The sequence below is a fragment of the Isoptericola sp. NPDC056578 genome, assembly GCF_042793275.1.
Lineage (GTDB): Bacteria > Actinomycetota > Actinomycetes > Actinomycetales > Cellulomonadaceae > Isoptericola.
Map to the genome: position 1 here is coordinate 1 of NZ_JBHTVC010000024.1, position 57,350 is coordinate 57,350.

Below are 57,350 nucleotides of genomic sequence, written 5' to 3' on the forward strand. Positions count from 1 at the left end.
GCTTCTCGCCGAGGGGCACGGGCCGTCGTCGTCGGGCCGTCGGAGGTCAGACGTCGGAGTGGCTGCCGACCTGGTGCACGAGGATCGAGTTCGTCGTGCCGGGCACGCCCACCGGAGCGCCCGAGACGATCACGACGCGGTCGCCGGGCTCGGCGAGCCCGTTGGCACGCAGCGTGGAGTCGACCTGGCCGACCATCGCGTCGACGCTCTCGACCTTCGGCACCTGGTAGGTGGTGGTGCCCCAGGTGAGCGCGAGCACGTTGCGCACGCTCTCCTCCGGCGTGAACGCCAGCAGCGGGATGCCCGACCGCAGGCGCGACATGCGCTTGGCCGAGTCGCCCGACTGGGTGAACGTCACGAGGTACTTCACGCCGAGCGTCTCGCCGATCTCGGCGGCCGCCCGGGTGATGACGCCGCCGCGGGTGTGCGGCGAGGAGCCCAGCGGCGCGATCCGCTCGCGGCCCATCTCCTCCGTGGCCTCGATGATCCGGGCCATCGTCTGGACCGTGATGATCGGGTAGTCGCCCACGCTGGTCTCACCGGACAGCATGACCGCGTCCGCGCCGTCGAGCACCGCGTTGGCGCAGTCGGAGGCCTCGGCACGCGTCGGCGTCGGGCTGGTGGTCATGGACTCCAGCACCTGCGTGGCGACGATGACGGGCTTCGCGTTGCGGCGGGCCAGCTCCACGATGCGCTTCTGCACCAGCGGCACCTGCTCCAGGGGCATCTCCACGGCGAGGTCTCCGCGCGCCACCATGAAGCCGTCGAAGGCCGCGACGACCTCCTCCAGGTTCTCCACCGCCTGCGGCTTCTCGATCTTGGCGACGACGGGGACCGTACGGCCCTCCTCCGCCATGATCGCCGCGACGTCGTCGTAGTCCTTCGCGGACCGCACGAACGACAGCGCGATGATGTCCGCGCCCATGCGCAGCGCCCAGCGCAGGTCGTCGGTGTCCTTCTCCGACAGCGCCGGCACGGAGACCGCGACGCCGGGGAGGTTGATGCCCTTGTTGTTCGAGACCGGGCCGGCGACCTCGACGGTCGTCACGACGCGCGGGCCCTCGACGGCCGTGACGCGCACGCGCACCTTGCCGTCGTCGATGAGGAGCGGGTCGCCGACGCGGGCGTCGCCCGCCAGGCCCTTGTGGGTCGTCGAGACGAGCTCCTTGGTGCCCTCCACGTCCTCGGTGGTGATGGTGAACGTGTCACCCTCGTTGAGGAAGTGCTTCTGGTCGCCCGCGAACCGGCCGAGCCGGATCTTCGGGCCCTGGAGGTCGACGAGGACTGCGACGTTGCGGCCGGACTCCTTCGCCGCCTCTCGGACACCGTGGTAGACGGCCTCGTGCTCCGCCTGCTCCCCGTGGCTCCGGTTGATCCGGGCCACGTCCATGCCCGCGTCGACCAGCTCACGGAGCTTGGTCGGGGACGCCGTCGCGGGTCCGATGGTGCACACGATCTTCGCTCTGCGCATGTCTCCAGCCTCGTCGTCGATCCGCCCCGGCGCGAGCCGGGGCGGCGCCCGGGCGCCCGAACGGCCCCGGGTACTGCTTCGTCGTTGTTCTTCTTATCCTCGCAGCGCGACCGTCCGCGGGCCGACCGGCGCGGGCAGCTCGGAGCTGCCCTGCAGGTAGGCGTCCACGGCGGCCGCCGTCGCGCGGCCCTCGGCGATCGCCCAGACGATCAGCGACTGCCCCCGGCCCGCGTCACCCGTCGCGTAGACGCCGGGCAGGCTGGTGGCGTAGTCGTCGCCGCGCCGCACCAGCCCGCGAGTCGTGAGCTCCGCGCCGGTCTGGGTCACCAGCTCGTCGGTCTCCGGGCCGGTGAACCCCATCGCGATGAGGACCAGGTCCGCCGGGATCTCCCGCTCGGTGCCCGCCTTCGGCACCCGCCGGCCGTCCGGCAGGTACTCGGTCTCGGCGACCTTCAGGGCCCGGACGTTCCCGTCCTCGCCGCCCACGAACTCTACCGTCGAGGCCAGGTAGCTGCGCTCCCCGCCCTCCTCGTGGGACGTCGAGACCTCGAAGACGATCGGGTCCGTCGGCCAGGGCTGGCTCGCCGACCGCTCGAGCGGGGGCTGCTTGCCGATCGCCAGGGTGGTGACGCTGGCGGCGCCCTGCCGCAGCGACGTGCCGAGGCAGTCCGAGCCGGTGTCGCCGCCGCCGATGATCACGACGTGCTTGCCCGCGGCCGACGGCGCGCCGTCGACGGGGTTGCCCGCCGCGGCCTTGTTCGCCGGGGTCAGGAAGTCCATCGCGACGTGCACGCCGCCCAGGTCGCGGCCCGGCACCGTGAGCTCGCGCGGCACGGTGGCGCCCGTGGCCAGGACCACGGCGTCGAACCGGCGACGCAGCGCGTCCCAGGTGATGTCGCGCCCGATGGCGACCCCCGGGCGGAAGCGGGTGCCCTCGGCCTCCATCTGCTCGAGTCGACGGTCGATGTGCGTCTTCTCGAGCTTGAAGTCGGGGATGCCGTAGCGCAGGAGCCCGCCGATGGCGTCGTCCCGCTCGTACACGACGACCGTGTGGCCGGCGCGCGTGAGCTGCTGGGCGGCGGCCAGCCCCGCCGGGCCGGAGCCGACGACGGCCACGGTCGAGCCCGTGAGCCGCTGGGGCACCTGCGGCGTCACCAGGCCACGCGCGAACGCCTCGTCGATGATCGAGACCTCGACGTTCTTGATCGTCACGGCGGGCTGGTTGATCCCCAGCACGCAGCTCGTCTCGCACGGGGCCGGGCAGACGCGCCCGGTGAACTCCGGGAAGTTGTTGGTCGCGTGCAGGCGCTCGATCGCGTCGGCCCACTGGTCGCGCCACACCAGGTCGTTCCACTCCGGGATGAGGTTCCCGAGGGGGCAGCCCTGGTGGCAGAACGGGATGCCGCAGTCCATGCAGCGGCCCGCCTGCTCCTTGAGGAACGGCTGCCCGTCCTCGCGGTGGGCGTGCGTGTCCTTCCAGTCACGCAGCCGCACCTCGACGGGGCGGTTCGGCGGCAGCTCGCGCTCCCGCACCTTCAGGAATCCGCGGGGGTCAGCCACGCGCCACCTCCATGATCTGCTCCCACATCGCCGGGTCGAAGTCGTCGCCCTCGCCCAGCGTCTTCCCTGCGGCCTCGGCGTCGGCCAGCGCGGCGCGCACGCGGGCCCAGCCCGCGGGCAGGACGCGCGAGAAACGGGCCCGTGCGCCGTCGTCCTCGAGGAGCTCGGCCGCCACGGGCGAGCCGGTCTCCGCGAGATGCCGCTCCAGCAGGCCGCGCACACGGTCCCAGTCGGCGTCGTCCAGCGCGCCCACCTCGAGCTCGCCGCTCTTCACCGCCTGGATGTTCATCGCGACGTCGCGCAGGTTGAGCACGTACGCCACGCCGCCCGACATGCCGGCGCCGAAGTTGCGGCCGGTGGGGCCGAGCACCAGCACCGTCCCGCCGGTCATGTACTCGCAGCCGTGGTCGCCCACGCCCTCGGTCACCAGCGTCGCACCGGAGTTGCGCACGGCGAAGCGCTCGCCCACGCGGCCCCGCAGCAGGATCTCGCCCGACGTCGCGCCGTAGCCGATGACGTTGCCCGCCACGACGTTCGCGGCGCCCTCGAGCACCGCCGACCGGTCGGGACGCACGACGATGCGCCCGCCCGACAGGCCCTTGCCGACGTAGTCGTTGGCGTCGCCGTACAGGCGCAGCGTGACGCCGCGCGGCAGGAACGCCCCGAGCGACTGGCCGGCCGAGCCCGTGAGGGTCACGTCGATCGTGTCGTCGGGCAGACCGGCACCGCGGTACCGCTTGGTCACCTCGTGACCGAGCATCGTGCCGACCGTGCGGTTGACGTTGCGCACCGGCACCTCGATCCGCACGGGGAGCGCGTCCTCGAGCGCGGGGCGCGCCTTCTCGATCAGCTGGTTGTCCAGCGCCTTGGCCAGGCCGTGGTCCTGCGTGGCCACCTGGTGCAGCGTGGTGCCCGGCACCGCCTCGGGCGCGGCGAGCACCGGCGCGAGGTCCAGGCCCTGCGCCTTCCAGTGGTCGACGGCCTTGCGCGTGTCGAGGGCCTCGACGTGCCCGACGGCCTCCTCGATCGACCGGAAGCCGAGCGAGGCGAGGTGCTCGCGCACCTCCTGCGCGATGAACTCGAAGAAGTTCACGACGAACTCCGGCTTGCCCGTGAACCGCTTGCGCAGCTCCGGGTTCTGCGTCGCCACGCCGACCGGGCACGTGTCCAGGTGGCAGACCCGCATCATGACGCAGCCCGAGACGACCATCGGCGCGGTCGCGAAGCCGAACTCCTCGGCCCCGAGCAGCGCCGCCACGACGACGTCGCGGCCGGTCTTCATCTGTCCGTCGACCTGCACGACGATGCGGTCGCGCAGGTTGTTGAGCACGAGCGTCTGCTGGGTCTCGGCCAGGCCGATCTCCCACGGCGTGCCCGCATGCTTGAGCGACGTCAGCGGGCTCGCGCCCGTGCCCCCGTCGTGACCGGAGATGAGCACGACGTCCGCGTGCGCCTTGGACACGCCCGTCGCCACGGTGCCCACGCCGAACTCGGAGACGAGCTTGACGTGCACGCGCGCGGCCGGGTTGGCGTTCTTGGCGTCGTGGATGAGCTGCGCCAGGTCCTCGATCGAGTAGATGTCGTGGTGCGGCGGCGGCGAGATGAGCCCCACGCCGGGCGTCGAGTGCCGGGTCTTGGCGACCCACGGGTACACCTTGGGCCCGGGCAGCTGACCGCCCTCGCCGGGCTTGGCGCCCTGGGCGAGCTTGATCTGGATGTCGTCGGCGTTGGTCAGGTACTCGCTCGTCACGCCGAACCGGCCCGACGCGATCTGCTTGACCCGCGAGCGGCGCTCCGGGTCGTACAGGCGCTCCGGGTCCTCGCCGCCCTCACCGGTGTTGGACCGGCCGCCGAGCCGGTTCATGGCGATCGCGAGGGTCTCGTGCGCCTCCGCGGAGATCGACCCGTACGACATCGCGCCGGTGTTGAACCGCTTGACGATCTCCTCGACCGACTCGACCTCGTCGATCGGCACCGGCTCGCGGTCCGGGGTGAAGCGCAGCAGGCCGCGCAGCGTCATGAGGCGACGGGACTGCTCGTCCACGCGCCGCGTGTACTGGCGGAAGATGTCCATCCGCCCGGTGCGGGTGGCGTGCTGGAGGCGGAAGACCGTCTCGGGGTCGAAGAGGTGCTCCTCCCCGTCCCGGCGCCACTGGTACTCGCCGCCGCTGGTCAGCCGCTGGTGCGCCGCGTGGTTGCCCGACGCCGGGTACGCCTCCGCGTGCCGCGCCGCGACCTCGGCCGCGATGACGTCCAGGCCGATGCCGGCCAGACGGCTCGTCGTGCCGGTGAAGTAGTCCTCGACGAGCTCGTGGGAGAGCCCGACGGCCTCGAAGATCTGGGCGCCGCGGTACGACATGATCGTCGAGATGCCCATCTTGCTCATCACCTTGAGCACGCCCTTGCCGAGCGCGGTGATGAGGTTGGCGACCGCCTTCTCCGGCGTGACGGCGAGGTAGCCGCGCAGCGCGAGGTCCTCGACCGTCTCCATGGCGAGGTACGGGTTCACCGCGGCGGCGCCGTACCCGATCAGGAGCGCGACGTGGTGCACCTCCCGCACGTCGCCCGCCTCCACGACGAGCGAGATCCGGGTGCGGGTGCCCTGCCGCAGCAGGTGGTGGTGCACGGCGCTGGTCAGCAGCAGCGACGGGATCGGCGCGAGCTCCGAGTCGGAGTCGCGGTCGGACAGGACGACGTGCGTCACCCCGGCCGCGATGTCCGCGTCCACCTGGGCGAAGATCTCCTCGAGGCGGGCCTGCAGCGCCTTGCCGCCGCCGGACACCTCGTAGAGGCCGCGCACGATGCCGGCGCGGAACTCGCCCTCCAGCCGCGGGTCCCGGTCGATGCGCACGATCTTGGCGAGCTCGTCGTTGTCGAGCACCGGGAACGGCAGGTCGAGCTTGCGGGCGTGGCTCGCGACCTCCTCGAGGAGGTTCGGCTCGGGGCCGATCGTGCTGTCGATCGCCGTGACGAGCTGCTCGCGGATGGAGTCCAGCGGCGGGTTCGTCACCTGGGCGAACATCTGCGTGAAGTAGTCGAACAGCAGCCGCGGCCGGCTCGACAGCACGGCGATCGGCGTGTCCGAGCCCATGGCCCCGAGCGCCTCCGCGGCGGTGTCGGCCATCGGCGTGAGGAGGATCTTCAGCTCCTCGGTGGTGTACCCGAACGCGCGCTGCCGCCGCTGGACGGACGCGGGCGAGTGCGCGACGTGCTCGCGCTCCGGCAGCGAGTCCAGCGTGATCGTGTTGCCGGCGATCCACTCGCCGTACGGCCGCTGGGCGGCGAGCTGCGACTTGAGCTCGTCGTCCTCCACGATCCGGCCCTGCTCCGTGTCGACGAGGAACATGCGCCCCGGCTCGAGGCGCCCCTTGCGCACGATCGTCGCGGGGTCGAGGTCCAGGACGCCGGCCTCCGACGCGAGCACGACGAGGCCGTCCTCCGTGACCCAGTAGCGGCCCGGACGCAGGCCGTTGCGGTCGAGGACGGCGCCGATGAGGGTGCCGTCGGTGAACGTGAGGCAGGCGGGCCCGTCCCACGGCTCCATGAGGTTCGCGTGGTACTGGTAGAACGCGCGCCGGGCCGGGTCCATCTCGGCGTGGTTCTCCCACGCCTCCGGGACCATCATCAGCACGGCGTGCGGCAGCGAGCGGCCGGACAGGTGCAGCAGCTCCAGCACCTCGTCGAAGCTGGCCGAGTCGCTCGACCCCTCGGTGCACACGGGCAGCAGCGGCGCCAGGTCGCCGAGCACCTCGCTGGCCATGGTGCTCTCGCGGGCGGCCATCCAGTTGCGGTTGCCCCGCACGGTGTTGATCTCGCCGTTGTGCGCCACGAGCCGGAACGGCTGCGCCAGCGGCCACGACGGGAACGTGTTCGTGGAGAACCGGGAGTGGACCAGCGCGATCTCCGACGCGTAGCGCGGGTCGCTCAGGTCGGGGAAGAACGGCTCGAGCTGCGCCGTCGTGAGCATGCCCTTGTACGTGAGGGTGCGGCTCGACAGCGAGGCGAGGAACAGGTCGAGCTCGTTCTGCGCGCGCTTGCGCAGGCGGTAGGTGCGCCGGTCGAGCTCGAGCCCCGACAGCTCGCGCGACGGGTCCGCCACGACGACCTGCCGGAACAGGGGCATCGAGGCGCGCGCCGTCGGGCCGACCAGGTCGGCCGTGACCGGCACGTCGCGCCAGGCGAGGACGTCGAGCTTCTCCTCCGCCGCGATCGCCTCGAACCGGCGGGCGGCCGCGTCGGCCTCCGCGACGGCCTGAGGCAGGAACGCCATGCCGATCGCGTAGTGGCCGGCGGGCGGGAGCTCGGCGGCGACGACGTCACGGACGAAGGCGTCCGGGATCTGCGTGAGGATCCCGGCCCCGTCCCCGCTGTTCTCCTCCGCACCGACCGCTCCGCGGTGGTCGAGGTTCAACAGTGCGGTCAGGCCCGCGTCCACGATGTCGCGGCCGGGCGTCCCGCGCAGGGTCGCGACGAACGCGACACCGCACGCGTCGTGCTCGGACGCGGGGTCGTAGAGGCCCTGGGCCGAGGGCCGCGCGACCCGATGCTGCGGCGTGGTCATCAACACCGTCCTCCTGCACGCCCGCACGCGGGCGCGTCATGCTCAAAGGTGGTCGGGACATCGTCGGCCCGTCGGAAACATAGGCGGCCCCGCCCGGGTGGTGCCCCGGTCGGAGTCGCCTCAGGCGCGGTCGGTCGGTCCCTGGTCGGGACCGGGTCCTTGCGCGTCCGCACGGTGCGGTCCGCCGCCGCTGTCGCGGCCGTCGTCCCGGCCGGAGGCGCCTGCGGCGGCCCCGGCGTGCGCGGTGCTCATGGTGTCAAGCTCAGTGTCGGGCTCAGTGTCGGGCTCAGTGTCGGGCTCGGGGTCGTGCCCCGTGTCCTGCCCGGTGTCCTGCTCGGCGTCGACCCGGTCGTCCCGGGACCGACGGTCCTCCTCCTGCCGGTCGCGGCTGCGGCCGGGCAGCTCCACCCCGTCCTCACGCCCCGGGTAGCGCCTGCCGATGACGACGAAGGCGACGAGGGCACCGAGGCCCACGACGATCGACGTCCACACGTTCAGACGCAGCCCGAGCACGTGCTCGGCGGTGTCGATGCGGAGCATCTCGATCCACACCCTGCCCAGAGTGTAGAGCGCGACGTAGGCCCAGAATACCCGCCCATGACCGAGCCTGTACCGGCGGTCGAGCCAGACGAGAAGTGCGGCCGCCCCGAGGTTCCAGAGCAGCTCGTACAGGAACGTGGGGTGGAACAGGGTCCCCGCCGCGAACGCCGTGCCGGTGTCCGCGTTGAGCCGCTCGATCACGGCCGGGGAGACCTCGAGCCCCCAGGGCAGCGTCGTGGGGGCGCCGAACAGCTCCTGGTTGAACCAGTTGCCCAGGCGTCCGATCGCCTGCGCGACGAGGAGCCCGGGTGCGAGCGCGTCCGCGAACGAGCTCAGCCGCACGCCCTTGCGGCGGCAGCCGATCCAGGCGCCGACGGCGCCGAGCGCCACCGCGCCCCAGATCCCGAGGCCGCCCTCCCAGACGTACAGGGCGCGCACGGGGTCCCCGCCCTCGCCCCAGTACGGCTCGGGCGTGCTGATCACGTGGTAGAGCCGGCCACCGACGATGCCGAACGGGACGGCCCAGAACGCGATGTCGAGGACGTCGTCCGCGTCCCCGCCCCGGGCGACCCAGCGCTTGGTGGTGATCCAGATCGCGACCGCGATACCGGCCAGGATGGCCAGCGCGTAGGCGCGGAGCGGCACCGGGCCGAGGTACCACGTGTGCTGCGACGGGCTCGGGATCGCCGCCTGCACCGACGCCGCGGACGCCAGCAGGGTCGCGCTCACGCGCCCTCCCCCGGCCCCCCGCGGGCACGGCGCACGCCGTCGGCGAGGTCCGTCACGGTCGCCCGCAGCGTGTCGAGCCGGTCGGACCACGGACGGTCGGCGAGCAGCGGGCGCACGAGCGCCGAGCCGACGATGACGCCGTCGGCGAACCGGCCCACCTCGGCGGCCTGGTCGCCGGACGAGACGCCGAGCCCGACGCACACGTGGTCGGCGCCCGCCGCCCGGGTGTCGGCGACGAGCTGCTCGGCCCGGTCGCCCACCTGGTCGCGGGTGCCGGTCACGCCCATCGTCGACGCCGCGTAGACGAAGCCCCGCGACGCGCGGGCGGTCAGCGCCAGGCGCTCGGGCGTCGAGCTCGGCGCGACGAGGAACACGCGGTCGAGGCCGTGCTCCTGCGACGCCGCGATCCAGTCCGCGCCTTCGTCGGGGATGAGGTCGGGGGTGATGAGACCGGCGCCCCCGGCGGCCGCGAGGTCGCGCGCGAACGCGTCCACCCCGTAGCGCAGCACCGGGTTCCAGTACGTCATCACGAGGGCCGGCACGCGCCCGCCCGAGTGCTCGGCGACGGCCTCGACGACGCGCAGCACGTCGCGGACCCGGGTGCCGGCGGCGAGCGCGGCCTCCGCGGCGCGCTGGATCACCGGTCCGTCCATCACCGGGTCGGTGTACGGCACGCCGATCTCGACGACGTCGGCGCCCGCGTCCACGGTCGCCAGGACGGCCTCGATCGAGCGCTCGACGTCCGGGAACCCGACGGGCAGGTAGGCGACGAGTGCGCCGCGGCCCTCGTCGCGCAGGGCGTCGAGGCGCGCGCCGGTGGTCGACGTCGCCGCCGGAGTGGTGTCGGTCGTGGTCACTGGTCCCCCTCCGCCGTGTCGTCCGTCCGGTCCTCGTCGAGCAGCCCGAACCACCGCGCCGCGGTGGCCACGTCCTTGTCCCCGCGACCCGACAGGTTCACCAGGATCACCTGGCCGGGACGACCGGCCTCGGCCGCCTCGCGACCCAGCCGTACGGCTCCGGCGAGCGCGTGCGCGGACTCGATCGCCGGGATGATCCCCTCGGTGCGGCACAGGAGCCGGAAGGCCTCCATGGCCTCGTCGTCCGTCACGGGCTTGTACGTGGCGCGCCCCAGGTCGTGCAGCCACGAGTGCGCGGGCCCGACGCTCGGGTAGTCCAGCCCGGCCGAGACCGAGTGGCTCGGCAGCGTCTGGCCGTCGTCGTCCTGCAGCAGGTAGGAGCGGGCGCCGTGCAGCACGCCCGGGGCCCCGCCGGAGAAGCGGGCCGCGTGCCGGCCGGACTCGATGCCCTCGCCCCCGGCCTCGAAGCCGTGCAGCGACACCCCCTCGTCGTCGAGGAAGGCGTTGAAGATGCCGAGCGCGTTCGACCCGCCGCCCACGCACGCCGCGACGGCGTCCGGCAGCCGGCCGATGCGCTCGAGGATCTGCTCGCGCGCCTCCTCGCCGATGATGCGGTGGAACTCGCGGACCATCTCCGGGAACGGGTGCGGGCCCGTGACCGTGCCGAGCAGGTAGTGCGTGGAGTCGACGTTCGCGACCCAGTCGCGCAGCGCCTCGTTGATCGCGTCCTTGAGGGTACGCGAGCCGATCTTCACGGGCACGACCTCGGCGCCCAGCAGCCGCATCCGGGCGACGTTCAGCGCCTGACGCTGCGTGTCCTCCTCGCCCATGTAGACGACGCACTCGAGGTCGAGCAGGGCGGCCGCGGTCGCGGTGGCCACGCCGTGCTGCCCGGCCCCGGTCTCGGCGATCACCCGCGTCTTGCCCATGCGCTTGACCAGCAGGGCCTGGCCGAGGACGTTGTTGATCTTGTGGGACCCCGTGTGGTTGAGGTCCTCGCGCTTGAGGAACACCCGGTGACCGGCCTCGGCGCCCCCGCAGTGCTCCGCGAAGCGCGGCACCTCGGTGAGCGGCGAGGGACGCCCGGTGTACTCCCGGTGCAGGCGTGCCAGCTCGTCCGTGAACGCCGGGTCGCCGAGCGCCTTGCGGTACTCGGTCTCCAGCTCGTCGAGCGCGGCGATGAGGGCCTCGGGCACGAAGCGGCCGCCGAACTGGCCGAAGTAGGGGCCTTCGACGTCCGCGAGCCGCCCGAGCACCTGGTGCGCCAGGGTCTCGGTCAGGGCCTCCCGTACGGGCTGGTCGGGCACGGGTCCTCCGTCTCTCGTCGGCACCGCTCGGCGCTCTGCACGAGGGGTCGTCAGAGGGTACCGGTCGCCCGGGCCTCCGCCGCCCGCCGTCCAGGACGCGTCGGGATGGTGTGCCGTGTGTGGTGTTGTGCCGTGGTCGTGCGACGTGCTGCGGTGGTTACGGCTGGGCCGCCGGGCGGACCGACCACAGCGCGGGGTGCTGCCCGGCCGCGACCAGGTCGGCCACCGACCGGCGCGGGGCGCCGTCGGTCACGAGCGCCTCGCCGACCAGCACGGCGTGCGCGCCGGACCGGGCGTAGTCGAGGACGTCGTGCGGGCCGCGGACGCCGGACTCGGCGACGCGGACGACGTCGTCGGGGATGAGCGGGGCGAGGCGCGCGAAGGTCGTGCGGTCCACCTCGAGCGTCTTGAGGTCGCGGGCGTTCACGCCCACCACGCGCGCCCCGGCGTCGAGGGCGCGACGCACCTCGTCGTCGGTGTGGGCCTCGACCAGCGCCGTCATGCCGAGCGAGTGCACCCGCTCGATCAGGGACGTCAGCACGGTCTGCTCCAGGGCCGCGACGATGAGCAGCACGAGGTCCGCCCCGTGGGCCCGCGCCTCCCACACCTGGTACGGCGTGACGACGAAGTCCTTGCGCAGCACGGGCACGTCCACGCGGGCGCGGACGGCGTCCAGGTCGGCGAGCGAGCCGCCGAACCGTCGCTGCTCCGTGAGCACGGAGATCGCGCTGGCCCCGCCGCTGGCGTACTCCTCGGCCAGCGCCGCGGGGTCGGAGATCGACGCCAGGTTGCCCTTGCTGGGGCTGGATCGCTTCACCTCCGCGATCACGGCGACGCGATCCTCCGAGAGCAGCCGGCCGCAGCACTCGAGCGCGCCCGGCACGCGCGCCGCGCGCTCCTTGAGCTCGTCGAGCGACGTCCGCGCCTGGCGTACCGCGAGGTCCTCACGGACCCCCGCGACGATGTCCTCCAGGACCGTCATGGTCTGCCTCCCCGTCCCCTGACGCCGCACCGACGTCTGCCTGCCATCGTAGGCCCGTCCGCGGGACGGCCCGGACACGTCTCCGAGCGTGAGACGACGACGGCGCGCCCCCCGTGGGTCGGGGGCGCGCCGTCCTCGTGCCGGCGGGCGGTCGGAGCCGCCGCCGGGAGGAAGCTCAGTGGCCGGAAGGAGCCCGGCGCGGCGTCACGCCGTCCTTCGGCTGTCCGAGGCCCATGTTGCGCAGCACGAGGCCGAGCACGAGCGAGGCGGCCACGATCACGGCACCGACCCAGACCACCGCGTCCGGGACCGGGGGCAGCATCCCGACGGCGCCGACGGCCACGCCCAGCATGATGCCGATCATCGCCGTCCACGCGGCGGTCGTGTGGCCGTGGTTGGTCGGCGGGACGGCCGGGGGCAGGTAGGCGACCTCGGCGTTGCGGTTCTCGGTCATGGGAATGTGATGCCCTTTCGTGACGTGGTGCGCGGTCCAGCCTAGCGGTCCGCGGACGGGTCGGTTCCCCGGGAGAGCGCGTCCCAGGCGTCGTGGGGGTCGTGCTGACCAGGCGCGTCGGGGTCGTCCCCCGACGGCGTCGCCTCGGCGCTCGGGGCGCTGCCGCCCGCGCCGGGTGCGGCATCGGCGCGCTCGTGCCGCCCGGAGGTGGCTCCCCAGGCGGGCGCGCCCGCCGCCGCGAGCGCGGCGACGAGCACCGCCGCCACGCCGAGCACCGCGGTCAGCCAGGGCCACACGGCGACGGAGACGGGCGACGTGAGGTCCGTCACGCCGGCGGTCGCCGACGCGCCCGACGTCGCGGCGGGCAGCGGGTCGAGCAGCACGGCCGCCGCCGAGGCGGTGGCCAGGGCGCCCGCGAGCGCGACGACGACCAGCGCGACCCAGCGCGCCACGCGGCCCGCGATGGCGAGGGCGACGCCGCCCGCCACCACCACGAGCGCGGCGGCGCCCACGGCGGGCGCCGCCGTCGTGCCCGTGACCGCGACGTCGACCGTCGGCTCGAGGGCCGTCGACACCGTCGTGCTCACCCAGGTCGGCGACGCCGTCGCGAGGGTGAGCCCGCCGACCGCCACCACCGACCACACCGCCCGCGACCGCGCGCGCAGCGGCCCGCGGCCCAGCGGGCGACCGCCGTCGCCCTCGTGCGCGCCGTCGTGGATGCCGTCGTGCGCGGCCCGTGCCCTGTCGTCGTCCATGTCCGCCTGCCCGTCCGTCGTGCTGGTCCGTGCCACGCTCAGAGCGCCCGGAACCGCGCGGCCAGCTGCACCGCGCGCACCGCCGCGGCCGCCTTGTTGCGCGACTCCTCGTACTCGAGAGCCGGCACCGAGTCGGCGACGATGCCGCCGCCGGCCTGCACCCACGCCTTGCCGTCGCGGATGCACGCGGTGCGGATCGCGATGGCCATGTCCATGTTGCCGCCGAAGTCGAAGTAGCCCACGGTGCCGCCGTAGATCCCGCGGGACGCGGGCTCCAGCTCGTCGATCAGGGCGATGGCACGCGGCTTGGGAGCCCCCGAGAGGGTGCCGGCGGGGAACGTCGCGCGCAGGGTGTCGAGCGCCGTCGCGCCCTGTCGCAGGCGGCCCACCACGGTGGAGCACAGGTGCATGATGTGGCTGAACCGGCGGGTGGCCATGAACTCGACCACCTCGACCGACGTCGGCTCGCAGACCTTGACGAGGTCGTTGCGCGACAGGTCGACGAGCATGAGGTGCTCGGCGCGCTCCTTGGGGTCGGCGAGGAGCTCCTCGCCGAACGCCACGTCCTCCTCGACGGTCGCGCCGCGCGGACGCGAGCCGGCGATCGGGTACGTCGTGACGTGCCCGTCCGTCACCTTCACCAGGGTCTCGGGGCTGGAGCCGACGACGGAGAGGTCGCGCCCGTCGGGGCCGGTGAGCCGGAAGTAGTACATGTACGGGCTCGGGTTGATGGTGCGCAGCGCGCGGTACACGTCCAGCGGCGCGGCCGGGCAGTCCAGGCCGAGGCGCTGCGACAGCACCACCTGGAACACCTCGCCGTCGCGGATCGCCTCCTGCCCGGTGCGCACGGCGGCCTCGAACTCCTCGCGCGTGGAGCGGAACTCCAGGGCGGGCTCGGTCACCTCGTCCGGCCCGCGCAGCACCGTCGGCTGCGGCGGGGCCGGCGTGGCCAGCCGCGCCTGCATCGCGTCGAGACGGGCGACGGCGTCGGCGTGCGCCTCGTCGACCCGCTCGTCGGTGCCGTCGCCGTTGATGGCGTTGGCGATGAGCCAGGCGCTGCCCGTGTGGTGGTCGACCGCCACGAGGTCCGTGGCGAGGCTCAGCGCCACCTCCGGCACGCCGAGCTCGTCGGGGGCGTTCGCGGGCAGCGTGGGCTCCCAGTGGCGCACCACGTCCCAGCCGAGCGCGCCGGTCAGCCCGCCCGTCAGCGGGGGCAGTCCCTCGATCGGCGGCGTGCGCAGCGCCTCCAGCGCCGCGCCGAGCACCTCGACGACGTCGCCCTCGAGCGGGATGCCCGCCGGGACGTCGCCGTGCCACACGGCGCGCCCGTCGGACGCCGTGAGGGTGGCGCGCGAGTCGACGCCCACGAACGACCAGCGCGACCAGCCGCCGGACGACTCCGCCGACTCGAGCACGAAGGTGCCCGGGCGGTCCTGGGCGAGCGTCCGGTACAGGCCGACCGGCGTGACGTCGTCCGCCAGCACGCGCCGGACCACGGGGATCACCCGGCGGTCGGCGGCCAGCTCGCGGAACGTCCCGAGACCCGGCCACGTCGCGCCCCACGCCAGGTCCTGCTCCGACGGGCCCGCCACGGGGGCGGTGCGCGGGGCGGGGTGGGGCTGCGCGACGGTGGGCGTGGTCACCGGTCCTCCTGAGGATCGTCGGGCTGTACGTGGGTGGTCGGGCTTGGGCGGTGCGGCGCGTGGTGCGCCGCCGGTGGCGAGGGCGCGGTCAGGCGGCGGGCGCGTCGGGGCCGACGACGGCCCCCAGGTCGCCGCCCGCCTCGAAGCAGGTGCGCGAGCCGGTGTGGCACGCGGCGCCCACCTGGTGGACGCGCACGAGCAGGGCGTCGCCGTCGCAGTCCAGCGCGACGGACCGGACGAGCTGGACATGCCCGGACGTGTCGCCCTTGCGCCAGTACTCCTCGCGCGACCGGCTCCAGAACGTCACGCGGCCCTCGGTGAGGGTGCGGCGCAGGGCCTCGTCGTCCATCCAGCCGAGCATGAGCACCTCGCCGGTGTCGTGCTGCTGCACGACCGCGGCGACGAGGCCGTGCTCGTCCCGCTTGAGCCGGTCGGCGATCGCGGGGTCGAGCGCGGGGTCGAGAGCAGCCCCGGGCAGGGAGGCGTCGGTCAGATCGGGCACCTGTGCATCTTCCCACGGCGCGGCGGGGCGCGGGGCGCACCGTCCGCCCCGTCGGCACGCCCGTCAGCGGGTCTGGGCCACCCAGCTCGCGTGCATCCGCGCGTAGACGCCGCCCGCGGCCGCCAGCTCCGCGTGCCCGCCGACCTCGACCACGCGCCCGTCGTCGACGACGACCACGAGGTCGCTCGCCTCCGCCGTCGAGAGCCGGTGGGCGATGGTGAGGGTCGACCTCCCGGACGTGAGCGAGTCCAGCGCCCGCGCGATCCGCACCTCGGCGGCGGGGTCGACGGCCGAGGTGGCCTCGTCCAGCACCAGCAGGTCGGGGGCGGCCAGGTAGGCGCGCGCGATGGCGACCAGCTGCCGCTCCCCCGCGCTCAGCGCCTCGCCACGCTGGCCGACGGGCGTGTCCAGGCCCTGCGGCAGCCCCGCCACCCAGTCGGTGAGGCCGAGGGCGTCCACGGCCCCCGCGACGCGGGCCCTGGTCTCGCGCGGGTCGGACGGCGGCTCGGGGCGCAGCCCGTAGGCGACGTTCTGCTCCACCGTGCCGTCGAAGAGGAAGCCCTCCTGCGGCACGAGGACGACCCGCTCGCGCAGCGAGGCGAGCGTGAGGCGGCGCAGGTCGACGCCGTCGAGCAGCACCTCCCCGGCCGTCGGGTCCATGAGGCGGGCGACCAGCTTGGCGACCGTGGTCTTGCCCGATCCCGTGCGCCCGACGACGGCGACCTTGCGGCGTGCGGGCAGCTCCAGGTCCACCCCGTGCAGCACCTCGGGCCCGTCCGGATAGGCGAACCGCACCCCGCGCAGCGTCACCGTGGCCGGGCCCCGGGGGCTCGCCGTCGCGTCGTCGGCCTCCGCCACGTCGAGCGGCGTCTCCAGCACGGCGAGCACGCGCCGCCAGCCCGCGACGGCGTTCTGCAGCTCGTTGAGGATCTCGGTGGCCTGCTGCACCGGACCGGTGAAGAGCTGCACGAGGAACAGGAACGCGACGACCTGGCCCGCGGTCAGGCCGCCGCCGACGCCGAGCAGCGTGCCCACCACGACGACCACGGCGAGCACCAGGTTGGCGACGAGCACGCCGCTCGAGAACACCGACGAGACGAGGAGCTGGGCGCGGGCCTGCGTGGCGCGAGTCCTCTCGACGGCCGCGTCGACCCGGCGCCCGGTCCGCGCGGCCACGCCGTACGCCCGCACCGTCTCGGCGCCCACCACGGCCTCGGAGATCGCGCCGAGCATCGCGCCGACCGCCTGCCGCACCGCCGCGTAGGCGCGGTTCACCGTGCCCTGCGCGCGCCGCAGCACCAGGAACAGCGGCACGAAGCACGCCCAGACCACCAGCGTGAGCTGCCACGAGTACACGGCCATGAGGGCGGTGGCCACGAGCACCTGCAAGGTCGAGACGAGCAGCTGGATGCCGCCCCACTGCACGAACAGCGAGATCGTGTCGACGTCGGAGGTCACGCGGGACACGAGCGCGCCGCGGCGCTCGGTGCCCTGCGCCAGGGTGGACAGGTCGTGCACGTGCCGGAACGCCTGCACCCGCAGCGCGGCGAGCCCCGCCTCGGTACGGCGGAAGAGACGCACGTTGACGACGGCGGTGCACAGCCCCGCCACGACGACGGCGCCCGCCGCGAGCCCGGTCAGCAGCGCCACCCGGCCCGCGTCGGGCCCGCCGCCGGCGAGGATGCCGTCGTCGATCGTGCGCTGCACCGCGACCGGCACGACGACCCGGCCCGCGGCCGCCAGCACGGCGAGCGCGAGCGTGAGCCACAGGCCGTCCACGATCTGCGGCGAGATCTGCACGCCCCGCCGGAGCGTGGCGAGGACGCCCAGCTCGCTGGCGGCGGCGATGCGTGTCGCGCTCACCGTGTCCCCTCCCGCTCCTCGACGTCCGTCCCGGGCTCCGGCTCGGCCTCCGGCAGCCGCTCCCCCGCGGCCGCCTCGTCGGCGAGCTCGCGCGCCCGACGCTCCGTCTCCCGCTCGTACGCCGTGGCGAGCGCGCGGTACCCGGGGTCGCGCGCCAGCAGGTCCGCGTGCGGCCCGACGTCGACGACACGCCCGCCCTCGAGGTGCACGACGACGTCCGCGAGGGCGACCGACGACATGCGGTAGGCGACCATCACGACGGTCGTGCCCCGTGCCTCTCCCCGGCCGTCGCCGCGCGCCGACGCGAGGGACCCGAGGATCTCCGCCTCGACGCGCGGGTCGACGGCCGAGGTGGCGTCGTCGAGCACGAGCAGCCGGGGGCGGCGGACCAGCGCCCGGGCGACGGCGAGCCGCTGGCGCTGCCCGCCGGACAGGTTGGCGCCGCGCTCGCCCAGGGGCGCGTCGAGCCCGCCGGGCAGCGCGCGCACGACGTCGTCGACGCGCGCGACGCGCAACGCCTCCCAGACCTCGGCGTCGTCCGGCACGCCGTCGTCGCCGGGGTCGGCGAGGGTCACGTTGGCGCGCACCGTGTCCTCGAAGACGAACGTCTGCTGCGTCACGAGCGCGACCTGCGCGGGCACCTCGCCCGCGGCGAGGTCGCGCAGGTCCGCGCCGTCCAGCAGCACCCGGCCGCGGCTCGGGTCGCTGAGTCGCGCGAGCAGCGACACGAGGGTCGTCTTGCCCGCGCCGGTGCTGCCCACCACGGCCACGGTGATCCCGGGCGCGACGTCGAGGTCGACGGCGTCGAGCAGGGTGACCGTGGTGCCGGCCGCCGGCACCACCACCCCGACGCCCTCGAGGCGGACCGCCAGGCCGCCCGCCGCGCGCGGGAGCGCCCGCGTGCCCGGCAGCAGCGTCGACGGGGCGTCGAGGATGCCCGCGATCCGGTCGTACCCGACGAGGGCGCGCGGCAGCTCGCCGAGCACCCAGCCGAACGCGCGCACCGGCACGGCCATGACCGTCAGGAGGTAGGCGGCCGTCACGACGTCGCCCGCGTCGACCGCCCCGGTCGACGCCCGCCAGGTGCCCACGCCCAGCACGGCCAGCGTGCCCAGGGAGGGCAGCAGCTCGATGACCGGGTCGAAGACGGCCCGCACGGTGCCGACGCGGACGTTCGCGGCACGCAGCGCGTCGGTGCGCTCGGCGAACCGGCGCTCCTCGCGGTCGGCGGTGCCCAGCGACGTCACGAGCAGGGCGCCCTCGAACGACTCGTGCGCGACGTCGGCCACCTCGGCCCGCAGCTGCTGCGCGCGCGTGACGGCGGGCGTCATGTGGCGCTGGAAGACGACGTTCGCGGCGATCGCGGCCGGCACGACCAGGAGGGCCGCGACCGCCAGCCACACGTCCACCGCGAGCAGCGTCCCCGCCGCGACGCCGATCATCACCACGACACCGAGCGCGAAGGGCAGGGGGTTGAAGACACCGGTGGCGGCCTCGACGTCGGCGCTCGCCGCGGACAGCAGCCGGCCGGCCGGGTGCGCGCGGTGCCAGGAGACCGGCAGGCGCAGGTACTGGTGGGACAGCCCGCGCCGGTGGTGCGCCTGGATCGCCGCGAAACCGTAGCCGGCCCAGATGCGCCGCCCGGCGACGCCGAGGGCGAGCGTGAGCGCCACCGCGGCGAGCACGAGCCCCGCGACCCAGACGCGCGAGCGCGCGTCCGGGTCGCCCGCGATCGCCGGGACGACGACCGCGTCGGTGGCCCAGCCGACGGCCCGGCTCACCGCGACCGTGGCGGCGCCGAACACGGCGGACGCGCCCACGGCCAGCACGTACAGCCGCGGCTCGGAGCGCATGCCGCGCCAGACGAGCGTCGCCGAGCGGCGGAGCCTCGACCCGGTGAGAGCGGTCGTCACGGCTCCGCTCGTCGTCCGCGAGGGTGTCGTCCGACCGACCCCGTGCTCACCTCCGCACCTCGATGCCCGCCTCGGCGAGCGCCGCCTTGACCTGACCGATCGACAGCGTGCCGAAGTGGAAGACGCTCGCGGCGAGCACGGCGTCGGCGCCCGCCCGGGCCGCGGCGACGAAGTGTTCCGGCACCCCGGCGCCTCCCGACGCCACGAGCGGCACGTCGACCCTCTCCCGCACCGCGGCGAGCATGTCGAGGTCGAAGCCGGAGGTGGTGCCGTCGGCGTCCATGGAGTTCAGCAGGATCTCGCCCGCGCCGAGGTGCGCGGCGCGCGCGGCCCACTCGACGGCGTCGATCCCGGTGCCGCGGCGGCCGCCGTGGGTCGTGACCTCGTAGCCCGAGGCGGTGACGGTCTCCCCGGTGACGCGGCGGGCGTCCACGGACAGGGTGAGCACCTGGCGCCCGAAGCGCGCGGCGATCTCCGCCACCAGCTCGGGCCGGGCGATGGCGGCGGTGTTGACGCCGACCTTGTCGGCCCCGGCGCGCAGCAGCCGGTCGACGTCGTCCGTGGACCGGACGCCGCCGCCCACCGTGAGCGGCACGAACACCTGATCAGCTGTGCGGCGCACCACGTCGACCATGGTGGCGCGGTCGCCCGACGAGGCGGACACGTCGAGGAACGTCACCTCGTCGGCGCCCTCACGGTCGTACCGGGAGGCCAGCTCCACGGGGTCGCCCGCGTCACGCAGGTTCGTGAAGTTGACGCCCTTGACGACCCGTCCGTCGTCGACGTCGAGGCACGGGATCACGCGGACGGCCACGGACATGCGGGACTCACCCTTCCTTTGCTGCTGTCGTCGCTGCTCTCGCCGGCTAGTCGCCGGGCGGCTCCTCCGGTGCGTCCTTCTCCGGGTCGCCGCCGTCGTCGCCCTTGCCCTGGCCGGTCGACTCGTCCTCGGTCACCTGGAAGTGCGCGTCCAGGATGTCCACGACGTAGACCAGGGTCTCGTCGGCGAGGTCGCTGCTGGTGCCACCGTAGCCGAGGCCCGGGGGCACCACGAGCAGCACCTGCGAGCCCACGGTCTGCTCGATCAGCCCCTGGTCGAGGCCGTCGACGAGCTGGCCGATGCCGACCGTCGCGGACTGCGGCCGCGTCCCGGCGCTCCACGTGGTGTCGAACTGCCGCCCGTCGCTCCACCGCACCGCGGTGAACCGCATCGTGACGACCTGCCCCACCTGCACCTGCGGTCCCGTGCCCCGCACCAACGGCTGCACCTGCAGGTCGGAGGGCGGGTCGGCCTTCGTCGGCACGGTCACGCTCGGGGTGCCGTCGTCGCGGCGCTCGACGGTGGGGAGCCCCTTCGCCGCGGTCACCTCGGCGCCCGCCGCGTGCGTGGGCAGCACGTCGACGACGAGGATCACGGGCACCCCGCCGTCCTCCTCCAGCAGGAGCATCCGCGCCCCCACCTTCTGGCCCCGCAGCGTGTCGTAGAGGTTGGAGCCGAGCGACTCCGCCGACATCGTGTACCACCCCGGCGCGTCGATGTACGTGCTCGAGATCACGGTGCCGTCACGGCCGTCCTCGGCATACATGTTCAGCAGCACGGGCTCCCCGTCCACGACGGGATCGCCGGACCCGGGCCACACCGTCCGCGCCCCGGCCTGCACCACGTCGTAGGGCTGCTCGTAGTCGAGGGCGGGCGGTTCCCCCACCGCTCCCGACACCTGCACGGGCGCCGCCGACGGCGCGGACGACGGCCGCTTGCCCAGGTCCTCCAGCACCGACGAGCCGCACCCGCCGAGCACGAGCGCACCGCCGAGCAGCAGCGAGATCATCAGGGACAGACGGCGGAGCACCGCGACAGTCTGCCACGCCCGCCGCTCACCCTGATCAGCGGTCCGCGCCCGCACCTGGCCGCAGGCCGACGACCTGCCGTGTCCGCGGGGGTCGCCTCGCCGACGTCGGCCCGGAGCCGGTGCACCGAGCGGGGCGCGGCGGTTTCTCCGCGCGGACGTATCCCTCCCGAAGTGGAGGGCGCCCTGGCGCCCGTGAACGCGTCCGCGCGACGATTCCGCCAGGGCACGGCGGTCCCGCCACACCTACATCGACTCGATCAACCGGTCCACGCGCTCGTCGACGCTCTTGAACGGGTCCTTGCACAGCACGGTGCGCTGCGCCTGGTCGTTGAGCTTCAGGTGCACCCAGTCCACGGTGTAGTCCCGGCGCGCCTCCTGCGCGGCACGCACGAAGTCTCCCCGCAGCTTGGCGCGGGTGGTGGGCGGCGGCACCGCCGTCGACTCGAACACCTCGAGGTCGGTGACCACGCGCTCCACCATGCCGCGCGCGGCGAGCAGGTTGTACAGCCCCTCGGTGCGGGAGATGTCGTGGTAGGCGAGGTCGAGCCGGGCGATGCGCGGGTCGTCCAGCGGCAGGTCGTGCTTGGCCTGGTACCGCTCGATGAGCTTGAGCTTGATGACCCAGTCCAGCTCGCGGTCCACGAGGGTCAGGTCGCCCGACTCGAGAGCGCGCAGCCCGCGCTCCCACAGGTCGAGGACCTGCTTGACGACGGGGGTGGCACCGGAGTGCGCGTCGACGTGCTCACGCACGCGGTGGAAGTACTCCCACTGGATGTCGACGGCGGTGGCGGTGCGCCCGTTGGCGAGCTGGACGGGGTGCAGCCCGGTGCGGTCGTGGCTGATCTCGCGGATCGCGCGGATGGGGTTCTCGAGGGTGAGGTCGCGCATCGGCACGCCCGCCTCGACCAGGCGCAGCACGAGGTCGGTGGCGCCGACCTTGAGCATCGTGGTCGGCTCGGCCATCGACGAGTCGCCGACGATGACGTGCAGGCGCCGGTAGCTCTCCGCGTCGGCGTGCGGCTCGTCGCGCGTGTTGATGATCGGCCGGGAGCGGGTGGTGGCGCTGGAGACGGCCTCCCAGATGTGGTCGGCGCGCTGGGACAGGCAGTAGACGGCGCCGCGCGGGGTGGCGAGGACCTTCCCGGCGCCCGTGAGCACCTGGCGGGTGATGAGGAACGGCACCAGCACCTCGGACAGGCGCGAGAAGTCGCCCTGCCGGCGCACGAGGTAGTTCTCGTGGCAGCCGTAGGAGTTGCCGGCGGAGTCGGTGTTGTTCTTGAACAGGTGCACCTTGCCGGACAGGCCCTCGTGCTCGAGCCTCTGCTGCGCGTCGGCGACCAGCCCTTCGAGGATGCGCTCGCCGCCCCGGTCGTACGCGACGAGCTGATGCACGTCGTCGCACTCCGCCGTCGCGTACTCGGGGTGCGACCCGACGTCGAGGTAGAGGCGCGAGCCGTTGCGCAGGAAGACGTTCGAGCTCCGCCCCCACGCCACGACCTTGCGGAACAGGTAGCGGGCCACCTCGTCCGCGGACAGGCCGCGCCCGTCGTCCGCCGCGCACGTCACCCCGTACTCGGTCTCCAGACCGAAGATCCTGCGGTCCACGACGTCTCCCCTCGCTCGGCCCTGTTGCCGGACGTGCTGCCCGACCTGCTCGCCCGTCTCAGGCGCCTGTCTCACTCACCCTGCTGCTCGAGCAGCCCGGCCAGCGTCGCGCCCTGCAGCCGGCGGAACGCGCGCCGCCGGCCCGCGCGCTCCAGCACCGCCACCTCGAGGCCGGCGGGCGCGATCTCGCGCTCCTCCCCCTCGGCGGCGACGGACCCGTCCGACCCCACCGCCCCGAGGGTGCGCACGGCGAGCGTGAGCACCTGCGGGAGCGTCATCCCCTCGTGCCAGGCCTCCGCGACCCGCGCGCCCAGCTGCTCGGCCTGGCCGCCCATGACGACGTGCCCGTGCTCGTCCGCGACCGAGCCGTCGTAGGACAACCGGTAGATCTGGTCGGCGGCCGGGGTGTCCCCGACCTCCGCCACGACCAGCTCGACCTCGAGCGGCTTGGACTCGGTGGTGAACACGGTGCCGAGCGTCTGCGCGTACGCGTTGGCGAGCCCCCGCGCGGTGACGTCGGTGCGGTCGTACGAGTACCCGCGCAGGTCCGCGTAGCGCACGCCGGCGACCCGCAGGTTCTCGAACTCGTTGTACTTGCCCACCGCGGCGAACGCGATGCGGTCGTAGATCTCCGAGATCTTGTGCAGCGCGCGCGACGGGTTCTCCGTGGCGAACGCGATCCCGCCGGAGTAGGCGAGCACGACGACGGACCGACCGCGGGCGATGCCCTTGCGGGCGAAGTCCGCCCGGTCCTTCATCAGCTGCTCGGGCGAGACGTAGAACGGCATCGTCATGCGTGCGCACCCCCCTGGTTCCCGGTCCGGGGACCGCCGGCGGGGCGGTCGCCGTGGGCGGCCCGGTGGGCGGCCCCGCGCTCGTCGACGATCCGCGCGACCGTCGCGGCGAGCTCGTCGTCCGCCACCCGGCGCACGCCGTCAGCGGTCACGACCGTCACCACGGGCCAGATCTGGCGCACGGGGTCGGGGCCCCCGGTCGCGCTGTCGTCGTCGGCCGCGTCGTAGAGCGCCTCGACCGCGACGCCGACCGCGGCGTCGGCGTCGAGCCCGGGCCGCCACAGCTTCTTCAGCGCCCCGCGCGCGAACACGGAGCCCGAGCCGACCGTGTGGTGGTCGTGCTCCTCGTACCGTCCGCCGGTGACGTCGTAGCTGAACAGCCGCCCGTACCCGCGGTCGAGGTCGTAGCCCGCGAACAGCGGCACCACCGCGAGCCCCTGCAGGGCGAGAGGCAGGTTGCCGCGGATCATCGTGGACAGGCGGTTGGCCTTGCCGTCGAGCGACAGCAGGGAGCCCTCGATCTTCTCGTAGTGCTCCAGCTCGAGCTGGAAGAGGCGCACGAGCTCGATCGCCACGCCGGCGGACCCCGCGATGCCGACCACCGAGTAGGCGTCGGCGGCGAAGACCTTCTCCATCTCCCGGCTGGCGATGAGGTTGCCCGCCGTGGCGCGGCGGTCGCCCGCCATGATCACGCCGCGGCCGCCGTCGTCCGTGCCGAAGGTCAGCGCGACGATCGTGGTGGCGTGCGGCGCGAGGCCGTCCGCGGGCGCACCCGCGCCGCCGACGTCGCGACGCCCCGGCAGCAGGTCGGGCGCGTGGCCGGCGAGGAAGTCCACGAACGAGGACGAGCCGGGGCGCAGGAACGCGTCCGGCAGCCGTCCCGAGGTGTCAGCGTGGGTCATGGGCGCTCACTGACCGCCCTTCTGCACGAAGCCGCGGACGAACGACTCGGCGTTCGTCTCGAGGACCTCGTCGATCTCCTCCAGCAGGGCGTCCACCTCGGCGTCGCGCTCGGACGCCGCAGGGGCGACCGGGGCGGGGGCGTCCGCGTCGTCGTCGGGCGTGCGGTCCTCGTGCTGCGGGTTGATCCGTTCCTGACCGGCCATGGTCCGCCTCCTTCGCTGCTGCGGAGCCCCCGTGAGGAGCTCCGGGAGAGTCTCGCGACGCCAGCCTATGCGCTGCGGCCGACACCGCGCGGCGACGTCCACGCCGGTTGCGCCGAGGGCTGAACGACTCCACCCGCGCACGGTCCACGCACGGTCCGGGGGACGTCGTCGCCGGTCAGCGCGGGTGAGCGGACGGTCGGCCCGCGCTCATCCCTCGCCGCGCAACCCCTTGAGCAGCGCCGCCGCGTCGGGGCTGGCGTCGAGGAGGGCGCCGATGTGGGCCCGCGTGCCCCGCGACGGGTCGAGCATGGGCACCCGCTGCAGGGCGGCGGCCCCCGGGACGTCGAAGATCACCGAGTCCCAGCTCGCGGCCGAGACCTGGTCGGCGTACCGGGCCATCACCTCGCCGCGGAACCACGCCCGCGTGTCCGCCGGTGCGTGGTGCACCGCGTCCGCCACCCGCTCGTCGTCCACGAGCCGCTCGACGGCGCCGGACGCGACGAGCCGGTGGTAGACGCCGCGCTCGGGCCGCACGTCCGTCCACTGCAGGTCCATCGCGTGCAGCCGGGGGTGGTCCCAGCCGAGCCCGTCCCGCGACCGCATCCGCTCCAGGAGCCGTCGCTTCGCCACCCACTCGACCTCGCGCGCACAGGTCGCCGGGTCCGTGCCCAGCCGCTGCAGCACCGACCGCCAGCGGTCCAGCACCTGCGCGGTCTCGTCGTCGCCCGGCGTCTCCCCGGGCACGTCGACCGAGCCGTCGCCCGGACCCCCGAGCGCCGCGACCGACCGGGCGACGACGTCCGCGTACGCCTCCTGGATCTCCAGCGCCGTGAGCCGGCGGCCGTCGGCGAGGTCGAGCCGCGCGGTGAGGGCGAGGTCGCGCGACACCCGCTGCACGTCGGCGACCGGGTCCGCGAGCCGCAGCGCGGCGAGCTCCTCGCGGGCGGGCACGCCGGCCTCGGCCAGTTCGTCGAGGTGCTCGAGCACCCACAGCACCAGCGAGGTGGTGCCCAGCTTGAGGAACGTCGCGACCTCGAAGAGGTTCGCGTCGCCGATGATGAGGTGCAGGCGCCGCCACCGCGTGCGGTCCGCGTGCGGCTCGTCGCGGGTGTTGACGATCGGGCGGCGCAGCGTGGTCTCCAGCCCCACCTCCGCCTCGATGTAGTCGGCGCGCTGGGAGAGCTGGAAGCCCGCCTCCGAGCCCGTCGGGCCGAGCCCGACCCGACCCGACCCGGCGAACACCTGCCGCGTGACGAGGAACGGCGTCAGCAGCTCGACGAGCGTGCCGAACGGCAGCGCCCGGTCCACCAGGAAGTTCTCGTGCGTGCCGTAGCTGGCGCCCTTGCCGTCCACGTTGTTCTTGTAGAGCACCACCTCGCCACCCGGCACCTCCGCGAGCGACCGCACCGCCGCGAGCATGACCCGCTCCCCCGCGACGTCCCACAGGACGCCGTCGCGCGGCCCCGTGACCTCGGGCGACGAGTACTCGGGGTGCGCGTGGTCCACGTAGAGACGCGCGCCGTTGGTGAGGATGCAGTTCGCGGCGCTCGGGTCGTCGTAGTCCTCCACGGACGGCCGCTCGACCTCCTCCGGCTCCTGCCGCGCGGCCCGCGCCGCGCGCCCGCGCGCCGTGCCGCCCGGGGTGCCGGCCGCGGAGGCCACCTGGGCCGACGCCGGCGTGCTGCCCGTCGTCGGGCCGGAGGGCGCGGGGCGCGACGGGTCGTCGGTGAGGAGCGACGGGTGCGCCGACGCGCGCTGGAGGTGGAATCCCCGGGCGTCCTGCAGCGGGTCCTCGTCGTCGTAGTCCCACCGGGCCGGCGGGCGGGCGCCCGCCCGCGCCACCAGGGCGCGGTACGTCATGACCACCTGCGAGCTCATGAGCATCGGGTTGGCCATGGGCCGCCCCGGTGCCAGCACGCCGTACTCGGTCTCGATCCCCATCACGCGACGAACGCTCACGCCACCACCCTAGGTGGCCACGAACGAGATCGAGGTACCCGTCTCGAAGTCGACCCACGGTGGGTCGGCGTCGTGACGGGCACCTCGATCTCGTGGCGGCGCGGGGACTACAGGTACTGCCCCGTGCTGGTCACCGTGTCGATGGTGCGCGGCGTGCCGTCGCCGCCCTTCTTCTGGACGATCGTGCGGATGAAGACGATGCGCTCGCCCTTCTTGCCGCTGATGCGCGCCCAGTCGTCGGGGTTGGTGGTGTTCGGCAGGTCCTCGTTCTCCTTGAACTCGTCGACGCACGCCGACAGGAGGTGCTCGACCCGGATGCCCCGCTGACCGGTGGCCAGGAAGTCCTTGATCGCCGACTTCTTGGCCCGGTCCACGACGTTCTGGATCATCGCGCCGGAGTTGAAGTCCTTGAAGTACAGGGTCTCCTTGTCGCCCGACGCGTAGGTCACCTCGAGGAACTGGTTCTCCTCGTCCTCGGAGTACATCCGCTCCACCACGCTGTTGATCATCGCCGCGACGGCCTCGGTGTGGCTGCCGCCGTGCTCGGCCAGGTCGTCGGGGTGGATGGGCAGCTGGGGCGTGAGGTACTTGCCGAAGATCTCGGTGGCACCCTCAGCGTCCGGCCGCTCGATCTTGATCTTCACGTCCAGCCGGCCCGGCCGGAGGATCGCGGGGTCGATCATGTCCTCGCGGTTCGAGGCGCCGATGACGATGACGTTGTCGAGCCGCTCGACGCCGTCGATCTCGGCGAGCAGCTGCGGCACGATCGTGGTCTCGACGTCCGACGAGAGGCCGGTGCCGCGGGTGCGGAACAGCGACTCCATCTCGTCGAAGAACACCACGACGGGCGCCCCCTGCGTCGCCTTCTCCCGGGCGCGCGCGAAGATCAGGCGGATGTGCCGCTCGGTCTCGCCCACGTACTTGTTGAGCAGCTCCGGGCCCTTGACGTTGAGGAAGTAGCTCTTGGCCGTGGGGTCGCCGCCCTGCGCGCTGGCGACCATCCCGGCGAGCGAGCTGGCCACCGCCTTGGCGATGAGCGTCTTGCCGCACCCGGGCGGCCCGTACAGCAGCACGCCCTTGGGCGGCCGCAGCCCGTGCTCGCGGAAGAGGTCGGGGTGGGAGAACGGCAGCTCGACGGCGTCGCGGATCTGCTCGATCTGCGGCCCCAGCCCGCCGATGTCCTCGTAGGCGATGTCGGGCACCTCCTCGAGGACGAGCTCCTCGACCTCCGACTTCGGCACCACCTCGTAGACGAACCCGCTGCGCAGGTCGACCGTGAGCGCGTCGCCCACCCGCAGCTCGGCGTCCACGACCGACCCGGCGAGCCGCACGACCCGCTCCTCGTCGGCGCGGCCGACGACGAGCACCCGCTCGGCGTCGAGGACCTCCTTGACGGTGACCAGCTCACCGGTCCGCTCGTAGCCGCCGACCTCGACCACCGTCATGGCCTCGTTGAGCTTGACCTCCTGGCCGGGCCGCAGCTCGGCGACGTCGAGCCCCGGGCTCGCCTGCACGTGCATCTTGCGGCCGGCCGACGAGATGTCGACCGAGCCGTCGTCGTGCGCGGCGAGGAACGTCGCGTACGTCCCCGGGGGCTTGGCGAGCTCGTCGATCTGGCCCTTGAGCTCCACGATCTGGTCGCGGGCGGCGCGGAGCGCCTCGGCGAGCCGCTCGTTCTTGGCGGCGAGGAGGGCGAGCTGTGCGTCGTGGCTCGGTCCGGTGGGCAGCGCCGGCTGCTCCGGTCGAGGCTCCGGGCGGACAGGGTTGTCGGACATCGCATCCCCTCTCGTGCGGCCCGGGTGGCCGCCTCCCCGGACGGGAAGGTGCCCCCGGAGTACAGCACCCTAGACATCAACACGGGTGTCCGGGGGTTCATTTCACGGAGCGGTCGCGAGGTTCACACGACCGAGACCTTCCGGTGACCTGCCGCGGCTCCGCGGCCTCCCGAACGACCTCAGCCCTGCGCGTCGTCCGGGGCGACCCCCAGGTCGCGCCGCACACGACGGATCTTCTTGTCCGACACGGCGCGCTCGCCCAGCTCCTCCTCCGACCACTCGGCGTCCGGGGCGGGGTAGGAGCCCTTGGCCGGGCGGCGGGTCCGCTCGGGCGGCGCGACGCCGTCGGCGAGCCGCCGCGCCGTGATGAGGAAGCCGGTGTGCCCGATCATCCGGTGCTGCGGGCGGACCGCGAGGCCCTCGAGGTGCCAGCCGCGCACCATCGACTCCCAGGCCTGCGGCTCGGCGAACCGGCCGTCGGCGCGCAGGTCCTCGGCCGTGCGGGACAGCTGCGTGGCGGTCGCGACGTAGCAGACGAGCACGCCGCCCGGCGCGAGCGCGCGCGCCACGGGGTCGACGTTCTCCCAGGGCGCGAGCATGTCGAGCACGACGCGGTCGACGCTGCCCGGCTCCGCGACGGTGGGCAGCACGTCCGCGAGGTCGCCGACCGACAGCCGCCACGCCGGGTGCTCGCCGCCGAAGAACGACTCGACGTTGCCGCGCGCGATCGCCGCGAAGTCCTCGCGGCGCTCGATGGAGTGCAGCTCGCCGGCGTCGCCCACGGCGCGCAGCAGCGACATCGTCAGCGCCCCGGAGCCGACACCCGCCTCGACGACGCGCGCACCGGGGAAGATGTCGGCCATCTGCACGATCTGGCCGGCGTCCTTGGGGTACACGACGGCGGCGCCGCGCGGCATGGACAGCACGTAGTCGCTCAGCAGGGGCCGCAGGGCGAGGTACTCGATCCCCGCCGTGTTGGTCACGACCCACCCCTCGGGCCGGCCGATGAGGTCCTCGTGGCGGAAGTAGCCCTTGTGCGTGTGGAACGTGCCGCCGGGCTTGAGCGTGATGGTGTGCAGCCGCCCCTTGGGGTCCGTGAGCTGCACCCGGTCCCCCTCGCGCAGCGGGCCCCGGCGCAGGTCCGCACCCGTGGCGCTGCCGGTCGGGTCGACGGTCGGGCGGTTCTCGGGCGCGGTGGCGTCGGCGTCGGTCACGACGGGCGAGTCTACCGGCCCGCCCGCCGGCACCTCATCGACGGAGCGCGGCCGCGACCCGCGCCACGTCGAGCACCCCCGTGAGACGGCCCTCGTCCACGACCGGTACCACCCGCGCGCCCGACGACCCGTGGGCGAGGCGGTCGAGCAGCTCGTCGCCCTCGAGCTCGGGACCCACCGCCGAGCCGGGCGGGAACGGCACGACGACGGCCTCCACCGGCGTGGCGGCGGCCTGGTCGGCGGGCACGCTCGCGACGGCGCCGGGATCCACCCAGCCCACGGGCTCCCCGGCCGGCCCGACGACGGCCACGACCGCGCCCGGCTGCCGCGCGGCCGCGTCGGAGACCCCGGCGACCGTGGCGGTGACCGGGAGCACGACGGCGGGTACGGCGAGGCCCCGCGCGGACAGCCCCGCGACCCGGGCCCTGGTCTGCGCGCCCTTGATGGCCTCGCCCGCCCCGGACCACAGGAACGCGCCGATGAGCGCCGCCCACGCGACCGTCACCCAGGACGGCCTGCGCCCCTCGAGCAGCGGCCACAGCAGCGCCACCGCCAGCACGCCGACCGCGACCACGCGCCCCACCCAGCCCGCGGCGAGCGTGCCCCGCGAGCGCGAGCCCGTCGCGCCCCAGACGGCGGACTCGAGGATCTGCCCGCCGTCCAGCGGCAGCCCGGGCAGCAGGTTGAAGAACCCGACGAACGCGTTCGAGAACGCCCCGGCCAGGAGCAGGGCCGTCGCGACGGACGACACCGGTTGCAGGAGGTACACGACCCAGAACGCGGCCGCGAGCACGAGGTTGGTCAGCGGGCCGACGACGGCCACGAGGGCACCGTCGAGCGGGCGCCCGCCCGACCCCGTGTAGGCGGTGTGACCGCCCCAGAGGGTCAACGCGATCTCGGTGACGCGGTGCCCGCGCGACCGAGCGACGAGGGCGTGGGCCACCTCGTGCAGGAACACGGACCCGAAGAGCAGGAGCACGAAGGCGGCCGCGACGACGAGCACCGCCGTCGTGCCCAGCTGGGGCGCGAACCACGTCCGTACCGAGGGCGCGAACACGAGGGTCAGGACGACGGCGCCGAGGAACCACGACGGGGTGACGAGGACGGGCGCGCCCGCGATGCGGCCGACCACCCATCCCCGGGAGCGAGAGGTCACCCGGTCAGGCTATCCGGCGCCGGCCGCCCTACGGCCTGTCGGCGCTCGCCCGTAGGGTGGCGCGCATGACGACGACCGCCGCGCCCGACCCGTCGCCGACGGCGTCACGGGCCCCGGCGCTGTCGCCGTCGCGCGCGGCCGACTTCATGCGCTGCCCCCTGCTGTTCCGGTTCCGCGTGGTCGACCGGCTGCCCGAGCCCCCGGCGTCGGCCGCCGCGCGGGGCACGCTGGTGCACGCCGTGCTCGAGCGGCTCTACGACGCGCCGCGCGGCGAGCGCACGCCGGAGGCGGCGGCCGCCCTGCTGCCCGTCGAGTGGGAGCGCCTCGTCGAGGCGGAGCCGCGGTACGCGACGCTGTTCGACGAGGGCGGCGACGCGGCCGGCACCACGCCGTCGGAGTGGCTCGGCCGGGCGCGGCGGCTCGTCGGCACGTACTTCACGCTGGAGGACCCCAACCGGCTGGAGCCCGAGTCCCGGGAGCTGCGCGTCGAGACGTCGCTCGACGACGGGCCGGTGCTGCGCGGGATCGTCGACCGGCTCGACGTCGCGCCCGGCGGCGCGCTGCGCGTGGTCGACTACAAGACGGGCCGGGCGCCCGGGCCGGGCTTCGAGGGCGCCGCCCTGTTCCAGATGCGGTTCTACGGCCTGGTCCTCTGGCGCGAGCGCGGCGAGGTGCCGCGCATGCTGCAGCTGCTCTACCTCGGCGACGGCCAGGCGCTGCGCGCGGAGCCGGCCGAGCGGGAGCTCGAGGCCACGGAGACCAAGGTGCGTGCGCTGTGGTCGGCGATCCAGGACGCCGCGCGCAGCGGGGACTGGCGGCCGCGCCGCAGCCGCCTGTGCGGATGGTGCGCACACCAGTCGCTCTGCCCCGAGTTCGGCGGCACGCCGCCCGTGATTCCCGCCGACGCGCTGCGCGAGCGGCTCGGGGTGGACCCGGTCAGGACGTGAGGTCCACGACCTCACCGGCGCCGATGCGTGCGAGGGTCGCCAGGTCGACCTTCTCGAGCGACGCGGCGCGGCTGAGCCCGTCGAGGTGCGGGACCGGCACGACGGCCTCGACGCCCAGCGTCGCGATCCCGGCGGCGCGCGCCGAGGCGATGCCGGTGGGCGAGTCCTCGATGGCGACGCAGGCGGCGGTGTCGACGCCGAGCCGCTCCGCGGCGAGGAGGTAGGGCTCGGGGTCGGGCTTGCCGCGGGTCACCTGGTCGCCCGTGACGAGCGTCGCGAACGCGCCGTCGGGCCCGCGCGAGACGACCTCCTCGGCCAGCGTCGAGTAGCTCATCGTCACCAGCGCGCACGGCACGCCCGCCTCGGCGAGCGTGGTGAGGAGCTCCAGCGCGCCCGGCCGCCACGGCACCTCCTCGCGCACCTGCTCGACGACCTGACCGAGCAGGCGGTCGACGATCGCGTCGACCGGCAGGTCGACCCCTCCCTGGTCGCGCAGGATCGTCGCGGAGACGGTCAGCGCGTTGCCGACGAGCTGCAGCGCCTGCTCGTGCGTCCACGTGCCGCCGTGCTCCGCGACCAGCTCCTGCTCGGCCCGGATCCAGTACGGCTCGGTGTCCACGAGGGTGCCGTCCATGTCCCACAGGACGGCCGCGGGCAGGGTCGGGGTGGCGGTCTGCGGGGCGGGGGCGAGGGTCTCGGGCACCCGTCCATCGTACGGACCGGGCGCCGCCGGTCCGCCCGTCGGGACGCGTGAGACCGGACACCCGGGCCTGCCCGTGGCCGGGCCGGCGCTGTATACGCTGGACGGATGACGACCGAGCCGGAGACCACCGGGCGCCACGCCGCGCGGCAGACCGTGATGATCGCCGCGTTCGAGGGATGGAACGACGCCGGCAGCGCCGCCACCGCTGCTCTGACCCACCTCGCCCACGTGTGGGACGCCCGCCAGGTGCGCGAGCTCGACCCCGAGGACTACCACGACTTCCAGGTGAACCGGCCCGTGATGGAGACCGGCCCGGACGGGGAGCGCTCGATCACCTGGCCGACCACGACGGTCTCCGTGGCCGAGCTGCCCGACCGGACCGTGGTGCTGGTGCACGGGATCGAGCCGTCGTTCCGGTGGCGCTCGTACTGCGCCGAGCTGCTCGACCTGGCCGCCGAGCTGGGCGTCCGCACCGTCGTGACCCTGGGCGCCCTGCTGGCCGACGTGCCCCACACCCGGCCCATCCCCATGACCGCGACGACGGAGAGCTCGGGCCTGCAGGCGGTGCTCGACGTCGAGCCCAGCACCTACGAGGGCCCGACCGGCATCGTGGGCGTGCTGCAGCACGAGGCCGACCGGCGCGGGTTCCAGGCGGTGTCGCTGTGGGCCGCCGTGCCCCACTACGTGGCCACCCCCCCCTCGCCCAAGGCGACCCTCGCGATCCTCACCCGCGTCGAGGAGCTCATCGCCGCGCCGGTGCCCCTCGGCGACCTGCCCGAGGACGCCGAGGCGTGGCAGCACGGCGTCGACGAGCTCGCGTCGGACGACGCCGAGATCGCCGAGTACGTGCAGCAGCTCGAGGAGGCGAAGGACACCGCCGACCTGCCCGAGGCGACGGGCGAGGCCATCGCGCGGGAGTTCGAGCGCTACCTGCGGCGGCGCGACGTCGGCGGCGAGAAGGGCACCGACAAGGGCGGCGACAAGGGACCCGACAAGCCCTGACGCCGGGCCCGGCGTCAGGGCGGCGAGGTCAGAGGCGGACGCCGAGGAGCGCGTTCACCGCGCGCGCCAGGACGCCGGGCGCGCCCTCGTGGTCGTCGGTCGTGTCGCGGCCGGGCGCGAGCGCCAGGTCGGCCCAGCGGTCCACGGCGGCGAGCGCGGCGGGGCCGTCGAGGTCGTCCGCGAGCGCCGCGCGCAGCGCGGCCAGCGTCGCGGTCGCGTCGGGTCCGCCGTTGCCGGAGACGGCGGCGCGCCACCGCTCGAGCCGCGCGACGCCGGCCTCGAGGTCGGCGTCGGTCCACTCCCACTCGGTGCGGTAGTGGTGCGCCAGCAGCGCGAGGCGGATCGCCATGGGGTCCACGCCCGCGCGTCGCAGCGCGGAGACGAACACGAGGTTCCCGCGCGACTTGCTCATCTTCTCGCCCTCGTAGGCGACGAGCCCGGCGTGCACGTGCACCCCGGCACCGCCGCCGCCCAGCAGGCGGTCGTGCGAGGTGGACATCTCGTGGTGCGGGAAGAGCAGGTCGGCTCCCCCGCCCTGCAGGTCGAACGGCAGGCCCAGCCCGTCGCGGGCGATGACCGCGCACTCGATGTGCCAGCCGGGACGCCCGGTGCCGAGGGACGCGCCGTCCCACGCGGGCTCGCCGGGGCGCTCCCGGCGCCACAGCAGCGGGTCGAGGGCGTTCTTCTTGCCCTCGCGCTGCGGGTCCCCGCCACGCTCGGCGAACAGGGCCTCCATCGTCGCCGCGTCGAGCCTGGCCACCCGCCCGAAGTCGCGGTCGGCGGAGAGGTCGGCGTACACGTCGCCCAGGCCCGGGTCGTCGCCGCCTGCCCCCGGCTCGATCGGCACCCGGTACGCGGCCCCCTCGTCCAGCAGCCGCTCGACGGCGGCCACGACGGCAGGCACGGACTCGACGGCGCCGGTCCAGGTGGCGGGCGGCACCATGCCGAGTGTGGTCATGTCCTCGCGGAACAGCGCGATCTGGTCGGCCGCGAGATCGCGCCAGTCGACCCCGGTGGCGTCCGCACGCTCCAGCAGCGGGTCGTCGACGTCGGTGACGTTCGAGACGAAGGTCACCTCCTTGTCGGCGTCGAGCCACGCCCGGTGCAGCAGGTCGAACGCCAGGTAGGTGTTCGCGTGCCCGAGGTGGGTCGCGTCGTACGGGGTGATCCCGCAGACGTAGTAGCGGGCGGTGCCCCCCGGGGCCGGGTCCACGAGCCGCCCGGTGCTGCTGTCGTGCACCCGGACGGGGGTGCGGCGGCCGTCGGCCGGTTCGGGGAGCTCAGGGATCTGCGGAGTGGGCCAGGAACGCACGCGCTCAGGCTACCGGCCCTTCGCCGAGACCAGATCACCTGGTCAGACGACGATGCCGCCGTTCGCGGTCAGCACGCCGGTCAGGAGCAGGACCACGACCACGGCGGCGAGGCCGAGGCGGTACCAGACGAACGGCATGAACGAGTGCGTGGTGATCAGCTTGAGGAACCCGATGATGACGACGTAGCCGACGACGAACGCGACGAGCGTGGCGACCAGGGTCGCGCCCGCGCCCGGCGACCCGGGGGCCGGGTCCTCGCCCACGGACTTGGCGAGCTGGTAGAAGCCCGACATCAGCACCGCGGGGATGGCCAGCAGGAACGAGTAGTCCGCGGCGGCCTTGCGGGTGAACCCCATGAGCAGCCCCGCGGTGATCGTGCCCCCGGAGCGCGACACGCCCGGGATGAGCGCGAGCGCCTGGGCGAATCCGAACCCGATCGCGCGCTTCGGGTTGAGCTCGTCGAGCCGACGGGTGCGGCGGCCGATCTTGTCCGCCCACCCGAGCAGCAGGCCGAAGACGACCAGGGTCGTGACGGTGATCCAGAGGTTGCGCAGGTAGGTCTCGATCTGGTCCTGGAAGAGCAGGCCGAGCACACCGATCGGGATCGAGCCGAGGGCGATGTACCAGGCCATGCGGGCCTGGTCGTCGTGGGCGCCCATCCGCGAGCGCCAGTCGCTGCCGTGCGTGCCCACGAGGGACTTCCACCAGGCGACGCAGATGTCCCGGATGGTGCGGCGGTAGTAGAGCAGCACGGCGGCCTCGGTGCCGATCTGGGTGATCGCGGTGAACGCGGCCCCGGGGTCGGTCCCGCCGAGCAGCTCCCCCACGATGCGCAGGTGCGCGCTCGAGGAGATCGGCAGGAACTCGGTCAGGCCCTGGACCAGGCCGAGCAGGATCGCTTCCCAGGCATTCACGGGCGGTCACACTACCCGGACCTGCAGGGTTTCCCGGTAGCGTGGCCCGCCATGGAGCGTCGTCAGGTGGGCCGTACGGGCCTGCGCGTGTCCGAGCTCGGCCTGGGGACGATGACCTGGGGCCGGGACACCGACGACCTGGACGCGGCGGAGCAGCTGCGCGACTTCGTCGACGGGGGCGGGACGCTCGTCGACACCGCCGCGACGTACGGCGACGGGGACGCGGAGCGCGTCATCGGCTCGCTGCTGGACGGCAAGGTCTCGCGCGACGAGGTGGTGCTGTGCACCAAGGGGGGCGTGCGGGCGGGCCGCTCGGGCGCCCGCGTCGACGCCTCCCGGGCGGGCCTGCTCGCCGACCTCGACGCGTCCCTCGCCCGGCTGGGCACCGACCACGTGGACCTGTTCCTGGTCGCCTGCCCCGACCCGGCGACGCCGCTCGCCGAGACGGTGTCGGCGCTGCGGCTCGCGGTGGCCTCCGGCAGGGCCCGCTACGTCGGGCTCTCGAACCACCCCGGCTGGGCGTCCGCCCGGGCCGCGACCCTGCTGGAGGCGGACGGCACCGGGCTCAGCGCGCTCGAGCTGGAGTACTCCCTGCTGCAGCGCGGCGCGGAGCGCGACGTGGCCCCCGCCGCCGACGCCCTCGGGCTCGGGCTGCTGGCCTGGTCACCCTTGGGGCGCGGCGTGCTCACCGGCAAGTACCGGCGGGCGATCCCGGCGGACTCCCGCGCGGCGTCGGCGCACCTCGCCGCGTTCGTCGACCCCTACCTGGACGCGGCCGCGTCGTCCGTCGTCGAGGCCGTCGCCACCGCGGCCGACGGGCTCGGGCGTGCGCCGCTCGAGGTCGCTCTCGCCTGGCTGCTGGCCCGCGACACGGTCGCGAGCGCGATCGTCGGGGCACGGACGCCGGCGCAGCTGCGGGCGTCGCTCGCAGCCACCGACCTCGACCTGCCGGGCGAGGTCCACGCCGCGCTCGACGACGTCTCCGCCCCGGAGATCGGCTACCCCGAGCGCTGGTAGGCCTGCCCCGGGGCGTCGGCCGGGCGGTCGGCGGGCGACCCTGCCAGGTCGGGACCCTCGAGGTCCGTGTCGAGCTCGGCGTCGAGGTCGTCGTCCCCCTCGTCGTCGTCATCGTCCTCGTCGTCGTCCCCGTCGTCGTCCCCGTCGTCGAGGAAGAAGGGCGTGACCTCGGAGTAGACCTGGGCCAGCGAGTCCTCGTAGACCTCGAACGCGTCGGCCAGGACCTCGTAGGCGTCGTCGACCGCAGGATCGTCGTCGCCCCGGCGGGTCGACACCGCGTGGTAGTGGGCCTCCAGCGCGGCGACGAAGCGGTCCAGCGCGGCACGCGGGTCTGCGGTCATGCTCTGACCGTAGCGCCCCACGGGGCACAATGGGCAGACGAAAACCGCCCGCCAGCACTTCGGGAGGAACAGCGGATGGCTTCGATCCCGTCGACGTCGCAGGCAGACGCGCGCCCCGGCGCGCCGTCCGCCTGGCGCAAGCACGGACAGTACGAGTACCGCGTGCTGACCATCGACCGGGGCACCAGCGTCCCGGACGCGCGCAAGATGCTCACCGAGGAGGCCGAGTACGGCCGGTGGGAGCTGGCGCGCACCCGCCTCTACATCGGCGGCGAGCGCCGGGTGTGGCTGCGTCGCAAGATCATCAAGGTCAGCGCCACCTTCTGACCGGCCGGCACGTCAGCACGCATGCCAGGACGCAGGTCAGGACGTATGGCCGACGCCTTCCGCAAGTCGCGGGCGCACGCGCCGCCGGGGTTCTTCGCCACCGAGGCGGCCGGGCTCCGCTGGCTCACCGTGCCGGGCGGCCCGCGGGTCGCCCGGGTGCTGGAGCACGGAGCGGAGCACCTCGACCTGGAGCGCGTCGACCCGGCGCGCCCCACGCCCGACGCCGCCCGCGACCTGGGCCGTCGCCTCGCCGTGCTGCACCGAGCGGGCGCCGCCGGGTTCGGCGTCCTTCCGCCCGGCGCGGGGCGCGGGTACTTCGGTCCGCTCGACGACCCCCTGCCCCTGGTGGCGGGGACCTGGGGCGACTGGCCCGCCTTCTACGCGCACGCCCGGCTCCGGCCCGTCGTCGCGCAGGGCCGGGAGCGAGGCGTGCTCACCGCGCAGGACGCGGCCGCCGTCGAGCGGGTGTGCGGTCGGCTCGGCGTCCTCGCGGGCCCCGCGGCGCGAGAGGCGCCGGCCCGCGTGCACGGCGACCTCTGGTCCGGGAACGTGCTGTGGTCGCGGGGCCCGGGAGGCTCCGCCGAGGCGGTGCTCATCGACCCGGCCGCCCACGGCGGGCACCGGGAGGCCGACCTCGCCATGCTGGCGCTCTTCGGGGCGCCGCACCTCGACGCGGTCCTCGCGGGCTACGAGGCCGCGTGGCCCCTCGCCCCCGGGTGGCGTGAGCGGATCCCGCTGCACCAGCTGTACCCGCTCGCCGTGCACGCCGTGCTCTTCGGCGGCGGGTACGTCGAGCAGACGCGCCACCTGCTCGCCCGGCTGGGCGGTTGACGGCGGCGTCCGACGGCGACGCCGCTCAGCAGTCGCGCAGCAGGCGGTCCAGCACGCGCGTGCCGAAGCGCAGCGAGTCGACCGGCACCCGCTCGTCGACGCCGTGGAACATCCCGGAGAAGTCGAGGTCGGCGGGCAGGCGCAGGGGGGCGAAGCCGTACCCGGTGATGCCGAGCCGCGACAGCGACTTGTTGTCGGTGCCGCCCGAGAGCGTGTACGGCAGCACCGCGGCCCCCGGGTCCTCGGCGAGGAGGGAGGCGACCATCGAGTCCACGAGGTCGCCGGAGAACGGCACCTCGAGCGCGGTGTCCTGGTGGATCGGCTCGACGCGCACGGCGGGACCGGCGAGCTCGCGCAGCGTCGCCATCCCCTCCTCCTCGTGGCCGGGCAGGAGGCGCACGTCGACGGTGGCCTCGGCCCGCCCGGGGATGACGTTCGCCTTGTAGCCCGCGTCCAGCTGCGTGGGGTTGGACGTGTGCCGCACCGTGGCGCCCACGAACTTCGCGGCCGGGCCCAGCGCCGCGACGAGCGCGTCCACGGCGGCGGGGTCCTCGCCGTCGAACCGCAGCCCCGTGAGGTCGGAGACCCCGCGCAGCAGCTTCTCCACCGTCGGGGTCAGCGTGTACGGCCACGGGTGCTGCCCGATCCGCGCGACCGCCGCGGCGAGCTCGGTCACGGCGTTCTCGGCGTTCACCTGGGAGCCGTGGCCGGCCCGGCCGTCGGCCACGAGCCGGAGCCAGGCGAGGCCCTTCTCCGCCGTCTGCAGCAGGTAGGCGCGCCGCCCGCCGACCTCGACGGAGAAGCCGCCCACCTCGCTGATCGCCTCGGTGGCGCCCTCGAAGAGCTCGGGCCGGTGCCGCACGGCCCACTGCGCGCCGCGCACGCCGCCGGCCTCCTCGTCGGCGAAGAAGGCGACGACGACGTCGCGCGCCGGGCGGCGCCCCTCGCGGACCATCTGCCGCACGACGGACAGGATCATCGCGTCCATGTCCTTCATGTCCACCGCGCCGCGGCCCCACAGGAGCCCGTCGATCTCCTCGCCGCCGAACGGGTCGACGGACCAGTCGTCGGCCGCGGCCGGCACCACGTCCGTGTGCCCGTGCAGCACCAGCGCGGGCCGGCTCGGGTCCGTGCCCTCGAGCCGCGTCACGACCGACGTGCGGCCGGGCTCCGACTCGAACAGCTCCACCTCGAGCCCCACCTCGGTGAGCAGCCCGGCGACGAGCTCCGCCGCCCGTCGCTCCCCCGGCCCCTCGCCGTTGCCGTAGTTGGACGTGTCGATCCGCAGCAGGTCACGACAGATGCCCACCACCTCCTGCTCGGCGGAGGGGTGCGCGGACGGGGGCGTCGTGGGAGGCGTGCTCGGGCGCGGGGCGAGGGGCTGGGACGTCACCCCGACACCGTACCGGCGCGCGTGCGCGAAACGTTTAGCCGGGGTGACGCCGTCCGCACCGTGGACCACCGTCGTGCCCACGCACCCACGGACCTCGAGGAGGAGGACCATCATGCGAAGACTCGCGGCATCCCTCGCGGCAGCCGTGCTCGCCGCCGTCGGCGTCGTCGCCGTCGTCGGCCAGCCCGCCGCCGCCCACGGGGCGGAGGTGTTCCCCGGTTCCCGGCAGTACCTGTGCTGGGTGGACGCCCAGACCCCGAACGGACAGCTCGCCCCGAGCAACCCCGCGTGCGCCGACGCGCTCGCCGAGAGCGGACCGAACGCCTACTACAACTGGTTCGGCAACCTGGACTCGAACGGCGCCGGCCGCACCGAGGGGTACATCCCCGACGGCACCATCTGCTCCGGCGGCGACCGGGGACCGTACGACTTCTCCGCGTTCAACGCGCCGCGCACCGACTGGCCGACGACGCACCTCACCGCGGGCGCCACGTACGAGTTCCAGCACAACAACTGGGCCGAGCACCCGGGCCGGTTCGACGTCTACGTGACGAGGGAGGGCTTCGACCCGACCCAGCCGCTCGGGTGGGCGGACCTCGAGCTGGTCGACTCCGTGACGGACCCGCCGGACACCGGCGGCCCGGGAGGCGACAACTACTACTACTGGGACGTCACCCTGCCCGCCGACCGCACCGGGAGCCACGTCGTCTTCACGCACTGGGTGCGCTCGGACAGCAGCGAGAACTTCTACAGCTGCTCGGACGTGGAGTTCGACGGCGGCGACGGGGAGGTCACCGGCATCGGCGACGACACCGGGCCCGTGGACCCGCCCGCCTGCCCGGACGAGGCCCCGGGAGTCCCCGGCGAGGTCATGGCCCACGACGTGCGTGCCACCCGGGCGCACCTCATGTGGGGCGTCTCCCGGACCGGCTGCGTGACGGGGTACGACGTGCTCGACGCCGCCACGGGCGAGGTCCTCGCGGCGACCGACGAGTCACCCATGGTCGACCTCACCGGGCTGGACCCCGGCTCGACCTACGAGGTGACGGTGCGGGCCCGCAACGACGACACCGGGGCGGTGTCCGACCCCACGCCGACGGCCTCCTTCACCACGACGACCGACGACGGCGGGACGACCGACGGCGCGTGCACCGCGGCCTACACCACGACGAGCTCGTGGTCCGGCGGCTACCAGGGCCAGATCGTGGTCACCGCCGGCGACGCCGACCTGGCGACGTGGGAGGTCGACGCCGCCGGCATCACCTCCACGAACATGTGGGGCGGCGAGCTGGCGGGCGGCGTCGTCACCCCGGTGGCGTGGACCGCGCACGTCGGCGCGGGCCAGAGCGTGACGGTCGGCTTCGTCGGGGCCGGCCAGGCGCCCGCCGACGGCGCGCTGGCCTGCACCTGACCGCACGACGACCGGACCAAGGCCCGGGCGCTCGCCGGGCGGCTACGACCGCCGCTCGGAGAGCGTCCCGTCCGCGGCCAGCACCAGCTCGGCGTCGAGTCCGAGCCGGTCGAGGAACGCCCGGTCGTGGCTCACCACCAGCAGCGCGCCCCGGTACGCGGCGAGCGCCTGCACCAGCTGGTCCGTGCTGGCGATGTCGAGGTTGTTCGTGGGCTCGTCGAGGACCAGCAGCTGGGCGGGCGGGTCGGCCAGCAGCAGCCGCGCGAGGGTGACGCGGAACCGCTCGCCGCCCGACAGCGTCGCGACCGGGCGGCCCACCTGGTCGCCGCGCACGAGGAACCGCGCCAGCCGGTTGCGCAGCTCCCCGGGCGCGACGTCCGGCGCGCCGGTCCGCACGGCGTCGAGCACCGTCTGGTCGTCGTCGAGCACGTCGAGCCGCTGCGGCAGGTAGCCGACCCGGTCGGTGAGCGCGTCGGCGACCGCCCCCGTGCCGACGTCGGTGCCCCCGGGCGCGACCCCGACGAGCCGCTCCAGCAGCGTCGTCTTGCCGACGCCGTTGGGGCCGGTCAGCGCCACGCGCTCCGGCCCGGCGAGCACGACCTCGCGTCCGTCCGTGCCGCGCAGGACGGCGAGGCGCCGGCCCGCGGGCACGTCCGGGTCGGGCAGGTCGACGACGATGCGGTCGTCGGCACGCACGGAGAGCTCCGCGGCCTCGACCGCGGCCCGGGCGTCGGACTCCTTCCCCGCGGCCTGGCCGCGGCGGGCTGCCTGCGACTTCTCCGCGGAGTTGCGCCGGTCGTTGATCGCCGCCTTGACGTAGCGGCGCTCCACGACGTCCTTGCGGCCCCGGCGCTCGGAGTGGGCGATGCGCTCCTCGGCCTTGATCCGCTCCCGCTTCTCGCGGCGCAGGACCTGCTCGGCGTCGCGCAGGGCGGCCCGCGCCGCCTCCTGCTGCGCCGCCAGGTGCTCCTCGTACTGCGCGTACGTGCCGCCGTAGGTGGTGAGGGAGCCGGTGCGCAGCTCCGCGGTCTCGTCGACCAGCTCGAGCAGCTCCCGGTCGTGCGAGACGACGACGAGCGCGCCGCGCCACGTGCGCACGATCTCGTGCAGCCGTTCGCGGGCGGCGCCGTCGAGGTTGTTGGTCGGCTCGTCCAGGAGCGCGACGTCCGCGCCGCGCAGCCGCACACCGGTGACGGCGACGAGCATCGCCTCGCCGCCCGAGAGGGTGCCGACCGGGCGGTCGAGCACGCCGTCGCCGGACGGCAGCCCCGTGCCGGCGAGCTCGGCGTGGGCGCGCTCCTCGACGTCCCAGCCGTCGCCGACGACGTCGAAGAGCGCGGCGAGGCGGTCCTCGGGCACCTCGCCGGCGGTGATGGCGCGCACCGCGTCGACGACGTCGCGCACGCCGAGCAGGTCCGCGACCGTGGCGTCCGTGTCGAGGGTGAGGCGCTGCGGCAGGTAGTCCGCGACGCCGGACACGGTGATCGACCCGGACGTCGGTCGCAGGCGCCCGGCGACGAGGCGCAGCAGGGTGGACTTCCCCGCGCCGTTGAGACCGACGAGGCCGGTGCGGCCGCGGGAGAAGGCGCCGGACACGCCGGCGATCGGGGTGGCCCCGTCGGGCCAGGAGAAGGTGACGTCCTGCAGGACGACGGAGGGATGGGTAGCGGGCACGGAGGACTCCAGCGGTGCGGGAACGGCGGACGGCGGGTGCGTCGACGCCGCTCCTCGGGCCGGCACTCGAGCGTGCTGGCGGCGGGGAGCCTCGGGGTCGACGCGCTAGGCGGTCGTCCGGATGCCCGTCATCGCTGTGGTGCGCCTCTCGTCCTGGAGCCGTCCCCTCTCACGCGCGGCGGAGGCCGCGGGGACGGCGTCGATGCTACCCGACCTCCGCACGGGGGCCACCTGTTTCCGGCTCCGGCGTGCCCCGGCCGCGCACCCAGGTGTCGAACGCCTCGCGCGACGTCAGCCGCGGCTCGTACAGCTCGGCCTTGAGCCGGGAGTTGTCGAGCACCGGCCGGTAGCGCAGGAACCCGACGCGCTCCGGCCCGTGCACCGTGAGGCGCAGGGCGTGCCCGACGCGCAGCGCGGCGGCGAGCGCCCACGCCGGGACGTCCAGCGTGGGCCGGCCGAGGCGCGCCGCGATGTCGGCCACGGTCATCGCGCCGTCGCCGCACACGTTGAACGTGCCCGTGGTCGCCCCGGTCGCGCCGGCGACCACCGCGCCGGTGACGTCGTCGACCCACGCGAAGACGAACGGGCTCTCCGCACCGCGCACCCGCAGCAGCCTGCGCGTCTCCCACAGGGCCGTGATCTGGTTGTCGACGCCGGGGCCGAGGATCGTCCCGATGCGCAGCACCACCTGGCCCAGGCCCGGGTGGTCGGCGCGGTACCGCGCGAGCATCTCCTCGACCTCGCGCTTGTGGCGCGAGTACGTGAACTCCTCGTTGCCGCGCACCGGGTCGGCCTCGGTCAGCGGCACCCGGTTGTCCGCGTGGTAGCCGTAGGCCGCTCCCGAGGACGAGATCACCACCCGGTGGACCCCGGCCGCCACGCAGGCGTCGAGGACGTTCCGGGTGCCGTCGACGTCGACGGCCCGCTCGGTCGCGGCGTCGAGGGTGCCCGGGTTCACGATGGCCGCGAGGTGCACCACCGTGTCGACGTCGTGCGCGTCGATCACCCGGCGCACCGAGGCGGGGTCCGTGACGTCGAGCCGCTCCCACGCGGCGCCGTCGGGCACCCGGGCCTCGCGCAGGTCGCCGGCGACGACGTGCGCGACGTCGTCGTGCGCCGCGAGGGCCGCCACCGCGTGCGACCCGAGGAACCCGGCGCCGCCGGTGACCAGGACGCGCCTCATGCCGCCACCTCCGTGCGGGCCGCGCGGGCCCGGGTCCGGCGCGCCCAGACGGTCGCCAGCGCCAGCCCGGCCACGATGTCCCAGACGCCCCACCAGCCGGCGACGACGGCCATGCCGCTCAGCCCGCCGAAGAACGTGAACACGAGGCCGAGCCCGAGGCCCGCGTTGCGGATGCCGACCTCGAACGTGACCGCCTTGACCTCCCGCGCCCCGAGGCGGCCCGCCCTCCCGGCGAGGTACCCCAGGCCCAGGGCGGCGGCGTCGTGCAGGAACACGGCCAGCAGGACCACGCCGATGGAGGCGACGAAGACCGCGAAGTTGCCCGCGAGCGCCGCGACGATGAAGCCGACGAGCGCCACGAGGCTCACCCAGCGCACCGGGCGGTGCACCCGCGCGGCGAGCGCGGGCCAGCGGGTGCGCACGAGCATCCCGACGGCGAACGGCACCCCGATGACCAGGAGGATCTCGAGCAGCATCTGTCCCGCGTCCAGGCGCACGTCGGTGAGGATCGCGCCCGCCGTCGGGTGCAGCGACCCCCACAGGGCGAGGTTGAGCGGCATCGCGACGATGTAGATCGCGTTCCCGACGGCGGTGAGCGAGACCGACAGCGCCACGTTGCCGCCCGAGCGGTGCGTCAGCACCTGGGACACGTTCCCGGGCGGGCAGCACGCGACGAGGATCATGCCGAGCGCGACCGACGCCTGCACGTCGAGCAGCAGCGTGAGCCCGAAGGTCACGGCGGGGAGCGCGACGAGCTGCGCGACCAGCGCCAGCACGGCCGCCCGCGGCGCGCGGCGCAGCGCCCGGAAGTCCGCGGGCGACGTGTCGAGCGCGATGCCGAGCATGATGAGGCCGAGCACGAGGTCGAGGGCGACCATCGACCCGGGCGCGAAGCGGACGGCGACGTCGTCGATGTTCACGCCGTGCCCTCCCCGGACGGCGCGGGGGCCAGCTCGGCCGCGAGGCGCCGCACCGTGCGCCGGTAGGCGTCCTTGTTCACGTAGTAGCTCATCCGCTCCAGCCCGAGGTAGCGGTAGCCGCCGGTCAGGTCCGGCCACGGCTCGGTCAGGCGCCGTCGGAAGCGCACGGCCCGCGCGCGGGCGGCGGTGTCGCCGCCGGTGCCGGCCGCCTCGGCCGCGAGGTAGCGCGCCACCAGCTCGGCCTGCTCGGCGCGGCCCTGCCAGCCGATGCCGGACGCCTCGAGCATCCCGACGACGAACAGCCCGTTGCCCGACGGCGGCACGATGTTGCAGAACAGCCGCGGCGCCGTGCCCGAGCCGGGGCCGGACCAGGCCAGGTGGCGCGGGTCCAGGAACGGGTAGTCGAGCCGGTAGCCGGTGGCGAGCAGCACGAGGTCGTAGTCGTCGCTGCTGCCGTCGGCGAAGTGCACCGTCCGGCCCTCGCACCGGTCGACGTCGGCCCGCACCCGCAGATCGCCCTGCCCGGCGTGCTGCAGCACGAGGGAGTTCACCACGGGGTGCGACTCGTAGATCCTGTGGTCCGGCTCGGGGAAGCCGAAGCGGCGCGGGTCCCCGTTGAGGAGTCGCAGGAGACGGGAGTCGACGGCCTGCTTGATCCGGGCGGGGAGCGGCCGGCCCTGGTTGAGCGTGTCGGTCGGTCGGCCCAGCAGGTAGCGCGGCACGAACCAGTAGCCACGCCGCACCGACAGGTCGACCGACGCGGCGCGGTGGACGGCGTCCACGGCGATGTCGCAGCCGGAGTTGCCGCCCCCGACGACGAGGACCCGCCTGCCCTCGAGCACGTCCGCGCTCTTGTACGCGCTCGAGTGCAGCACCTCGCCGGCGAACTCCCCGGGGAGGGTCGGCACGTTCGGCTCGGCGAGCGTGCCGTTCGCGACGACGACGTGCGAGTACGTGCGCTCGACGGCTCCGGCCGTCGGGTCCGACGCCGGGCCGGCGGGCTCGGACCGCACCACCCAGCCGCTGCGGCCGGTGTCGTCGCCGTCGGCCGGCACGACCGCGGTCACGCGCGTGCCGAAGCGGAAGCGCTCCCGCAGCCCGAACTCGTCCGCGTAGGCGCGGAAGTAGCGCAGCAGCTCGCGGTGGCTCGGGTAGTCGGCTGCGGAGTCCATCGGCAGCTCGTCGAACTGCGTCGTGGTGCGCGAGGAGATGAGGTGCGCGGACTCGTAGACGGTCGAGCGCGGGTTGTCGATGTCCCACAGCCCGCCGACGTCCGTGTGGGCCTCGTACCCGTCGAAGGCGAGCCCGGCGCGGTCCAGCGCCCGCGCGGCGGCCAGGCCCGACGGCCCCGCCCCGATCACCGCGACCCGTCGTTCCAGCCCCATCGCCAGCCTCCATGCTCCCGGCGCGCGCCGTGCGTGCCTCGATCCGCGCCCTTGCGCGCAGGGAGCATACGGTCCGGGGACGAGCGCGCCCAAAGCCGACCGGTCAGGCGGCCGACGAGGCCTCCGCGGGCCACGGCTCGTTCGGCTCGCGCGGGTCGCCCGGGACGTACGACGCCACCCAGGAATCCTGCAGCACGCCCCGCTGCGCGCCGAAACGACGGAGCAGCCCCTCGTAGCGGAAGCCGAGCTTCCAGGCGACACGACGTGACGCCCAGTTGCCCACGTTCGCGCGCCAGCGCACGACACCGAGGCCGAGGCCCTCCGGGTCGACGGCCCAGTCGACCACGAGCCGTGCCGCATCGGTGATCAGCCCCCGGCCCCTGGCGTCCGGGGCGCACCAGAAGCCCAGCTCGCCCGCGGGCTGCACGCCCGGCGCGCCCTCCCGCGAGATCCCGACCATCGCCAGCACGGGGGTGTCCGAAGCCCCTGGCGCGCGGACCGCCCAGGTGAAGTCCTTCTCCTCGGCCCAGCCGTCGGCGACGAACCTGTCGACGAACCCGACCGCGTCGTCGCGCGTGTACGGCGACGGCACCGTGGTCCACCGCGCGATCGCGGGGTCCGCGCAGATGTCGGCGATGCGGTCGACGTCGGCGGAGGTCGGGACGGACAGGCGGACGCGGTCGGTAGCGAGGACGAACGGCTCCATCGGGGCATCGTGGCACGCCGGGCCCGACGGCTTCATCGCTATTTGTCCGGGGTCTCCTCGGATCCCTCGGTGGCCCCGCCTGCCGCGGCGGCGTCCGGCGGCGCGAGGATCGGGGCCACGGCGAGCGGCCTGTCGCCCGGCCCGGGCGGCTCGTCGAGCTCGGGGTGCGGCCGGTCGCCCCGCAGCGTCGAGAACACGGTCCACGCGACCGCCATGAGCGGGACCGCGATGATCGCGCCGAGGATCCCGGCCAGCACGGTGCCGGCGGTGACCCCGAGGCCGATGACCAGCGGGTGCAGCGCCACCTGCTTGCCCATGATGAGCGGCTGCAGCACGTGCCCCTCGAGCTGCCCGATGAGCGCGATGCCGATCGTGACGATGAGCGCCGTGACGAACCCGTTGGCCGCGAGCGCGACGACGGCCGCGATGATCATCGCCAGCGGCGCGCCGATCAGCGGGATGAACGCACCGATGAAGACCAGCACGGCCAGGGGGGCCGCGAGCGGCACCCCGAGAATCGTCAGCAGGATGAACGCCAGGACGCCGTCGACGAAGGCGATGATCACGGTGCCGCGCGCGTAGCCGGAGAAGCTGTACCAGCCGGCTCCCGCGGCGGCCTGCCACCGGGTGCGGTGCTCCTCCGGGATCTGGCCCAGGAACCAGCGCCACATCTTGCCGCCCGACGCGACGAAGAAGACCGTGCAGAAGATCGACAGGGCGAAGATGGCGAAGCCCTCGAAGACCGAGCCCGCGCTCTGCGCCGCCTGGCTGACCAGCGAGTCGGCGTTGTCGGCGACCCACTGCCGGCCCTGGTCGATCCACTCGTTGATCTGGTCGCCGGTCACGGACAGCCCGAACGGCCCGCTCTCCACGTACTGGAGGATCTGCTGCACGCCGGTGTCGAACTGGCCGGCGAGGTTCTCCCACTGCCCGGCCACGGAGGCGACGACGTACGTGAGGAGGCCGCCGAGCACGAGGAACGCGCTGAGGATCGCGAGCGCGGTGGCCAGCGGGCGCGGCATGACCTTGGCGTAGAAGTCCGCGACGGGGTTGAGCACCGACGCGAACACGAGCCCGAGGAAGACCGCCACGAAGACGAGCTGCACCTGCACCGTCGCCCAGAACACGAGCGCGACCGCCGCGGTCAGGGCGATGAGCCTCCACGACCAGCCGGCCGACGTCCGCAGCCAGGCCGGGACGTTCTCGCTCGTGCGCTTCGCCACCCGTGCGCTCCTCTCGCCGATCGTCCGCCCAGTCTGCCGCACGGCGCCCGCCCGTCGTGGGAGGACGACGCGCGCCGCCCGCCCGGGTGAATTTCTCCCGCCCGACCGGTGGCCCGGTGCGCGAGCGCCGCCGTCGCCGGACCATGGACCCACGTCGCCCGGCGACAGGAGGAGCCCACCATGACCGGGACGTCCCCGCAGCCTCACAGCATCCTCGACCCGTCGGCGCCGTCGGCGCCGTCGGCGCCGACGTCCGCGCCGGTGCCCGCGTACGACGCCGAGACGCTCGCAGCCGTCCTCGCCGTCCTGCCCGACGTCGACGCGGTCGAGCTGAAGCTGACCGTGCCCGGTGCGGACCATCGCCGCGTGCTGGACCGGCTCGGGATCGACGCGCTCGACGCGACGATCCGCCAGGTCGCGTTCCTCGACACGCCCGCGCTCGACCTGTCCGCCGCCGGGCTCGTCGTCCGCGCCCGGCGCACGCAGCGCAAGGCCGGCGACGTCACCGCGAAGGTGCGGCCGATGCTGCCGGCGGACGTCCCCGGCCGCGCGCGGCGGGCCGACGGCTTCAAGGTCGAGGTGGACGCGTCGCCGGCCGGGTTCACCTGCTCGTGCTCGTCCACGCGCCGGCTCCCCGACGACGACGTCCGCGCCCTGCTGGACGACGTCGGTCGCCTGCCCGGCCTGCTCGACCGGACGCAGCTCTCGCTGCTCGAGCCGCGCCTCCCGGCCGGCGTCGGGTTCGACGACCTGCGCGTGCTGGGCCCCGTCACCCTGCTCAAGGCCCGGTTCGCGCCCGCGGGGCTGCCCCGGCCCATGACCGCCGAGCTGTGGTTCCTGCCCGACGGCGACCGCATCCTCGAGCTGTCGGCCAAGGCGGCGCCGGCCGCGGCGTTCCAGGCTGCGGCGGAGACGAAGGTGTTCCTCGCGAGCCAGGGCGTCGACCTCGGTGCGCCCCAGGAGACCAAGACCCGTGCGGCTCTCGCGGCATACGCCACACGGGTCGGGACCACACGGGTCGGGACGGTGAGATGAGCGCGTGCCCGGGCACGAAAAAGCCCCCGGGTTGTGGACCCCGGGGGCTGGTTCGTCGCTGTCTCAACGAGTGTCCGGAGGGGGACTTGAACCCCCACGCCCGATAAAGGGCACTAGCACCTCAAGCTAGCGCGTCTGCCATTCCGCCACCCGGACGAGTGGACCTCGACAGCGCCTCGGCGCCGTCTCGGTGCGGGGAAAAACATAGCACGGCGGGGGCGGCCTCTCGCAAACCGCGACGCCCGTCCCTGGTCACAGGCTCGCGCGTCGGTGCCGACGTGTAGCGTCCTGCCCGGCCCGGACCAACCGGTCAAGGGTGAGGAACGGGACGACGGCGGCGAACCGGCAGCCGTGGACGGGAGCGCCGCAGGTCATGATGGGTGGGCACCACGCCGCGTCGGGAGCGGCCGCCTGGGTCGCCGTCACGTCGACGGCGCCGTTCGCGTTCGGCTGGCACCCGGTCTCCGAGGTCGGGGTGATGACCGGCGCGCTGGTCTGCGCGGGCGCCGCGCTGCTGCCCGACGCCGATCACCACAGCGGCACCATCGCGCACTCGCTCCCCCCTGTCTCCGAGGGCGTCACCAAGCTCGTCGCGACCGTGTCCGGCGGGCACCGCAACGGCACCCACTCCATCCTCGGCATCGCCGTCTTCACCGCGATCGCGTGGGTGATGGGCATGGTCTCGATCAGCACGGAGACGTTCGGCGAGGTCCTGGTCGGCCCCGGCGTCATGGCCGTCCTGCTCATCGCGTTCGCGCTGCGCGCCTGGAAGGTCACCGGCGGCAAGCGCTGGTGGACCTGGACGCTGTCGCTGCTCCTCGCCGCGTGCGTGGCCGTCTTCGCCCCCGAGGAGTGGAACTGGATGCCGCTCGCCGTCGCGCTCGGCTGCACGGTGCACGTGCTCGGAGACCTCGTCACCACCGCGGGCGTCCCCCTCCTGTGGCCGCTGAAGTTCCGCTCCCCCTACTGGGTCCGGCGCTACCGGGTGCTGCCCTTCGACGACGTGTGGCGCGACGGCGGCAACCTCTCGCTGCCGATCCTCGGCGACGCCGGGTCGTGGCGGGAGTGGCTCGTCATGACGCCGGTCAGCCTCTACGCGGTCGCCGGCGTGGCCTGGGCCGTCCTGGGACAGATGGGTTTCGACACCCAGCCGGTCTGGGAGCAGGTCACGGCCGCCTGGGCCGGCACCTTCGGCGGCTGACCGGCACGCCCGCGTCAGCGCGCCAGCGCGGCACGCAGCCTGCGGTCCTCCTCCGCGGCCCCCGGCAGCACCAGTCGCGGGTCGTCGACGGCGTGGCCCGCCAGCACCGCGTCGAGGTAGCGACGGTCGGCGTCGAGGCGGGCCACCGCGTCCGCCGTCGGCGTCCCGTGCCCCGGTACGACGACGGCGCACCGGGCCGCGTACGGCGCGAGCCGGTCCAGCCCGGCGAGGTAGCGCTCGACGTCGCGCACCGCGCTGCCCTCCCTGCTCGCCTCCCTGCTCGCCTCCCTGCTCACCTCCGAGCCCGCCACCGAGCCCGCCACCGAGCCCGCCTCCGTGCTCGCCTCCGTGCTCGCCACAGTGCCGCCGCCCGCGATCTCGTCGAGCGGCAGCGGGAGCTCGACGTCGCTCAGCACGTCCCCCGCCACCAGCACGCGGCTGCGGGGCAGCCAGAGCGCGCCGTGCCCGGGGGCGTGGCCGTCGTGGACCACGAGCTCGGTGGGCGGCAGGACGCCGTCCGGGTCGGGGACGCCACGCTCGCCCGCCGGGACGGGCGCGACGCGCCCCAGGAGGTCGAGCACCTCGGCCGGGTGCCCGGCTCCCCCGTACCTCCCGGCGTCGGCGCGCGCCTCCGTCAGCAGCCGTGGACGCTCCCGCCGAGCGACCAGCGCCGCTGGCGCCGTCGCCCAGCGCGGCACCTCGGGGCCGAGACGCGGGTGCCACAGGAGGTGGTCGTGGTGGGCGTGCGTCGAGTACCCGGCGACGAGCCGGCCGCCCCGGGCGCTCGTCTCGTCGGCGACCGCCACGAGCTCGTCGGCGTCCCACGCCGGGTCGACCAGGAGCGCCGCGCGACCGTCGTCGACGGCGCCGCCCCCGGGAGCGAGCACCAGGGTGGTCGTGGTGCGCAGCCGCCGGGCGGTGCGGACCAGGACGTCCTCGACGCCCGGGACACCCTCCACGACCGGTACGAACCCCATCCCCGCACCCTACGGACGAAAAAGACGTGGACCGCCGCGGGCGGCCCCTGCCATGCTCCCCGCAGGCGGCACGCGATCGGCGCGGGCCCGCACGTGAAGGAGGGCAGACCGATGGACGACGTCGTCTCGCGCGCCCTCCCGGAGGCTCTCCGGCGGGCGGACACCACCCGATCCTGAGGGGCCGCGCCCGAGCTCCTCGACCTGAGCAGGAGTCTCGCGTGCACCAGCACACCCCCTCGACCTTCCCCTTCTCCCCCGCCTCATCCCCCGGTTCCTTCGAGGCAGACCTCGGCGTCGAGCTCCCCGTGGAGCCCGGCCCCGACCAGCGGTGGTCCACCTGGACCGCCGTCACCAAGGGCCAACGCGGCCCCGAGCCCCGTCCCGACTGGGTCGTCACCGCCGACGCCGCGCTCGACACCGAGCTCGGCGTGCTCAAGACCGGCAAGGAGGCGGACGTCTTCCTCGTCGAGCGCGCCGTGCCCGACGACCCGACCCGTCGCAGCCTGCTGGCCGCCAAGCGGTACCGCGGCCGCGACCACCGCCAGTTCCACCGGGACGGCGAGTACACCGACGGGCGGCGCGTGCGCCGCACCCGCGACCAGCGCGCCATCGAGGACCGCAAGTCCTCGTGGGGCAAGGCCGTCGCCGCGACCCAGTGGGCGGACGCCGAGTTCCTCGCCCTGTCCCGCCTGTGGGACGCCGGAGCCCCCGTGCCCTACCCCGTGCAGATCGACGGCACCGAGCTGCTGCTCGAGTTCGTCGGCCGGGAGTCGGCGGACGGCACGGTCGAGGCCGCACCGCGCCTCGCCCGCACCCGCCCCGACCCGTCGCTCCTCGCCGACTGGTTCGAGCAGCTGCGGCACGGGATGGGCGTCATCGCACGGCTCGGGTGGGCGCACGGCGACCTGTCGCCGTACAACATCCTGGTCGACGGCACCGGCGAGGACGGCACGCCGGACGACGGCGGCCGCCTCGTGATCATCGACCTGCCCCAGGTCGTGGACCTCGTGGCGAACCCGTTCGGCGCGGAACTGCTGCACCGCGACTGCCGGAACGTGTGCACGTGGTTCGCGTCCCGCGGCCTCGAGGCGGACCCGGACGTGCTGTTCGCCGACGTCTTCGCCCAGGCCTGGTGACGGCGCCCGTCAGCCGCCCGCGTCGACGGAGTTGTCCGGAGCGCCGTCGCCGGGCGGCAGGTCGCCGCGCTCCACGGCGCCGGGATCCACGGCGCCGGGATCCACGGGCGTGCCCTCGACGAGCGCGGCGAGCTCGCCGCTCGTCGGCACGTGGACGTTCCCGGCCGCCTCGCGCAGCGCCTCGTGGTCGGCGGAGCTCCCGGAGACCCGCACGAGTACGCCGTCGCGCACGACGGCGTACTCCTCCGCGTCCCCGGCCGTCCTGCGGAGCGCCCCGTCCTCCTCGACGCACGTCACGGGCCCGCCGACCTCGCCCCCGCCGACGTCCATGACCGCGACGGTCGCGCAGTCGTCCGCGGTCATCGCTCCCTCGACGGCCGAGAACATGAACGTGTGCCCGGCCCGGCCGCCGAACTGGACGGAGAAGCCGTCGGCGCCGAAGACCCCGGCGGCGGACGGCACCGCCTCGAACCCGTCAGCCGCCGTCGTCAGCACGTACTGCGGGGCGGCACCCCAGAGCTCGGCCGCCTCGGCGACCTGCTCGCCGGTCGCGGGAGCGTCCGAGACGCCGGACGACGACGGCCCGGAACCCCCGGCCGGGTCGGCGCACCCGCTCGCGGACAGGCCCACGGCCAGCAGGGCGACGACGGCGGGCGCCAGGGCTCGCGCGTGACGGCGGCTCATGGGCGCCGATCATGCCACGGGGCTACCGTGATCGGATGGCGGATCCGACGGGCTCGTACGACGGCGAGGCGCTCGCCTCCTTCCTCGCGGACCTGGGCCTGGTCCTCGGCGCGGAGGACCTCGAGGCGGTCACCGACCGCTACGACCTGCCCGCCCTCCTCGTCGACCAGGAGGGCTCGACCGTCCTCACGTCCCCCGAGGACGTGCTCGGCCTGTGGAGGCAGCGCCCGGCCGCCCCGCGGGCACGCGAGGCCGTCGCGGCGCTGCCCGAGCTCGTGGCCGTCGAGGAGGTCGGCTGGGCCCTGCTGTGGATCGAGGTCCGCTGGTCGTACCGGGACGAGCTCGCCGCCGAGATCGCCGACGAGAGGTGCCGCTACCTCCTGCGGCGCGGACGCGGGACCTTCGAGATCTGCGTCGTCGCTCCCCTGGACTGACGCCGTCCGCCTCTTCCCCCGGGCGTCGGCACATGGTTATATATAAGTGTCCGCTTATATCAAGGAGTCGCCATGACCATCACCATCGACCCGGTCGCCACCGCGGGGCTCGTGGCGCGGGAGATCCGCACCGGCGAGCGGGACGGCACGCCCACGAAGATCGCCGTCGCCCGCCGCGCCTACGCCACGGACCGTGACGACCTGTGGGACGCCGTCACCTCCGCCGCACGCATCCCCCGCTGGTTCCTCCCCGTCAGCGGCGACCTGACCGTCGGCGGGCGCTACCAGCTCGAGGGGAACGCCGGAGGCATCGTCGAGCGCTGCGACGCCCCCGCGAGCTTCGCCGTCACCTGGGAGTTCGGCGGCTCCGTCTCGTGGCTGACCGTCGCCCTGACGGACGACGGCGACAGCACCGTCCTCGAGCTCGTGCACGAGGCCGTCGTCCCCCAGGAGCTCTGGGACCAGTACGGCCCGGGCGCCACCGGCGTCGGCTGGGACCTCGGCCTCGTCGGGCTGGGGCTGCACGTCGCGGACCCGACCGGCGCGATCGACCCGAAGGCCGCGGAGGCCTGGTCGCTCTCGCCCGAGGGCGTCGCGTTCTCCCGGCTCGCCGCCGCGGGCTGGGCCGACGCCGCGATCGCCGACGGGGACGACCCGGACGCCGCCCGCGCGGCGGCCGAGCGCACGGTCGCCTTCTACACCACGGTGCCGGAGGCCTGATGCCGCGCGCCGCGGCGTCGGCGGGGGCAGCCCCCGAGGCCCTGGGGGTCGCACGGCCCGCGCCGCGCGGCCCCGTCGAAGCCCTGCCGCGGGGTCCGTTCGAGGCTCTGGGCGACCCCGTGCGGCGGCGCCTGCTCGAGCTGCTCGCCGGCGGCGAGCGACCCGCGGGCGCGCTCGTCGACGCCCTGCGCGCGGAGACCCGCATCTCGCAGCCGGCCGTCTCGCAGCACCTGCGGGTGCTGCGGGACGCGCGTCTCGTCACCGTCCGGGCCGAGGGCGCGCGCCGTCTCTACGCTGTCGACGACGCCGGGCTCGACGTCGTGCGCCTGTGGCTGGCGCGCTTCGGCGACCCGTTCGCCCAGCCGCTCGACGCCCTCGAGACCGAGGTCGCCCGCGGCCGGCGGGCCCGACGCCGCGCCACGAGCCCCCGCGAGGAGGACGCCGCGGACAGGACGGGCTGAGCCGGCCCGTCCACGACCCGGTCGGTCAAGGGAGCAGCTCCCGGCGCATGACCCACCGCGGCAGGCGGCCGCTCGTCGCGGACGTGTCGCCGACCCGGTCGAAGCCCACGGACTCGAACAGGCCCACCGTGCCCACGAACGCCGCGCCGACCGGGACGCGGCGCCCCGGCTCGGGTTCCACCGGGAACCCCTGGACGGCGTGCGCCCCGTGGTCGCGGGCGTAGTCCACGGACGCGGCCAGGAGGGCTCGGGCGACGCCGCGGCGGCGGTACCCGGGCCGGACGACGAAGCACATCACGGCCCACGTCGTCGGCCGCTCGGCGGGGTCGACGCGGGGCAGCACCCGGCTGTGCTGGAGCGACGACGACGCGGACACCGGCGCGAGGCCCACCCATCCCACGACCGTCTCGTCGCCACGCTCCGGGTCGGGGAGGAGCGCGAGGAGCCCGGGTGCCGGGGTGCGGCCGGTCAGGTCGCGCAGGTGGTCGCGACGTCCGTCGGCGGGCAGCCCGCGCGGCTGGCGCCAGTGCAGGCACCAGCACGCCTGCGGCCGGCCGCGCGGGTTGAGCATCGTCACCACGTCGTCGAACCGGTCCGCCCCGGCCGGAGCGACCCGGAGCCCGGAGATCATGCCCGCCAGGCTAGGCACCGGACCGGCCCGCCGCCCGCGGGGCGTGTGGTCACCGGAAGTCCCGCGACCGGGTCGCGACGGGCAGCCGCAGCGGCGCGAGGTGCTCCGCGAGCAGGTTGACCGCCCCGTCGGCACTCTCCACCCGGCCCCGGACCACCATCGCGGGGGCGCCGCGCGCCACGGTCCGGAAGCGGCGCCACAGCCCCGCCGTGCAGATGACGTTGAGCAGCCCCGTCTCGTCCTCGAGCGACAGGAACGTCACGCCGCCCGCCGTGCCCGGGCGCTGCCGGTGCGTCACGACGCCGCCCACCGCCACCCGCCGGCCGGGCTCCGTGGCGCACACCCCGGCGACGGTGAGCACCCCCGCCCGCTCCAGCCCGTCGCGCACGTGCTCCAGCGGCGACGTCGAGCCGGGCGTGATGCCCGTGGCCCAGGCGTCGGCGACGTCCGTCTCGACCGGGGTCATGCCCGGCAGCGTCGGGGCGTCGACCCCCACGGACACTCCAGGCAACGTGCCCGGCCCCTCCTGGCCGAGCGCCCCGGCCGCCCACAGCGCCTCCCGACGTCCGGCGCCGAGGCCCTCCGTGGCCCCGGCGGTCGCGAGCGCCTCCAGCTGGGCGGTGCTGAGCCCGACCCGGCGGGCCAGGTCGCGCAGGTCGCGGAACGGGCCCCGCTCCTCCCGCTCCGCGACCATCTGCTCGGCCAGGTCGTCCCCGATGCTCCGCACCGCCGACAACCCCAGCCGGACGGCCAGCGCCGGGTCGGGCGCCGGCCCGAAATCGTCATTCTCGCGGGCGGAACCGTCGTCCCCGCCTTCCGCCGAACGCTCCACGCAGGCCAGCGCGCGGGAGGCGTTGACGTCCGGACGCAGCACCTGCACCCCGTGCCGGCGCGCGTCGGCGGCCAGCGACTGCGGCGAGTAGAACCCCATGGGCTGCGCGGCCAGGAGGCCGGCGTAGAACGCGGCGGGATGGTGCACCTTGAGCCAGGAGCTCGCGTACACGAGGTAGGCGAACGAGTAGGCGTGCGACTCGGGGAACCCGAAGTCGGCGAACGCCTTGAGCTTGTCGTAGATCTCCTCGCGCACGGCCGGGTCGTCCACCCCCTTCGCCCGCATCCCCTCCATGAGGCGCCCGCGCAGGGCCTCCATCCGCTCGACCGACCGCTTGGAGCCCATCGCCCGGCGCAGCCGGTCGGACTCGGCAGGGGTGAAGCCGGCCACGTCGATCGCCATCTGCATGAGCTGCTCCTGGAACAGCGGCACCCCCTTGGTCTTGCCGAGGGAGCTCTCCAGCAGCGGGTGCAGGTACGTCACCTTCTCCCTGCCCCGCGCCCGCTCGATGTACGGGTGCACGGAGCCGCCCTGGATGGGACCGGGCCGGATGAGCGCGACCTCGATGACGATGTCGTAGAACGTCCGCGGCTGCAGGCGCGGCAGGGTGGCCATCTGGGCGCGCGACTCCACCTGGAACACCCCGACCGTGTCGGCGGCGCACAGCAGGTCGTAGACCGCCGGGTCGTCGTCGGGCAGGCCGTGCAGCGTGAGCCGCTCGCCGGTGTGCGCCTCGATCGAGTCGAACGCGTACCGGATGGCGGTGAGCATCCCCAGACCCAGCAGGTCGAACTTCACCAGCCCGGCGTCCGCGCAGTCCTCCTTGTCCCACTGCAGCACCGTGCGCCCCTCCATCCGCGCCCACTCCACGGGGCAGACCTCGATCACCGGGCGGTCGCACATGACCATCCCGCCGGAGTGGATGCCCAGGTGGCGCGGCAGGCGCAGCATGCGCTCGGCCAGGTCGAGCACCGGGCCGGGGATCTGCCCCTCCTCCTGCGCCGACGGGGGGCGCTGCGCGGGCACGACGTCGTGGGCGTCGTCGGCGCGGCGCACCTCGCCCTCGTCCGTCGCGAGCGGGTCCACGACCCGCCGGCGGCCCTCGTCGCCGTGGGGCCGGGGGCCCTGCCGGTGGCCGAGCGTCGGCGACCAGTCGCGGCGGCCGCGCCCGGGCTGGTGACCCGCGTGCGGGCGGTCGGCGCGGCCCCCGCCCTGTCCTCCCTGTCCTCTCTGTCCTCTCTGTTCGAGCTGTCCGTCCGGGAGCGTCTCCGCCGGCCCCCACAGCGCGGCCACGCGCGCGTCCTTGGCCGCCGTCCGGTTCTCCGGTGCGCCCGCCGCCGCCCGCGCGACCCC

At 74.7% G+C, this 57,350-nt stretch carries 50 protein-coding genes and 1 tRNA gene (1 of these 51 running past the window's edge); 12 read left to right on the plus strand and 39 right to left on the minus strand.

Annotation, left to right across the window (positions count from 1 at the left end):
• Positions 1–46: 46 nt before the first annotated feature.
• The 23 genes from pyk to ACFQ80_RS11450 all read right to left on the minus strand — a co-directional run bounded on the left by pyk (position 47) and on the right by ACFQ80_RS11450 (position 30,596).
• Positions 47–1,471, minus strand: coding sequence for a pyruvate kinase (gene pyk / locus ACFQ80_RS11340; protein ID WP_430551862.1), 1,425 nt, complete (start codon positions 1,469–1,471; stop codon positions 47–49).
• Between the two features lie 93 nt (positions 1,472–1,564).
• Complete coding sequence (locus ACFQ80_RS11345; protein WP_430551861.1) at positions 1,565–3,031, minus strand: glutamate synthase subunit beta; 1,467 nt, start codon at positions 3,029–3,031, stop codon at positions 1,565–1,567.
• On the minus strand, positions 3,024–7,592 hold the full coding sequence (gene gltB, locus ACFQ80_RS11350) for a glutamate synthase large subunit (protein ID WP_430551860.1): 4,569 nt from the start codon (positions 7,590–7,592) through the stop codon (positions 3,024–3,026). The genes ACFQ80_RS11345 and gltB overlap by 8 nt, the downstream gene beginning before the upstream one ends.
• 120 nt (positions 7,593–7,712) lie before the next feature.
• The gene (lgt, locus tag ACFQ80_RS11355; RefSeq protein WP_430563720.1) at positions 7,713–8,861 is read right to left on the minus strand and encodes a prolipoprotein diacylglyceryl transferase; all 1,149 of its coding nucleotides are present in this window, start codon (positions 8,859–8,861) and stop codon (positions 7,713–7,715) included.
• On the minus strand, positions 8,858–9,718 hold the full coding sequence (gene trpA / locus ACFQ80_RS11360) for a tryptophan synthase subunit alpha (RefSeq protein WP_430551858.1): 861 nt from the start codon (positions 9,716–9,718) through the stop codon (positions 8,858–8,860). Before trpA ends, lgt begins: the two co-directional genes overlap by 4 nt.
• The gene (gene trpB / locus ACFQ80_RS11365) at positions 9,715–11,025 is read right to left on the minus strand and encodes a tryptophan synthase subunit beta (protein ID WP_430563721.1); all 1,311 of its coding nucleotides are present in this window, start codon (positions 11,023–11,025) and stop codon (positions 9,715–9,717) included. The genes trpA and trpB overlap by 4 nt, the downstream gene beginning before the upstream one ends.
• Before the next feature lie 157 nt (positions 11,026–11,182).
• Positions 11,183–12,007 (minus strand): indole-3-glycerol phosphate synthase TrpC, encoded by an 825-nt coding sequence (gene trpC / locus ACFQ80_RS11370; RefSeq protein ID WP_430551856.1) that lies wholly within the window; start codon positions 12,005–12,007, stop codon positions 11,183–11,185.
• 175 nt (positions 12,008–12,182) lie between these two features.
• Positions 12,183–12,461: an HGxxPAAW family protein gene (locus tag ACFQ80_RS11375; RefSeq protein WP_430551855.1), complete on the minus strand. Its 279-nt coding sequence runs from the start codon at positions 12,459–12,461 to the stop codon at positions 12,183–12,185.
• A gap of 41 nt (positions 12,462–12,502) precedes the next feature.
• Positions 12,503–13,252, minus strand: coding sequence for a Trp biosynthesis-associated membrane protein (locus ACFQ80_RS11380; RefSeq protein WP_430563722.1), 750 nt, complete (start codon positions 13,250–13,252; stop codon positions 12,503–12,505).
• A 2-nt stretch (positions 13,253–13,254) separates the two neighbouring features.
• Positions 13,255–14,808 (minus strand): anthranilate synthase component I, encoded by a 1,554-nt coding sequence (locus tag ACFQ80_RS11385; RefSeq protein WP_430563757.1) that lies wholly within the window; start codon positions 14,806–14,808, stop codon positions 13,255–13,257.
• A 139-nt stretch (positions 14,809–14,947) separates the two neighbouring features.
• On the minus strand, positions 14,948–15,352 hold the full coding sequence (gene hisI / locus ACFQ80_RS11390; RefSeq protein ID WP_430551870.1) for a phosphoribosyl-AMP cyclohydrolase: 405 nt from the start codon (positions 15,350–15,352) through the stop codon (positions 14,948–14,950).
• Positions 15,353–15,424: 72 nt separating this feature from the next.
• A complete protein-coding gene (locus tag ACFQ80_RS11395; RefSeq protein ID WP_430563723.1) occupies positions 15,425–17,224 on the minus strand; it encodes an ABC transporter ATP-binding protein in 1,800 nt (599 codons plus the stop codon).
• A complete protein-coding gene (locus ACFQ80_RS11400) occupies positions 17,221–19,077 on the minus strand; it encodes an ABC transporter ATP-binding protein (protein WP_430563758.1) in 1,857 nt (618 codons plus the stop codon). Before ACFQ80_RS11400 ends, ACFQ80_RS11395 begins: the two co-directional genes overlap by 4 nt.
• 106 nt (positions 19,078–19,183) lie before the next feature.
• On the minus strand, positions 19,184–19,957 hold the full coding sequence (gene hisF, locus ACFQ80_RS11405; protein ID WP_430551852.1) for an imidazole glycerol phosphate synthase subunit HisF: 774 nt from the start codon (positions 19,955–19,957) through the stop codon (positions 19,184–19,186).
• 46 nt (positions 19,958–20,003) lie between these two features.
• Complete coding sequence (locus ACFQ80_RS11410) at positions 20,004–20,987, minus strand: FKBP-type peptidyl-prolyl cis-trans isomerase (RefSeq protein ID WP_430563724.1); 984 nt, start codon at positions 20,985–20,987, stop codon at positions 20,004–20,006.
• Between the two features lie 243 nt (positions 20,988–21,230).
• Positions 21,231–22,592: a Pup--protein ligase gene (pafA, locus tag ACFQ80_RS11415; protein WP_430551850.1), complete on the minus strand. Its 1,362-nt coding sequence runs from the start codon at positions 22,590–22,592 to the stop codon at positions 21,231–21,233.
• A 71-nt stretch (positions 22,593–22,663) separates the two neighbouring features.
• On the minus strand, positions 22,664–23,386 hold the full coding sequence (gene prcA / locus ACFQ80_RS11420) for a proteasome subunit alpha (RefSeq protein WP_430551849.1): 723 nt from the start codon (positions 23,384–23,386) through the stop codon (positions 22,664–22,666).
• Positions 23,383–24,288 carry a proteasome subunit beta gene (gene prcB / locus ACFQ80_RS11425; protein ID WP_430563725.1) on the minus strand — a complete coding sequence of 302 codons (906 nt, stop codon included), beginning with the start codon at positions 24,286–24,288 and terminating at the stop codon, positions 23,383–23,385. The genes prcA and prcB overlap by 4 nt, the downstream gene beginning before the upstream one ends.
• Before the next feature lie 6 nt (positions 24,289–24,294).
• A complete protein-coding gene (locus ACFQ80_RS11430; protein ID WP_430551847.1) occupies positions 24,295–24,492 on the minus strand; it encodes a ubiquitin-like protein Pup in 198 nt (65 codons plus the stop codon).
• 207 nt (positions 24,493–24,699) lie between these two features.
• Positions 24,700–26,433: a depupylase/deamidase Dop gene (gene dop, locus ACFQ80_RS11435; protein WP_430563759.1), complete on the minus strand. Its 1,734-nt coding sequence runs from the start codon at positions 26,431–26,433 to the stop codon at positions 24,700–24,702.
• A gap of 125 nt (positions 26,434–26,558) precedes the next feature.
• Positions 26,559–28,226, minus strand: coding sequence for a proteasome ATPase (gene arc, locus ACFQ80_RS11440; RefSeq protein WP_430551846.1), 1,668 nt, complete (start codon positions 28,224–28,226; stop codon positions 26,559–26,561).
• A gap of 179 nt (positions 28,227–28,405) precedes the next feature.
• Positions 28,406–29,365: a tRNA (adenine-N1)-methyltransferase gene (locus ACFQ80_RS11445; RefSeq protein ID WP_430551867.1), complete on the minus strand. Its 960-nt coding sequence runs from the start codon at positions 29,363–29,365 to the stop codon at positions 28,406–28,408.
• 109 nt (positions 29,366–29,474) lie between these two features.
• Positions 29,475–30,596: a site-2 protease family protein gene (locus ACFQ80_RS11450; protein WP_430563726.1), complete on the minus strand. Its 1,122-nt coding sequence runs from the start codon at positions 30,594–30,596 to the stop codon at positions 29,475–29,477.
• 65 nt (positions 30,597–30,661) lie between these two features.
• Between ACFQ80_RS11450 and ACFQ80_RS11455 the strand changes: the two genes are divergently transcribed.
• Entirely contained in the window at positions 30,662–31,543 is an 882-nt protein-coding gene (locus ACFQ80_RS11455; protein ID WP_430563727.1) for a RecB family exonuclease, read from the plus strand.
• Here ACFQ80_RS11455 and ACFQ80_RS11460 read toward each other — a convergent pair.
• A complete protein-coding gene (locus ACFQ80_RS11460; protein ID WP_430551843.1) occupies positions 31,533–32,246 on the minus strand; it encodes an HAD family hydrolase in 714 nt (237 codons plus the stop codon). The two genes, ACFQ80_RS11455 and ACFQ80_RS11460, sit on opposite strands and share 11 nt — an antisense overlap.
• Before the next feature lie 105 nt (positions 32,247–32,351).
• Between ACFQ80_RS11460 and ACFQ80_RS11465 the strand changes: the two genes are divergently transcribed.
• Positions 32,352–33,248: a PAC2 family protein gene (locus ACFQ80_RS11465; protein ID WP_430563728.1), complete on the plus strand. Its 897-nt coding sequence runs from the start codon at positions 32,352–32,354 to the stop codon at positions 33,246–33,248.
• A 28-nt stretch (positions 33,249–33,276) separates the two neighbouring features.
• Here the strand turns inward: ACFQ80_RS11465 and mshC are convergent, their stop codons facing one another.
• Entirely contained in the window at positions 33,277–34,560 is a 1,284-nt protein-coding gene (gene mshC / locus ACFQ80_RS11470) for a cysteine--1-D-myo-inosityl 2-amino-2-deoxy-alpha-D-glucopyranoside ligase (RefSeq protein ID WP_430563729.1), read from the minus strand.
• 42 nt (positions 34,561–34,602) lie between these two features.
• Complete coding sequence (locus tag ACFQ80_RS11475; protein WP_430551840.1) at positions 34,603–35,475, minus strand: undecaprenyl-diphosphate phosphatase; 873 nt, start codon at positions 35,473–35,475, stop codon at positions 34,603–34,605.
• Positions 35,476–35,526: 51 nt separating this feature from the next.
• Here ACFQ80_RS11475 and ACFQ80_RS11480 point away from each other — a divergent pair, with 51 nt between their 5' ends.
• The gene (locus ACFQ80_RS11480; RefSeq protein WP_430551839.1) at positions 35,527–36,492 is read left to right on the plus strand and encodes an aldo/keto reductase; all 966 of its coding nucleotides are present in this window, start codon (positions 35,527–35,529) and stop codon (positions 36,490–36,492) included.
• On the opposite strand, the gene ACFQ80_RS11485 is transcribed toward ACFQ80_RS11480, so the two are convergent.
• A complete protein-coding gene (locus ACFQ80_RS11485; protein ID WP_430551838.1) occupies positions 36,474–36,833 on the minus strand; it encodes a primosomal protein in 360 nt (119 codons plus the stop codon). The two genes, ACFQ80_RS11480 and ACFQ80_RS11485, sit on opposite strands and share 19 nt — an antisense overlap.
• 75 nt (positions 36,834–36,908) lie before the next feature.
• Here ACFQ80_RS11485 and ACFQ80_RS11490 point away from each other — a divergent pair, with 75 nt between their 5' ends.
• Both ACFQ80_RS11490 and ACFQ80_RS11495 read left to right on the plus strand, forming a co-directional pair.
• Positions 36,909–37,160, plus strand: coding sequence for a DUF5703 family protein (locus ACFQ80_RS11490; protein WP_430551837.1), 252 nt, complete (start codon positions 36,909–36,911; stop codon positions 37,158–37,160).
• A gap of 45 nt (positions 37,161–37,205) precedes the next feature.
• Complete coding sequence (locus ACFQ80_RS11495; protein ID WP_430563730.1) at positions 37,206–37,991, plus strand: fructosamine kinase family protein; 786 nt, start codon at positions 37,206–37,208, stop codon at positions 37,989–37,991.
• A gap of 25 nt (positions 37,992–38,016) precedes the next feature.
• Here ACFQ80_RS11495 and ACFQ80_RS11500 read toward each other — a convergent pair whose 3' ends face one another.
• Positions 38,017–39,384 carry a M20/M25/M40 family metallo-hydrolase gene (locus tag ACFQ80_RS11500; protein WP_430563731.1) on the minus strand — a complete coding sequence of 456 codons (1,368 nt, stop codon included), beginning with the start codon at positions 39,382–39,384 and terminating at the stop codon, positions 38,017–38,019.
• Positions 39,385–39,496: 112 nt separating this feature from the next.
• Between ACFQ80_RS11500 and ACFQ80_RS11505 the strand changes: the two genes are divergently transcribed.
• Positions 39,497–40,795, plus strand: coding sequence for a lytic polysaccharide monooxygenase (locus ACFQ80_RS11505; RefSeq protein ID WP_430563732.1), 1,299 nt, complete (start codon positions 39,497–39,499; stop codon positions 40,793–40,795).
• 42 nt (positions 40,796–40,837) lie between these two features.
• On the opposite strand, the gene ACFQ80_RS11510 is transcribed toward ACFQ80_RS11505, so the two are convergent.
• From ACFQ80_RS11510 to ACFQ80_RS11535, 6 genes are all read right to left on the minus strand, one after another.
• A complete protein-coding gene (locus ACFQ80_RS11510; protein ID WP_430563733.1) occupies positions 40,838–42,469 on the minus strand; it encodes an ABC-F family ATP-binding cassette domain-containing protein in 1,632 nt (543 codons plus the stop codon).
• 205 nt (positions 42,470–42,674) lie between these two features.
• Positions 42,675–43,652 carry an NAD-dependent epimerase/dehydratase family protein gene (locus ACFQ80_RS11515; RefSeq protein WP_430563734.1) on the minus strand — a complete coding sequence of 326 codons (978 nt, stop codon included), beginning with the start codon at positions 43,650–43,652 and terminating at the stop codon, positions 42,675–42,677.
• Positions 43,649–44,572, minus strand: a complete 924-nt coding sequence (locus tag ACFQ80_RS11520; protein ID WP_430563735.1) for a bile acid:sodium symporter family protein — start codon at positions 44,570–44,572, stop codon at positions 43,649–43,651. The genes ACFQ80_RS11515 and ACFQ80_RS11520 overlap by 4 nt, the downstream gene beginning before the upstream one ends.
• Positions 44,569–45,957, minus strand: a complete 1,389-nt coding sequence (locus ACFQ80_RS11525; protein WP_430563736.1) for a flavin-containing monooxygenase — start codon at positions 45,955–45,957, stop codon at positions 44,569–44,571. The genes ACFQ80_RS11520 and ACFQ80_RS11525 overlap by 4 nt, the downstream gene beginning before the upstream one ends.
• 103 nt (positions 45,958–46,060) lie before the next feature.
• Positions 46,061–46,663: a GNAT family N-acetyltransferase gene (locus tag ACFQ80_RS11530; protein WP_430551829.1), complete on the minus strand. Its 603-nt coding sequence runs from the start codon at positions 46,661–46,663 to the stop codon at positions 46,061–46,063.
• 38 nt (positions 46,664–46,701) lie between these two features.
• Entirely contained in the window at positions 46,702–47,886 is a 1,185-nt protein-coding gene (locus tag ACFQ80_RS11535; RefSeq protein WP_430563737.1) for an AI-2E family transporter, read from the minus strand.
• Positions 47,887–48,066: 180 nt separating this feature from the next.
• Between ACFQ80_RS11535 and ACFQ80_RS11540 the strand changes: the two genes are divergently transcribed.
• Entirely contained in the window at positions 48,067–48,921 is an 855-nt protein-coding gene (locus ACFQ80_RS11540) for a hypothetical protein (RefSeq protein WP_430563738.1), read from the plus strand.
• A gap of 71 nt (positions 48,922–48,992) precedes the next feature.
• On the opposite strand, the gene ACFQ80_RS11545 is transcribed toward ACFQ80_RS11540, so the two are convergent.
• Positions 48,993–49,077: transfer RNA gene (locus tag ACFQ80_RS11545), tRNA-Leu, on the minus strand.
• A gap of 160 nt (positions 49,078–49,237) precedes the next feature.
• On the opposite strand from ACFQ80_RS11545, the gene ACFQ80_RS11550 reads away from it, so the two are divergent.
• On the plus strand, positions 49,238–50,122 hold the full coding sequence (locus ACFQ80_RS11550) for a metal-dependent hydrolase (RefSeq protein WP_430551826.1): 885 nt from the start codon (positions 49,238–49,240) through the stop codon (positions 50,120–50,122).
• Positions 50,123–50,136: 14 nt separating this feature from the next.
• Here ACFQ80_RS11550 and ACFQ80_RS11555 read toward each other — a convergent pair whose 3' ends face one another.
• Complete coding sequence (locus ACFQ80_RS11555) at positions 50,137–51,099, minus strand: MBL fold metallo-hydrolase (protein ID WP_430563739.1); 963 nt, start codon at positions 51,097–51,099, stop codon at positions 50,137–50,139.
• Positions 51,100–51,317: 218 nt separating this feature from the next.
• On the opposite strand from ACFQ80_RS11555, the gene ACFQ80_RS11560 reads away from it, so the two are divergent.
• A complete protein-coding gene (locus tag ACFQ80_RS11560; protein ID WP_430563740.1) occupies positions 51,318–52,235 on the plus strand; it encodes a serine protein kinase RIO in 918 nt (305 codons plus the stop codon).
• A 9-nt stretch (positions 52,236–52,244) separates the two neighbouring features.
• Here ACFQ80_RS11560 and ACFQ80_RS11565 read toward each other — a convergent pair whose 3' ends face one another.
• The gene (locus tag ACFQ80_RS11565; RefSeq protein WP_430563741.1) at positions 52,245–52,919 is read right to left on the minus strand and encodes a hypothetical protein; all 675 of its coding nucleotides are present in this window, start codon (positions 52,917–52,919) and stop codon (positions 52,245–52,247) included.
• Positions 52,920–52,954: 35 nt separating this feature from the next.
• Here ACFQ80_RS11565 and ACFQ80_RS11570 point away from each other — a divergent pair, with 35 nt between their 5' ends.
• From ACFQ80_RS11570 to ACFQ80_RS11580, 3 genes are all read left to right on the plus strand, one after another.
• Positions 52,955–53,353, plus strand: a complete 399-nt coding sequence (locus tag ACFQ80_RS11570; RefSeq protein WP_430551822.1) for a hypothetical protein — start codon at positions 52,955–52,957, stop codon at positions 53,351–53,353.
• A 72-nt stretch (positions 53,354–53,425) separates the two neighbouring features.
• A complete protein-coding gene (locus tag ACFQ80_RS11575; protein WP_430551821.1) occupies positions 53,426–54,073 on the plus strand; it encodes an SRPBCC family protein in 648 nt (215 codons plus the stop codon).
• Entirely contained in the window at positions 54,073–54,534 is a 462-nt protein-coding gene (locus ACFQ80_RS11580) for an ArsR/SmtB family transcription factor (protein WP_430551820.1), read from the plus strand. Before ACFQ80_RS11575 ends, ACFQ80_RS11580 begins: the two co-directional genes overlap by 1 nt.
• A gap of 25 nt (positions 54,535–54,559) precedes the next feature.
• Here ACFQ80_RS11580 and ACFQ80_RS11585 read toward each other — a convergent pair whose 3' ends face one another.
• Both ACFQ80_RS11585 and ACFQ80_RS11590 read right to left on the minus strand, forming a co-directional pair.
• Positions 54,560–55,165, minus strand: a complete 606-nt coding sequence (locus tag ACFQ80_RS11585) for a GNAT family N-acetyltransferase (RefSeq protein ID WP_430563742.1) — start codon at positions 55,163–55,165, stop codon at positions 54,560–54,562.
• A 49-nt stretch (positions 55,166–55,214) separates the two neighbouring features.
• Positions 55,215–57,350, minus strand: the 3' portion of a protein-coding gene (locus tag ACFQ80_RS11590; protein WP_430563743.1) for an error-prone DNA polymerase. 1,614 nt of this gene lie beyond the right edge of the window; the window shows 2,136 of its 3,750 coding nt (coding positions 1,615–3,750); its start codon lies off the right edge, out of view; it ends in the stop codon at positions 55,215–55,217.

Coding starts and splice junctions, on each gene's coding strand:
- ACFQ80_RS11375 (WP_430551855.1), bottom strand. CDS start 12,461: ATGACCGAGAACCGCAACGCCGAGGTCGCCTACCTGCCCCCGGCCGTC.
- ACFQ80_RS11555 (WP_430563739.1), bottom strand. CDS start 51,099: ATGGGGTTCGTACCGGTCGTGGAGGGTGTCCCGGGCGTCGAGGACGTC.
- ACFQ80_RS11465 (WP_430563728.1), top strand. CDS start 32,352: ATGACGACCGAGCCGGAGACCACCGGGCGCCACGCCGCGCGGCAGACC.
- ACFQ80_RS11575 (WP_430551821.1), top strand. CDS start 53,426: ATGACCATCACCATCGACCCGGTCGCCACCGCGGGGCTCGTGGCGCGG.
- ACFQ80_RS11455 (WP_430563727.1), top strand. CDS start 30,662: ATGACGACGACCGCCGCGCCCGACCCGTCGCCGACGGCGTCACGGGCC.
- ACFQ80_RS11565 (WP_430563741.1), bottom strand. CDS start 52,919: ATGAGCCGCCGTCACGCGCGAGCCCTGGCGCCCGCCGTCGTCGCCCTG.
- ACFQ80_RS11530 (WP_430551829.1), bottom strand. CDS start 46,663: ATGGAGCCGTTCGTCCTCGCTACCGACCGCGTCCGCCTGTCCGTCCCG.
- dop (WP_430563759.1), bottom strand. CDS start 26,433: ATGGGGATCGAGACCGAGTACGGCGTGCTGGCACCGGGGCGGCCCATG.
- pyk (WP_430551862.1), bottom strand. CDS start 1,471: ATGCGCAGAGCGAAGATCGTGTGCACCATCGGACCCGCGACGGCGTCC.
- hisF (WP_430551852.1), bottom strand. CDS start 19,957: ATGTCCGTGGCCGTCCGCGTGATCCCGTGCCTCGACGTCGACGACGGA.
- ACFQ80_RS11480 (WP_430551839.1), top strand. CDS start 35,527: ATGGAGCGTCGTCAGGTGGGCCGTACGGGCCTGCGCGTGTCCGAGCTC.
- ACFQ80_RS11570 (WP_430551822.1), top strand. CDS start 52,955: ATGGCGGATCCGACGGGCTCGTACGACGGCGAGGCGCTCGCCTCCTTC.
- ACFQ80_RS11525 (WP_430563736.1), bottom strand. CDS start 45,957: ATGGGGCTGGAACGACGGGTCGCGGTGATCGGGGCGGGGCCGTCGGGC.
- ACFQ80_RS11400 (WP_430563758.1), bottom strand. CDS start 19,077: ATGCGCTCCGAGCCGCGGCTGTACGTGCTGGCCGTGGGCGCGTCCGCC.
- ACFQ80_RS11540 (WP_430563738.1), top strand. CDS start 48,067: ATGACCGGGACGTCCCCGCAGCCTCACAGCATCCTCGACCCGTCGGCG.
- prcA (WP_430551849.1), bottom strand. CDS start 23,386: ATGACGATGCCGTTCTACGTCTCGCCCGAGCAGCTGATGAAGGACCGG.
- ACFQ80_RS11430 (WP_430551847.1), bottom strand. CDS start 24,492: ATGGCCGGTCAGGAACGGATCAACCCGCAGCACGAGGACCGCACGCCC.
- ACFQ80_RS11490 (WP_430551837.1), top strand. CDS start 36,909: ATGGCTTCGATCCCGTCGACGTCGCAGGCAGACGCGCGCCCCGGCGCG.
- ACFQ80_RS11580 (WP_430551820.1), top strand. CDS start 54,073: ATGCCGCGCGCCGCGGCGTCGGCGGGGGCAGCCCCCGAGGCCCTGGGG.
- trpC (WP_430551856.1), bottom strand. CDS start 12,007: ATGACGGTCCTGGAGGACATCGTCGCGGGGGTCCGTGAGGACCTCGCG.
- prcB (WP_430563725.1), bottom strand. CDS start 24,288: ATGACCCACGCTGACACCTCGGGACGGCTGCCGGACGCGTTCCTGCGC.
- gltB (WP_430551860.1), bottom strand. CDS start 7,592: ATGACCACGCCGCAGCATCGGGTCGCGCGGCCCTCGGCCCAGGGCCTC.
- ACFQ80_RS11495 (WP_430563730.1), top strand. CDS start 37,206: ATGGCCGACGCCTTCCGCAAGTCGCGGGCGCACGCGCCGCCGGGGTTC.
- ACFQ80_RS11585 (WP_430563742.1), bottom strand. CDS start 55,165: ATGATCTCCGGGCTCCGGGTCGCTCCGGCCGGGGCGGACCGGTTCGAC.
- ACFQ80_RS11505 (WP_430563732.1), top strand. CDS start 39,497: ATGCGAAGACTCGCGGCATCCCTCGCGGCAGCCGTGCTCGCCGCCGTC.
- arc (WP_430551846.1), bottom strand. CDS start 28,226: ATGTCCGACAACCCTGTCCGCCCGGAGCCTCGACCGGAGCAGCCGGCG.
- ACFQ80_RS11515 (WP_430563734.1), bottom strand. CDS start 43,652: ATGAGGCGCGTCCTGGTCACCGGCGGCGCCGGGTTCCTCGGGTCGCAC.
- ACFQ80_RS11485 (WP_430551838.1), bottom strand. CDS start 36,833: ATGACCGCAGACCCGCGTGCCGCGCTGGACCGCTTCGTCGCCGCGCTG.